Source organism: Streptomyces sp. URMC 123 (assembly GCF_051386515.1).
Taxonomy (GTDB): Bacteria; Actinomycetota; Actinomycetes; order Streptomycetales; family Streptomycetaceae; genus Streptomyces.
In genome coordinates this window covers 1-41703 of the sequence record NZ_JBPQTV010000018.1, presented here as the reverse complement: position 1 = coordinate 41703, position 41703 = coordinate 1, and the positions used below count along the sequence as shown (strand labels likewise).

At 73.7% G+C, this 41703-nt stretch carries 30 protein-coding genes and 1 tRNA gene; 21 read left to right on the top strand and 10 right to left on the bottom strand.

Features of this window, described 5'->3' with window-relative positions; translation table 11 throughout:
- Together ACSNOD_RS04720 and ACSNOD_RS04715 are read left to right on the top strand one after the other, a co-directional pair.
- Window positions 1–978 (top strand): ERAP1-like C-terminal domain-containing protein (locus ACSNOD_RS04720; RefSeq protein WP_436765440.1); only part of this gene is annotated, 978 nt, incomplete at its 5' end.
- Window positions 979–1182: 204 nt separating this feature from the next.
- Window positions 1183–2610, top strand: a complete 1428-nt coding sequence (locus tag ACSNOD_RS04715; protein ID WP_436765439.1) for a lysine N(6)-hydroxylase/L-ornithine N(5)-oxygenase family protein — start codon at window positions 1183–1185, stop codon at window positions 2608–2610.
- Window positions 2611–2699: 89 nt separating this feature from the next.
- Here the strand turns inward: ACSNOD_RS04715 and ACSNOD_RS04710 are convergent, their stop codons facing one another.
- Window positions 2700–4538: a bifunctional metallophosphatase/5'-nucleotidase gene (locus ACSNOD_RS04710; protein WP_436765438.1), complete on the bottom strand. Its 1839-nt coding sequence runs from the start codon at window positions 4536–4538 to the stop codon at window positions 2700–2702.
- A 176-nt stretch (window positions 4539–4714) separates the two neighbouring features.
- Between ACSNOD_RS04710 and ACSNOD_RS04705 the strand changes: the two genes are divergently transcribed.
- The 14 genes from ACSNOD_RS04705 to pyk all read left to right on the top strand — a co-directional run bounded on the left by ACSNOD_RS04705 (window position 4715) and on the right by pyk (window position 24311).
- A complete protein-coding gene (locus ACSNOD_RS04705) occupies window positions 4715–5491 on the top strand; it encodes an SIMPL domain-containing protein (RefSeq protein WP_436765437.1) in 777 nt (258 codons plus the stop codon).
- 189 nt (window positions 5492–5680) lie between these two features.
- A complete protein-coding gene (locus ACSNOD_RS04700; RefSeq protein WP_436765436.1) occupies window positions 5681–7045 on the top strand; it encodes a diaminobutyrate--2-oxoglutarate transaminase family protein in 1365 nt (454 codons plus the stop codon).
- A complete protein-coding gene (locus ACSNOD_RS04695) occupies window positions 7042–8610 on the top strand; it encodes a pyridoxal phosphate-dependent decarboxylase family protein (RefSeq protein ID WP_436765435.1) in 1569 nt (522 codons plus the stop codon). The genes ACSNOD_RS04700 and ACSNOD_RS04695 overlap by 4 nt, the downstream gene beginning before the upstream one ends.
- Window positions 8607–10037 (top strand): lysine N(6)-hydroxylase/L-ornithine N(5)-oxygenase family protein, encoded by a 1431-nt coding sequence (locus ACSNOD_RS04690; RefSeq protein ID WP_436765434.1) that lies wholly within the window; start codon window positions 8607–8609, stop codon window positions 10035–10037. Before ACSNOD_RS04695 ends, ACSNOD_RS04690 begins: the two co-directional genes overlap by 4 nt.
- 99 nt (window positions 10038–10136) lie before the next feature.
- Window positions 10137–11891, top strand: a complete 1755-nt coding sequence (locus tag ACSNOD_RS04685; RefSeq protein WP_436765433.1) for an IucA/IucC family protein — start codon at window positions 10137–10139, stop codon at window positions 11889–11891.
- The gene (locus ACSNOD_RS04680; protein WP_436765432.1) at window positions 11888–12493 is read left to right on the top strand and encodes a GNAT family N-acetyltransferase; all 606 of its coding nucleotides are present in this window, start codon (window positions 11888–11890) and stop codon (window positions 12491–12493) included. Before ACSNOD_RS04685 ends, ACSNOD_RS04680 begins: the two co-directional genes overlap by 4 nt.
- 20 nt (window positions 12494–12513) lie before the next feature.
- The gene (locus ACSNOD_RS04675; protein ID WP_436765431.1) at window positions 12514–13848 is read left to right on the top strand and encodes a hypothetical protein; all 1335 of its coding nucleotides are present in this window, start codon (window positions 12514–12516) and stop codon (window positions 13846–13848) included.
- An 81-nt stretch (window positions 13849–13929) separates the two neighbouring features.
- Window positions 13930–15495, top strand: coding sequence for a pyridoxal phosphate-dependent decarboxylase family protein (locus ACSNOD_RS04670; RefSeq protein WP_436765430.1), 1566 nt, complete (start codon window positions 13930–13932; stop codon window positions 15493–15495).
- Window positions 15485–16816 carry a lysine N(6)-hydroxylase/L-ornithine N(5)-oxygenase family protein gene (locus ACSNOD_RS04665; protein ID WP_436765429.1) on the top strand — a complete coding sequence of 444 codons (1332 nt, stop codon included), beginning with the start codon at window positions 15485–15487 and terminating at the stop codon, window positions 16814–16816. The genes ACSNOD_RS04670 and ACSNOD_RS04665 overlap by 11 nt, the downstream gene beginning before the upstream one ends.
- Window positions 16817–16859: 43 nt before the next feature.
- On the top strand, window positions 16860–18674 hold the full coding sequence (locus tag ACSNOD_RS04660; RefSeq protein WP_436765428.1) for an IucA/IucC family protein: 1815 nt from the start codon (window positions 16860–16862) through the stop codon (window positions 18672–18674).
- Window positions 18675–18684: 10 nt separating this feature from the next.
- Window positions 18685–19497 (top strand): ABC transporter ATP-binding protein, encoded by an 813-nt coding sequence (locus ACSNOD_RS04655; protein WP_436765427.1) that lies wholly within the window; start codon window positions 18685–18687, stop codon window positions 19495–19497.
- Between the two features lie 105 nt (window positions 19498–19602).
- Window positions 19603–20589: an ABC transporter substrate-binding protein gene (locus ACSNOD_RS04650; protein WP_436765426.1), complete on the top strand. Its 987-nt coding sequence runs from the start codon at window positions 19603–19605 to the stop codon at window positions 20587–20589.
- Complete coding sequence (locus tag ACSNOD_RS04645; protein WP_436765425.1) at window positions 20586–22664, top strand: iron ABC transporter permease; 2079 nt, start codon at window positions 20586–20588, stop codon at window positions 22662–22664. The genes ACSNOD_RS04650 and ACSNOD_RS04645 overlap by 4 nt, the downstream gene beginning before the upstream one ends.
- Before the next feature lie 186 nt (window positions 22665–22850).
- Window positions 22851–24311, top strand: coding sequence for a pyruvate kinase (gene pyk, locus ACSNOD_RS04640; protein WP_436765424.1), 1461 nt, complete (start codon window positions 22851–22853; stop codon window positions 24309–24311).
- Between the two features lie 49 nt (window positions 24312–24360).
- Here the strand turns inward: pyk and ACSNOD_RS04635 are convergent.
- A tRNA-Leu gene (locus ACSNOD_RS04635) sits at window positions 24361–24435 on the bottom strand.
- Window positions 24436–24532: 97 nt separating this feature from the next.
- On the opposite strand from ACSNOD_RS04635, the gene ACSNOD_RS04630 reads away from it, so the two are divergent.
- Complete coding sequence (locus tag ACSNOD_RS04630) at window positions 24533–25174, top strand: ANTAR domain-containing response regulator (protein WP_436765423.1); 642 nt, start codon at window positions 24533–24535, stop codon at window positions 25172–25174.
- A 71-nt stretch (window positions 25175–25245) separates the two neighbouring features.
- Here the strand turns inward: ACSNOD_RS04630 and ACSNOD_RS04625 are convergent, their stop codons facing one another.
- The 7 genes from ACSNOD_RS04625 to ACSNOD_RS04595 form a co-directional block, all read right to left on the bottom strand.
- Window positions 25246–25962: an ABC transporter ATP-binding protein gene (locus tag ACSNOD_RS04625; protein WP_436765422.1), complete on the bottom strand. Its 717-nt coding sequence runs from the start codon at window positions 25960–25962 to the stop codon at window positions 25246–25248.
- Window positions 25959–26807 (bottom strand): ABC transporter ATP-binding protein, encoded by an 849-nt coding sequence (locus tag ACSNOD_RS04620; RefSeq protein WP_436765421.1) that lies wholly within the window; start codon window positions 26805–26807, stop codon window positions 25959–25961. Before ACSNOD_RS04620 ends, ACSNOD_RS04625 begins: the two co-directional genes overlap by 4 nt.
- A 5-nt stretch (window positions 26808–26812) precedes the next feature.
- Window positions 26813–28510, bottom strand: coding sequence for a branched-chain amino acid ABC transporter permease (locus tag ACSNOD_RS04615; protein WP_436765420.1), 1698 nt, complete (start codon window positions 28508–28510; stop codon window positions 26813–26815).
- 5 nt (window positions 28511–28515) lie between these two features.
- Window positions 28516–29448 (bottom strand): branched-chain amino acid ABC transporter permease, encoded by a 933-nt coding sequence (locus tag ACSNOD_RS04610; protein WP_436765419.1) that lies wholly within the window; start codon window positions 29446–29448, stop codon window positions 28516–28518.
- Between the two features lie 87 nt (window positions 29449–29535).
- A complete protein-coding gene (locus tag ACSNOD_RS04605; protein WP_436765418.1) occupies window positions 29536–30777 on the bottom strand; it encodes a branched-chain amino acid ABC transporter substrate-binding protein in 1242 nt (413 codons plus the stop codon).
- A gap of 563 nt (window positions 30778–31340) precedes the next feature.
- Window positions 31341–31844 carry a PaaI family thioesterase gene (locus tag ACSNOD_RS04600; protein WP_436765417.1) on the bottom strand — a complete coding sequence of 168 codons (504 nt, stop codon included), beginning with the start codon at window positions 31842–31844 and terminating at the stop codon, window positions 31341–31343.
- Window positions 31845–31900: 56 nt separating this feature from the next.
- Window positions 31901–34303, bottom strand: a complete 2403-nt coding sequence (locus ACSNOD_RS04595; protein ID WP_436765416.1) for an FdhF/YdeP family oxidoreductase — start codon at window positions 34301–34303, stop codon at window positions 31901–31903.
- 227 nt (window positions 34304–34530) lie between these two features.
- On the opposite strand from ACSNOD_RS04595, the gene polA reads away from it, so the two are divergent.
- Window positions 34531–37266, top strand: coding sequence for a DNA polymerase I (polA, locus tag ACSNOD_RS04590; RefSeq protein WP_436765415.1), 2736 nt, complete (start codon window positions 34531–34533; stop codon window positions 37264–37266).
- Here the strand turns inward: polA and ACSNOD_RS04585 are convergent.
- Complete coding sequence (locus ACSNOD_RS04585) at window positions 37252–38181, bottom strand: DUF4184 family protein (protein ID WP_436765414.1); 930 nt, start codon at window positions 38179–38181, stop codon at window positions 37252–37254. The genes polA and ACSNOD_RS04585 overlap by 15 nt on opposite strands.
- A gap of 369 nt (window positions 38182–38550) precedes the next feature.
- Here ACSNOD_RS04585 and ACSNOD_RS04580 point away from each other — a divergent pair, with 369 nt between their 5' ends.
- The 3 genes from ACSNOD_RS04580 to ACSNOD_RS04570 form a co-directional block, all read left to right on the top strand.
- The gene (locus ACSNOD_RS04580) at window positions 38551–40341 is read left to right on the top strand and encodes a lytic murein transglycosylase (protein ID WP_436765413.1); all 1791 of its coding nucleotides are present in this window, start codon (window positions 38551–38553) and stop codon (window positions 40339–40341) included.
- A 183-nt stretch (window positions 40342–40524) separates the two neighbouring features.
- Entirely contained in the window at window positions 40525–40659 is a 135-nt protein-coding gene (locus ACSNOD_RS04575; RefSeq protein ID WP_436765412.1) for an SPW_0924 family protein, read from the top strand.
- Between the two features lie 9 nt (window positions 40660–40668).
- On the top strand, window positions 40669–41703 hold a 1035-nt coding region (locus ACSNOD_RS04570), incomplete at its 3' end, for a DUF3068 domain-containing protein (RefSeq protein ID WP_436765411.1).

Sequence of the window (41703 nt, the reverse complement as noted above, 5' to 3'; positions counted from 1 at the left end):
GGGCTCGGGGCCGGCCCCCGCCCCGACCTGGTGCTCCTCAACGACGGCGACCTCACCTACGCCAAGATCCGCCTGGACCCGGACTCCTGGCACACGGTCGAGCGGTCGCTGTCCGGGCTGCCCGACCCGCTCTCCCGCGCGGTCGTCTGGAACGCCGCCCGCGACATGGTCCGCGACGGCGAACTGTCCCCGGCCGCCTATCTGGACGCCGCCCACGCCCATCTGCCGTTCGAGACCGACGTCGCCGTCGTCCAGGGCGTGCTGGCCTTCGCCCGCGGCCGGATCGCCGACCGCTTCCTGACGCCCGAGGCCCGGCCGGTCGCGCTCGCGGCCCTCACCGCGACCTGCCGCGGGCTGCTGCGCGCGCCCCGCTCGGGACCCGGCCTGCGGCTCACCGCCGTGCGCACCCTCATCGACAGCGCCCAGGAGCCCGGCGAGCTCCGGGAGTGGCTGGCCGCCGGCGCCGTCCCCGGCGGCCCGGAGCTCGACCCCGAGCTCCGCTGGCGGCTGCTGGAGCGCCTGGCCGTGCTCGGCGCCGTCACCGACGACGAGATCGGGACGGAGCTGCGCCGGGACCCCAGCGCCACCGGCCGGGAGGGCGCCGCGCGCTGCCGGGCCGCGCTCCCCGACGAGGAGGCCAAGGCGGCCGCCTGGACCGCGCTGTTCGCCACCGACGACCTGTCGAACTACCTGTTCACCGCCACCGCGCAGGGCTTCTGGCAGCCCGAGCAGCTCGACCTCGTACGGGGCTGGGTGCCCCGCTTCTACCGCGACGTGGTCGCCCTGGCCGCGCGCCGGGGGCCCGCCATCGCCGAGGCCGCCGGCCGGTACGCCTTCCCCGCCCCGTGCGTCGACGCCGAGGCGCTGCGGCTGGGCGAGGAGTGCCTGCGCGAGGCGGACCCCGTGCCCGCCCTGCGGCGCCGGCTCGTCGACGAACTCGACGACCTGCGGCGGGCGCTGCGGGTGCGCGGCGCCTGACGGCGTACCCCTGAGGTGCGCGGCGACCGGCGGCGCGCCCCCGATCGGTGGGTTCCGGCCAACGCACCGGAACCCACCGGCCACCTCCCGGCCGCCGCCGTGCCACTTTCGGGTTGCGTTCCGCCGCCGGCGCCGTCCCAGCCGGTCAACCGGGAGAGACTCCAGCCGGCAGCAGAACTCCCGGCTCCCGGAAGGAACCAGCCGATGACCACCGACCAGGCCACGGCCGCGGACCAGCCCCTCGACCTCGTCGGCATCGGCATCGGCCCGTGCAACCTCTCACTGGCCGCGCTCGCCCACGGCGTACCCGGACTGCGCACCGCCTTCTACGAGCAGTCCCCGGAGTTCCGCTGGCACCCCGGGCTGCTCATCGACGGCACCGCGCTCCAGATGCCCTTCCTGGCCGATCTGGTGACCCTCGCCGACCCGACCAGCCCCTGGTCCTTCCTGAACTATCTGCGCGGCCGGGAGCGGCTCTTCCCCTTCTACCTGGCCGAGCGGTTCCACATCCAGCGGGCCGAGTACGACGCGTACTGCCGCTGGGTGAGCCAGCGGCTCCCGGGCCTGCACTTCGGCCACCAGGTGGACGCCGCCCGCTGGAACCCCGAACGCGCCCTGTTCGAGGTGGACTACACCCAGCTCGACCCCGAGGGCGAGGCCGAGGCCCTCGGCCGCACCTACGCCCGCAACCTGGTGCTGGGCGTCGGCACCGCCCCGCACGTCCCCGAGCCGCTGCGCCCGCTGGCCGACGCGCCGGCCGTGCCCGTGCTGCACTCCGCCGACTACCTCGACCACCGCGAACGGCTCCTCGCCGCCGCCCATGTCACCGTCATCGGCGCGGGCCAGTCCGGCGCCGAGGTCTTCCTCGACCTGCTGCGCCACCGCCCGATCGGCCGGGAGGGGCTGCACTGGCTGGCCCGGTCGCCCGCCTTCGGCGCGGCGGAGCGCGGCAGGCTGGGCCTGGAGCAGTTCACCCCCGACCACGCCCGCTTCTTCCACGGCCTCGCCGAGTCCGTACGGGACCGGACCCTGGCCGGGCAGTGGCAGCCGGTGCGGGGCGCCGCCCCGGAGACCCTGGCCGCCATCCACGACGAGCTCTACCGCCGCTCCCTCGCCGGCGGCTGGCCGGACGTCGTCATCACCCCCGGGGTGACCGTGCGCACCGCCGGGCGGGTGGCCACCACCCGGGTCGAACTGCATCTGGAGCATGTGCAGCAGGGCGCCCGCACCCGGCTGACCACGGACGGCGTGGTCCTGGCCACGGGCTATCGCGAGCGGCGGCCGGACACCATGCTCGCGCCGCTGGACCCGTACACGCGCCGGGACGCCGCCGGGCGGCCGCGCGTCACCGAGGACTACCGCCTGGTGCTCGACCCGTCCGTCAAGGGCGCGGTCTATGTGCAGAACGGGGAGCGGCACAGCCACGGGGTGGGCGCCCCCGACCTGGGCCTGGCCGCCTGGCGCAGCGCGGTGGTGCTCAACGCGCTGACCACGGCGGCCGGGGCGGACCGCGAGCCGTTCCCGCTGCCCGAGCGGACGGCGTTCACCACCTTCGGGCTGGAGCGCCGGCCCGAGCGCCGGCCGGCGGCCCCGGCCCCCGGCCGCCTCGCCAAGCTGGTCGAGCCGGCGTGAGGGCCGCGGGTCCGGGGCGTGGGCGTGAGGGCCGAGGGGCCGGGGCGCGGGCGTGAGGGCCGCGGGGCCGGGGGCGCGAAGGCCGGGCGTCAGAACACCGGGACGCCGGCCCGGGTGAGCCGCCAGTCCGTGGCGGCGAACCGGGCCACATCGATCGACCCGGTCTTCTTCACCCAGCCGATGATCGTGTTGCGGACCTCGTCGGAGTTGGCCCAGAGCCGCTTCGCCGCCGCGATGTGCGGGAAGTTGCCGCCGCCGCTCGCCCGGTAGTTGTTCACGGCGAGCACGAACCGCGCCGCCGGGTCCACCGGCTTGTCACCGTGCGTGAGCTTCACGATGCGCGCACCGGGCTCGGCGGCGATGTCGATCTCGTACGAGAGACCGCTCACGACGTCGTAGTTGTAATCCGGGATGCCCTCGGCGTTGGTCAGCTTGGCCGGGTCCACCGGCGCGCCCACCGGGGTGCGGACGAAGTACCGCGCGGAGAACTCCAGGTACTCCTTGAGCTGGGCGCCCGTCAGCAGCCGCGCCTCCAGGGTGTTCTCGAACGGGTAGAGCCCCGCGACCTCCCGCAGGGTGACCTTCCCCGCGGGGATCGCGGCCGTCCGGGAGAAGCAGGAAGCCTGCGACAGCACGGGCAGCCCGGCGTACTCGGTGCCGGCCAGGGCCTCGCGCACCGTCTCGGCCTGCACGTGGTTGATGAAGTCGATGACCGGCGTGTCCTTGTAGGCGGCCTCGGCGGCCGACATCGCCGCGGTGGAGGTGCCGATGACCTGGTTGACGTAGGCGACGACCTTGCGGTGCTCGTCGTCGAGGAGCCGGGTGATCCGCGGGTCCTCGGGGGCGGTGTTGGAGTTGAGCACCTTCGCCGCCACCGACTCCACCGTCCAGCGCCCGCGCTGCCACACCAGGGCGATGTCGAAGAGGGTGAGCCGCTGGCCCCACTTGAGCGGCTCGGAGAGGACGACGTCCCGGCCGGTCTGCGTGTTCTTCACCCGGTACTCGGGGATCTCGGTGTGGGCGTGGCCGACGAGGATGGCGTCGATGCCCGGGACCTGCTCGGCGACGAGCGCGGCGGCGTTCTCGATGTGCGGCAGCTGGTCGCCGTACGAGGACGTGCCGCTGCTGCCGGAGTGCGCCGAGACGATCACCACGTCCGCGCCCATCGACCGCAGCTTGGGCACGTACTTCGCGGCCTGCTCCTCCAGGCCGGGGAAGGTCATCTTCCCCTGGACATGGGCCCGGTCCCAGATGGCGATGCCGGGGTTGGTCAGGCCCAGGACGGCCACCCGCACATCGCGCCCGCAGGGGGTGCGCAGCCGGTGCATGCTGTACGGCGGGAAGGCCGGCCGCAGCGTCTTCGCGTCCAGCGCGTTGGCGCCCAGCAGCGGGAAGTCGCACTGCTCCTCGAACTTCCGCAGCACGGGTATGCCGTAGTTGAACTCGTGGTTGCCGAGCGCCGCCGCGTCGTAGCCGATGGCGTTCATGGCCTGGGCCATGGGGTGCACGGGCCCGTTGGCGCCGGTGATCGGGTCGACCTTGGCGTAGTAGTAGGACAGCTGGGTGCCCTGGATGGTGTCGCCGGCGTCGATCAGGAGGGTGTTGCGGCGGCCCTTCTCGGCGCGGACCTGCTCGACCAGGGTGGAGATCTTGGCGAGGCCGACGTCGTTGTGGGCCTTGTCGTCGAACTCCCGGTCGGTGAAGTAGTCCCAGTTGAAGACGTGACCGTGCAGATCGGTGGTGCCCATGACGGTGAAGGAGTACCGGGGGGAGCGCCCGCGCCCCTGGCCGGCCGCCGCGGCCCGGGCCCCCGTGGCGGGCGTGGCCGACGCGGCCTGTGCGGTCGGCGCGACGGCGGCGCCGGCGAGTGCGACCCCCGCCCCCGTGGCCGCCGTACGGCCCAGGAACTTTCTGCGGTCGATCGACATCAAAGGACTCCCTGTCCGGTTCATGCTGATGCGTGGGGGAGTGGTCATGTCTCCCTGTGACCACCGATGATCACAACGCGCGTAGATTCTGGCCCAGCGGGCCCGCCTCACGACACCCTTCGCAGGTTGCGATCCGGTGACTGCCCGGCGGCCCGCCGGGGTGTCACAGTGGCGGCATGACGACACCGACGGCGCACGGTTCCTCCAGTGGCCCCGACGGCCCCGACGGTCCGGGCGGCCCCGACGGTCCGGGCGATCCTGACAGTGAACCCCGCGGCGCCCCCGACCGGCCCCGCGTCTCCGTGCGCGGCGAGGCCGTGGTCGAGGCCGAGCCCGAGATCGCCCGGCTCGCCGTCGCCGTGAGCGCCCGCGGCGCCGACCGGCGCGGCGCCCTGGAGGATCTGACGCGCCGCAACGCGCACCTGCTCGAGCTGGTCCGGGAGTACGGCGAGGCGGTGGAGCGGATCGAGAGCGGCGCGGTCACCGTCGCCCCGCAGCTCGACCGCCGGGGTCGCGGCGAGCGGGTCAGGGCCTATCAGGGGCAGGTCAGGACGACGGTGACGGTGGCGGACCTCGCCGTCGTGGGCGAGCTGGCCACTCGTTGTGCTGAACTGGAGATGACCCGGGTTGACGCGGTGTGGTGGGATCTGCGCCCCGATTCCCCCGTCCACCGGGAGGTGCGCCAGCGGGCGGTGCGCGACGCTCTGCGCCGGGCGCGCGAGTACGCGGAAGCGCTGGGCGCGCGGGTGACCGCGCTGCTCGAACTGGCCGACGAGGGTATGGTCGGCGCGATGCCCGTGGCCGCGGCGACGGGCGGCGGTGCGCGGGCGCGCGCCGCGTACGCCGGGGCGCACGAGGCGGACACCGCACCCGCGCTGGACCTAGAACCGGAGCGGCGCACCGTCTACGCGGCCATCAACGCCCGGTTCACGATGTCCCCGCCGCGGCTGTAGCCGGAGCCCCGGTGAGGTTGTACATCTCATACCCGTGGCGGCGTACTTCCGGCCCCGATGCTCGATGCGGAGCGTCAGAAAGTTAGGCTAACCTAACCTCCCGCGGGTCGGTCGTGGACTTCCCATGACCGGCCCGTCGTGCCGACTCTGGGCACGAACCCTCAGCATCACGACCGAAGGGCACCTGCCATGCCGAACGGTGCACTGCGCGCCCAACTCCTCGACCGCCAGGCCCGCCGCGAATCCTCCGCCCGCACCTACGCCAGCACCCTCCCGGTCGCCCCGGTGCGCGCGGCGGGCGCGCAGGTCACCGGCGCGGACGGCCGCGGCTACCTCGACTGCCTCTCCGGCGCGGGCACTCTCGCCCTCGGGCACAACCACCCCGAGGTGGTCGCCGCGCTCCAGGCGGTCCTCAGCTCGGGCGCGCCGCTGCACGCCCTCGACATGATCACGCCGCAGAAGGACGCCTTCACCGAGGAGTTGCTCGGCAGGCTCCCCGGCACGCTCCGCGGCGACGCGCGGGTGCACTTCTGCAGCCCGGCCGGCACCGACGCGGTGGAGGCCGCGCTCAAGCTCGCCCAGAACGCCACCGGGCGGCGCGGCATCGTCGCCTTCACCGGCGCGTACCACGGCATGACGCTCGGCGCCTCGGCCGTCTCCGGCCCGCCCCGGATGAGCGGCGCGGTCGGCGCGGACGCGGTCCCGGTGACCCGGCTGCCCTTCCCCTACACCTACCGCTGCCCGTTCGGGGTCGGCGGCGAGCAGTCCGGCGAGCTCTCCGCCCGCCTCTTCGAGAGCCTGCTCACCGACCCCAGCAGCGGGGTCGGCACCCCCGCCGCGGTCATCCTGGAGGTCGTCCAGGGCGAGGGCGGCGTGGTCGAGGGCCCGGACGGCTGGCTGCGCGAGATCCGCCGGATCACCGCCGAGCACGGGGTGCTGCTGATCATCGACGAGGTGCAGACCGGCATCGGCCGCACCGGCCACTTCTGGGCCTGCGAGCGGGCGGGCGTCACCCCCGACATCCTGGTCACCTCCAAGGCGGTCGGCGGCGGCCTGCCCATGGCCCTCATCGCCTACCGCCCCGAGCTCGACACCTGGCGCCCCGGCCACCACACCGGCACCTTCCGGGGCAACACCCTCGCCATGGTCGCCGGCGAGATCACCCTCCGTACGGTCGCCGAGCAGCAACTGGCCGAGCGCGCGGAGAAACTGGGCGAGCGGCTCCGCAGGGGCCTGGTCGAGATCGGCGCCGAGCACGGCGTCTTCGGCCAGGTGCGCGGGCGCGGCCTGATGATCGGTGTCGAGGTCGTCGACCCCGACGGCACCCCCGACCGGCTCGGCTCGCTGCCGGCGAACCCCGGCCTCGCCGCCGCCCTGCGCTCGGCCTGCCTCGACGAGGGGCTGATGCTGGAACTCGGCGGGCGCGACGACACCGTGATGCGGCTGCTGCCGCCGCTGATCCTCAGCGACGAGGAGGCCGAGCGGGTGCTCGGGCACATCGCCGCCGCCCTGCCCAAGGCGATCGCCGCGAGCCGTGTGGAGCGTGGGGCATGACGGAGTCACCGATGAGCGCGGCGTCCGACGCCGACCACATACGCGCGGCCGGCGCCCCGGCCGGTCACCTGAACACCGGGGCCGTGGACGCCGGCGCCGTCGCGGGCGGGGTCGACGGGCCCCGCACCGTACGGCGGCTGGCCGGCGTGGTGCTGAACGCCCTCGAAGAGGGGGCCGCGGCCCGGGGCGGACCGCTGCCCGGCGGCGGCCCCGAGGCCGTGGCCGACCGCGTGCGCTCCGCCTGCGAACCCCTGCTGCCCGCCGAGGGCGTCGGGGCCGAGGCCGCCCTCGACGCGCTCGTCCGCGCCGTCGCCGAGGGCGCGGCCGACCCGGCCGACCCGCACTGCGCGGCCCATCTGCACTGCCCGCCGCTGGCCGCCGGGGTCATCGAGGAGCGCACCACGGCCGCGCTGGCCGAGCTCGTCTACCCCGGCCGCCCCGCGCCCGACTCGATCATCACCAGCGGCGGCACCGAGTCCAACCTCGTCGCCCTGCTGCTCGCCCGGGAGCGGGCCCGCGAGCGCGGCGCCCGCTCGGTGCAGGTGCTGTGCGGCGCGACCGCGCACCACAGCGTGCACCGCGCGGCCTGGATGCTGGGGCTGCCCACCCCGCTGACCGTCGAGTGCCGCGCCGGCCGGATGCTGCCGGCCGCGCTGGACCGCGCGCTGGCCGAGACCCGGGGCACGCCCGCGCTGGTCGTGGCCACCGCCGGCACCACCGACGAGGGCATGATCGACCCGCTGCCGGAGATCGCCGAGGTGGTCGCCACGCACGGCGCCGAACTGCACGTGGACGCGGCGTACGGCGGCCCCCTGCTGTTCAGCGAACGCCTCCGGGACCGGCTCAGCGGAATCGATTCAGCGGTCTCCGTGACCTTCGATCTCCACAAGCTCGGCTGGCAGCCCGTCGCGGCCGGCGTGCTCGCCGTGGCGGACGCCTCGGCCCTGGAGCCGCTCGCGTTCCGCGCCGACTACCTCAACGCGGACGACGACACCGAGGCCGGCCTGCCCGATCTGCTCGGCCGCTCCATCCGCACCTCCCGCCGCCCCGACACGCTGAAGGTCGCCGCCACCCTGCGGGCGCTCGGCCGCAGCGGCCTCGGCGGCCTGGTCGAGGGCTGTGTGGCCGCCGCCGAGCGGTTCGCCGGCGCGATCGACGCGCACCCGGCGCTGCGCCGCCGGCCCGGCCCCGTCGGCATCAGCACCGTGCTGTTCCGGCCGGCCGCCGCCGACGCCCTGCCCGACGAGCGGGGCGACGAACTCGTCGCCGAGGTCCGGCGGACGCTGCTCGCCGAGGGCCGCGCGGTGCTCGGCCGGGCGCTGGCCGAGGACGCCGACGGCCGGCAGCGGCTCTGGCTCAAGGCCACCCTGCTCAACCCCGCCGCGCGGGACGAGGACCTCGCCGGGCTGCTCAAGCTCGTCGCCGACAGCCGGCCGCTGATCGACACCGCCGCCGACGGCCGGCCGCCGGCCGACGCCGTACCGGCCGGCCCCCGCGCCGGCGGTGGCCCCCGCGCCGACGTCCGCGCCGCCGCAGACACCCGTACCGACGGAGGTATCCGATGACCCGGTCAGAAGCCGGCGAAGAGCCCCTCGATCTGCTCGGGGTGGGCACCGGCCCCTTCAACCTCTCCCTCGCCGCGCTGGCCGACGGCGTACCCGGGCTGACCGCCGCCTTCCTGGAGCGGGCCGGCGCCTTCCGCTGGCACCCCGGGCTGCTGATCGAGGGCGCGACCCTCCAGGTGCCGTTCCTGGCCGACCTGGTGAGCCTGGTCGAGCCCGCCAGCCCCTGGTCCTTCCTGAGCTATCTCAAGGCCCGGGGACGGCTGTTCCCCTTCTACTTCGCCGAGCGGTTCCACATCGACCGGGCCGAGTACGACGCGTACTGCCGCTGGGCCAGCGAGTCGCTGCCGAGCCTGCGCTTCGGCCACCAGGTCGACACCGTCCGCTGGGACGCCGGGCGCGGGGCCTTCGAGGTGGACTTCACCCGCCTCGACCCCGACGGCGGCGCCGACGGCGTGGGCCGGCTCTTCGCGCGCAACCTCGCGCTCGGCATCGGCACGGCCCCGCACGTGCCCGAGCCGCTGCGCCCGCTCGCCGACGACCCCGGCCATCTGGTGCTGCACTCGGCCGACTACCTGGCGCACCGCGAACGACTGCTGACGGCCCGGCATGTGACGGTCGTCGGCTCCGGCCAGTCCGGCGCCGAGGTGCTGCTCGACCTGCTGCGCGCCCGCCCCGCCGGCGCGGAGGGGCTGACCTGGCTGGCCCGTACGCCCGCGTTCGCGCCCATGGAGTACAGCAAGCTGGGCCTGGAGCAGTTCACCCCGGACTACACCCGCTACTTCCACGGGCTGCCCGAGGCCACCCGCGACCGGGTGCTGCCCGCCCAGTGGCAGCTGTACAAGGGCGTCAGCGCCGAGACGCTCGGCGACATCCACGACGAGCTCTACCGGCGGACCCTGGAGGGCGGCTGGCCGGACGTGGCCCTCACCCCGGGCGTGGAGGTGACCGCCGCCCGGGCCGAGGGCGGCCGGATCGCGCTGAGCGTGACCCACGCCGAACAGGGCACCGCCGCCCGGCTCACCACGGACGCCGTGGTGCTGGCCACCGGCTACCGCGAGCGCCCGCTGGACGGGCTGCTCGCCCCGCTCCGCCCCCACCTCGGCCGCGACAGCGCCGGCCGGCTCCTGGTCGACCGGCAGCAGCGGCTGGTGCTCGACCCGGCGATCGGCGGCTCGGTGTTCGTGCAGAACGTGGAGCGGCACACCCACGGGGTCGGCGCGCCCGACCTGGGCCTGGCCGCCTGGCGCTCCGCCGTCATCCTCAACGCGCTGACGGGCCGCGAGGTCTGCCCGCTGCCGGAGCGCACCGCGTTCACCACCTTCGGGCTGGGCGACCGGGCGACGGCCGCCGACGAGGCGTCACAGGACGGGGCGAGTGCGGACATCTCCCGCATGACGCTGCCCGGTCCGCGCCTCCCGGCCTCGTGACCTGCGCCTCGGTCCCGCCCTCCGGGCTTGCGCAATAAGTAAGGCTTACCTAAGTTATACCCGGTCGTCGCTTCGGCAGCCGGAGAGAAAGAGTTCACCATGACCCCGACGCTGGAGCCCTCGAATCCGCAGGGCGCACCGCACACCTCCCACCGCGCGGCGCCCTCGGCGGTCGCCGACGCCGCCGCCACCGAGAACATCCTCCGCTGCTGGGTGCGCGAGACCGGGGTGCCGCAACCCGCCGACGGCGTGCTGCGGTTGACCCTGCGGGGCTCCGCCACCACGGTCGAGGCCCCGGTCCTGCACTGGTCCGCCGCCGGCTGGCACCGCTTCGGCCCCGCCCGGCTCGCCACCGGCACCCCCGTCCCGGCCACCGCCCTCGCCGCCCTGCTCGGCGTCGAGACCGCCGCCGGCGACCCCGCGGCCGTGGCCGACCTCACCGGCCGCGTCAGCGACTCGGTGCGCCGCGTCGAGGAGTTCGTCCGGGCCCGCCGCGAGGCGCCCGCCGACCCGGCCGGCACCACCGCCTTCCTCGCCGGCGAGCAGGCCCTGATCACCGGGCACCCGCTGCACCCCACCCCCAAGAGCCGCGAGGGCCTCACCGACGCCGAGGCGGCCCGCTACTCGCCCGAGCTGCGCGGCGGCTTCCCGCTGCACTGGTTCGCGGCCGACCCCTCCGTGGTGCACGCCGACTCCGCGCTCGACACCAGCGCCCAGGACCTCCTCGCCGGCTTCGCGGGCGACCTGGCCGCCCCCGACGGCATGGTCCTGATGCCCGCCCACCCCTGGCAGGCCCAGGACGTCCTCACCCGCCCCGGCGTACGCGCCCTGCTCGACGCCGGCCTGCTGCGCGACCTCGGCCCCGCCGGCCCGGAGTGGTACCCGACCTCCTCGGTGCGCACCCTCTACCGGCCCGACGCGCCGGTGATGCTCAAGTTCTCCCTCGGCCTGCGGATCACCAACTCCCGCCGCGAGAACATGCGCTCGGAGCTGCTGCGCGGCCTGGCCGTGCACCGCCTGCTCGACGCCGGCCTGGCCGCGGCCCTGCGCGCCGCCCACCCCGGCTTCGACGTGGTCCGCGACCCGGCCTGGCTCGCCGTGGACACCCCCGAGGGCGAGCCCACCGGCCTCGACGTCGTCGTCCGCGACAACCCCTTCACCACCGACGCCGAGGTCCAGGCCGTCTGCGCCGCCGGACTCGTCGCCGACCGCCCCGACCTGGCGGACGGCCGCTCGCAGCTCGCCGCCGTGATCCACCGGCTCGCCGAGGACACCGGCCGCTCCGTGGCCGACACCGCCCAGGAGTGGTTCGCCCGCTACCTGGAGCACGTCGTCGCCCCCGTGCTGTGGCTCTACGCCGAGTACGGCCTCGGCCTGGAGGCCCACCAGCAGAACACCCTCGTCGTCCTCGACGCCGACGGCTGGCCCGCCGGCGGCCGCTACCGCGACAACCAGGGCTTCTACTTCTCGCCCGGCCGCAGCGACGCCCTCTACACCTGGGTGCCCGGCGTCGGCCGCGACCTCGGCACCTATGTCGAGGACGACGTCATCGACGAGCGGCTGGCCTACTACGTCGGCATCAACAACCTTCTCGGCATGGTCGGCGCTCTCGGCTCCCAGGGCCTGGCCGCCGAGAGCGACCTGCTGCGGCTCGCCGACGCGGCCCTCGGCAAGCTCGCCGCCGCCCACGGCGACCGGCTCCGGCTGGCCACCGCGCTGCGCACCGAGCCCACCCTGCGCTGCAAGGCCAACCTCCTCACCCGGGTCCGGGGCATGGACGAGCTGACCGGCCCGCTGGAGGCCCAGTCGGTGTACGTCGACATCCCCAACCCCATAGCGGGGGTGGCCCGGTGACCCGCGCCGCCCGCACCCTCTGCGAGACGAAGCTCGACGCGGGCGTCTTCACCCTGCGCGCCGTCGACCCCGTCGCCGACGTCGAGCTGGTGCACGGCTGGATGAACGACCCCGAGGTCGCCCGCTACTGGGAGCTGGCCCAGCCCGTCGAGCGGATCGGCGCCTACCTGCGCCAGCAGATCTCCAGCGGCCACTCCACGCCGTACCTCGGCTGCCTCGACGGCGCCCCGATGAGCTACTGGGAGCTGTACCGCGCCGACCTCGACCCGCTGGCCAACCACTACGCCGCCAAGCCCCGCGACGCCGGTGTGCACCTGCTCCTCGGCCCCGCCGAGACCCGGGGCCGCGGTCTCGGCGCCGCGCTGCTGCGCGCCGTGTCCGCCTTCCAGCTCGACAGCGACCCGTACGCCGAGCGCGTCATCGCCGAGCCCGACATCACCAACGTCCGCTCCGTGCGCACCTTCGAGCGCGCCGGCTTCCGGATGATCCGCCAGCTCGACCTGCCCGACAAGCGGGCGGCGTTCATGGTCCGGGAGCGGATCTCCGCCCCCGAGGACGCCCACGGCCCCGAGCCGACGGTGGCGACGGGCGCCGCGCGGTGACGGCGGCAGCGGAAGCGCCGGTGACCGCCCCGGTGTCCGTACGGGGCGGGGCCGGGGCCGCCGGCGCCGCGCCCGCGGCCCGCGCCGGCGGCCGGTCCGTGCTGCTGGCCGCGGCCGGCCTGCACATGGTCACCCAGTCGGCCCTCGCCCCCTTCTACCCGGCCCTCTTCCGGGCCGCGTACGGGGTCCGGGAACTCGCCGCCACCGGGCTGTTCCTGGTCCTGTGCCAGGTCGCCGCGGTGGTCGCGCTTCCGCTGTGGGGGCGCGCCTCGGCGCGCTTCCCGCTCGCCCGGCTGCTGACCGTCGGCCAGTCGGCCGCCGTGCTGCTGGCCGCCTCGCTCGCCTTCGCGCCCTCCTACGCGGTGTTCACCGCGCTGTCGCTGGCGCTGATCGCCGCCAAGGCGGTGGTCCTGCTCGCCTACCCGGGCCTGGCCCGCAGCCACCCGGGCGGGCTGCTGCCCGGGGTGGTGCAGTACGTCGCCGTGCTGCACGCCGCCTCCGTGGCCGCCACCCTGCTGGGCGCGGTCGTGGTGTCGGTGCCCGACCCACGGGCCGCGCTGCCGCTGCTGGCCGTGCTGGAGGCGGGGCTGCTGCTGGCCTGTGTGACCGTGCTGGGCCGCGGCGCGCGCGCCGGGCGGTCCGAACGGGCCGCCCGGGGGGCCGCGTCCGCGGCCGCCGGGGCCCCCGAGGCGCGGGACGCCGGCCCCGGCCGCGCCCCGCTGCTGAGGATGGCCGGCTATGTGCTGGTGACCGCCGTCGCGGTGTACGCGGTGCGTCCGTACTTCACCGAGTACGCGGCGGGCGGCGGCGCCGGCACCCGGCTCGCGGCACTGCTGTTCGTGCTGCCGCACCTCGCCGTGCTGGCCACCCTGCCCGCCGTCGGCGCGCTCCACCGCCGCCTCGGCGCCCGGCTGCTGCCCGCCGCGCTGCTGGTCGGCGCCGCGGGGCTGCTGGTCCAGACGGCCACGGCCGAGCCGCTGCCGCTCGCCGCCGGCCGGCTGCTCTTCGGCGTCGGGCTCGGCCTGAGCCAAGTGGCCCTGGACGAGCGGGTGCTCGCCGGCACCGGCACCGGACCCGCGTACAGCGTCATCGCCGCCGCCCAGACCGGCGGGCTGCTGCTCGCCCCGCTGGTCGCCACCGCCGCCGCCACCTGGGCCCTGTGGGCGCCGCTGCCGGCCGGGGCCGCCCTGCTGACGGCGCTCGCGCTGTTCGCGTCGCGGTCCGTCCCCGCGCCGGCCCCCACCCCCGCGCCGGCCGGTGCCACGCCGGCCGTTCCCGCGCCGGCCCCCGTACCCGAACCGCCTCCGGCGGCCGCCCCGGCCACCGCTTCCCCCGCGCCGGCGGCGGACCACTGAGCGGCCCACCGAGAGAACCCGACCGCCGAGCCCGCTCCCCCCGGGGGACCCACCTCCCCGGACAACCAGGAATGACCCGCCATGACCTTGCCCGGTAGTGCCATATCCGGCCAGGCCGCCCCGCCCGCGCCGGTACCGCCCCTGCTGCTCGAGCCCGATCTGCTCGCCGCCGACCCGGCCGGACTCGCCGATGTCGCCCGCCTCGTCGCGGAGCTGACCCGCGAGGCCGCGGCCGGCCTGCGCCGCCGCAGCGGCCCCCTCCCCGCCATGAGCCCGCAGGAGCTGACCCGCCTCGTCGACAGCCGGCTGCCCGACGGGGTCATCCCCCGCACCGGCGGCGGCCGGGACGCCCTGCTCGCCCTCGCCCGCCACTACGCCGAGGGCACCGTCGACCTCGCCGACCCGCGCGCCGCGGCCCACCTCCAGCCGCCGCCGCTGACCGTCGCCGTCGCCGCCGACACCCTCGCCAACGTCTTCAACGCCTCCTGCGACACCTGGGACAGCGGCCCGTACGCCGTCGAGATCGAGCGGCGCCTCGTGCGGGGCCTCACCGAGCTCGCCGGCTTCGGCCCCGAGGCCGGGGGAGTCCTCACCCCCGGCGGCACCGCCTCCAACCTCCAGGCGCTGCTCATCGCCCGGGACGCCGTGCTGCGCGACCGCCGGGGCGCCGACGTGCGCGGCGGCGGGCTGCTCGGCCTCGGCGCCCGGCCCGTGGTCTTCTGCTCCGAACTGGCCCACTTCTCCGTCGCCCGCGCCTGCGCCGTCATCGGCCTCGGCGAGGACGCGGTGCGGCCGGTGCCCGCCGACGCCGACCACCGGATGCGGCCCGACGCGCTGGAGGCCGTGCTGCGCGCCCTCGGCCCCGACGAGGTGCCCCTCGCCGTGGTCGCCACCGCCGGCACCACCGACTTCGGCTCCATCGATCCCATCGCCGAGCTCGCCGCCCTCGCCCACGAGCACGGCGCCCGGCTGCACGTCGACGCGGCCTACGGCGGCGGCGCGCTCTTCTCCGACCGGCTGCGCCCGCTGCTGGCCGGCATCGAACTCGCCGACACCGTCACCCTCGACCTGCACAAGACGGCCTGGCAGCCCGCCGCCGCCAGCGCGCTGCTCGCCCGGAACGCGGCCGACTTCGCGCCCACCGCGCTGCGCGTCGCCTACCTCAACCCCGACGACGACGGCGCGGCCGGCCTGGACGGGCTGCTCGGCCTGTCCCTGCAGACCACCCGCCGCGCCGACGCCCTGAAGGTCGCCGCCACCTTCCTCGCCCTCGGCCGCGAGGGCGTCGGGGCGATGCTGGAGGCCTGCCACGACCTGGCGCGCTACGCCCAGCGGGCCATCGACGCCCATCCGCGGCTGGAGCTGACCGCCGGCGCCACCCTCACCACGGTGGTGTTCCGCTACCGCACCCGGGACAAGGCCGCCTCCGACGCGGTCAACGGCGCCCTGCGCCGGGCCCTGCTCGGTTCCGGCCGGGCCCTCATCGGCCGCACCGACGCCGCCGACGAGGACGGCCGCCAGGCCGTCCACCTGAAGTTCACCCTGCTCAACCCGCAGGCCCGCACCAGCGATATCGACGAACTCCTCGCCGCCGTAGTCCGGGCCGGCGAGGACGTGGAGATGGAGGAGGAGTTCCGTGACGCGTGACACGGCTCACCGCAACGACGGCACGGAGATTCTCGATCTCGCCGCCATCGGCATCGGACCGTTCAACCTGTCCCTGGCCGCGCTCGCCGACGAGGTCGACGGGCTGAGCTTCGCCGCCTACGACCGGCGCCCGGCCTTCGACTGGCACCCCGGCCTGATGTTCGACTGGGCCACCCTCCAGGTCAACTTCCTCGCCGACCTGGTCTCCCTCATCCGGCCCACCAGCCGCTGGTCCTTCCTGTCGTACCTCGTCGAGCACGACCGGATGTACCCCTTCTACATCGCCGAGCGGTTCCACATGCCGCGCCGCGAGTACGCCGACTACTGCGCCTGGGCCGCCCGCTCGCTGCCCGGCCTGGAGTTCGGCACCGAGGTCGAGGAGGTCCGCTGGGACGCCGGCCGCGACCTGTGGGAGCTGTCCCTCACCGACGTCGCCACCGGCACCGCCCGGGTGCGCTACGCCCGCAACGTCGTCATGGGCATCGGCAGCGAGCCGTACGTGCCCGACGCCCTCAGGCCCGTGATGGGTGAGCGCGCCATCCACTCCGGCCACCACCTGCACCACGTCGAGCGGTTCGCCGCCGAGGGCGTGCGGGACATCACCGTGGTCGGCTCCGGCCAGTCCGGCGCCGAGGTCTTCCTCGACCTGCTGCGCCGCCAGAAGGAGACCGGCTGGACCGTCACCTGGCTCACCCGCTCCTGGGGCTTCGCCCCGCTGGACTACTCCAAGCTGGTGCTGGAGTACACCACCCCCGCGTACATGCGGTACTTCAACGCGCTCGCCCCCGAGGTCCGCGACCGGCTCAACCGCGCCCAGTGGCAGCTCCACAAGGGCATCGACACCGAGACCATCGACCTCATCCACGCCGAGCTCTACGACCACCTGCTCGACGGCGAGCGCCCGGCCGTGAAGCTGCTGCCCGCCACCGGGGTCGTCGGCGCCGAGCGCGACGAGAAGGCCATCCGCCTCGACGTCCGGCACGCCGACACCGAGCGCGAGACCACCCTCACCACCGACGCGCTCATCGCCGCCACCGGCTACGCGCCCCGCCGTCCCGACTGCCTCGGCCCCGTCGAGAAGCTCATCGGCTGGGACCACCAGGGCCGTTACGACGTGGGCCCCGGCCACCGGGTGCGCACCGTCCCCGAGGTCGGCGCCGGGCTCTACGTCCAGAACGCCGATCTGCACAGCCACGGCGCGGCCGCCCCCGACCTGGGCATCGGCGCCTACCGCGGCGCCTGCATCCTCAACGACGTCACCGGCCGGGAGATCTTCCGGCTGCCCCGGCACAGCGCCTTCCAGACCTTCGCCACGGCCTGACCCCCGGCGACCCGTACCACCACCTCCAGGAGCTGAACGCAGCATGACCGACGCCACCGGGCCCGGCAGCCACCCCGTTCCCCACCTCGCCGACACCAGCCCCGAGTCCTGGCGCGAGGCCAACCGCCGACTGCTCGGCAAGATCCTCTCGGAGTTCGCCTTCGAGCAGCTCGTCAAGCCCCTCGACGCCGGCGACGGCCGCTACCGCGTCGACCTCGAGAGCGGCGTCTCGTACACCTTCGCCGCCACCCACGGCGCGCTGGGCTCCTGGCGCGTCGACGCCGACTCCGTCACCCGCGGTGCCACCGGGCTGCTGGGCAACGACACGCAGACGCCGGCCTGGGACGCGCAGACCTTCCTCACCGACGCGCTCACCACCATCGGCACCGACGCCGCCACCCTGGCGATGTACCTCACCGAGGTCTCCGCCACCCTCGCCGTCGACGCCGCCCGCATCGAGCACGGCGGGGCCACCGCCGCCGAGCTGCGCGAGCTCGACCACGCCGAGCTCGAGTGCCATATGACCGGCCACCCCACGCTCGCCGCCAACAAGGGCCGGATCGGCTTCTCCGCCACCGATGTGCGCGCCTACGCCCCCGAGGCACAGCAGCGCTTCCCGCTCCAGTGGATCGCCGTCCACCGCGGCCTCGCCGAGTTCCGCGGCACCTCCGACCTCAGCGAAGCCGCCGTGCTGGAGCGCGAGCTGGGCGCAGAGACCGTCGCCGCCTTCCGCGCCCGCATCGCCGACGCCGGCTGCGACCCGGACGCCTACGTCTGGATGCCCGTCCACCCCTGGCAGTGGGACCACGCCGTCCAGGTGCTGTTCGCCGGCGAGATCGCCCAGCGGCGCATCATCCCCCTCGGCGACAGCCCGGACGAGTACCTGCCGCAGCAGTCCGTGCGCACCATGACCAACATGACCGAGCGCGACCGCTACGACGTCAAGCTCCCGCTGAAGATCGTCAACACCCTGATCTGGCGCGGCATCCCGCCGCACTGCACCCAGGGCGCCCCGGTCACCACCCAGTGGCTCACCGGCCTGCTGGACAACGACCCCGTCCTCCGCGACGAGCTGCGCACCGTGCTGCTCGGCGAGGTCGCCTCGGTCACCGTCCGCCACCCCTACCTCGACCGCGTCCCCGGGGTGCCCTACCAGCACCTGGAGACCCTCGGCTGCATCTGGCGGACCTCCGTCTCCGCCCGCAAGGACGAGGGCGAGCGGGTGCGCACCTTCGCCTCCCTGCTCCACGTCGACGAGCGGGGCACCGCCTTCGCCGCCGAACTCGCCCGTGCCTCCGGGCTGCCGGCCGAGGAGTGGCTGAGCCGGCTCTTCGAGACCGTGCTCACCCCCGTGCTGCACGTGCTCTACACCTACGGCATCACCTTCAACCCGCACGGCCAGAACACCCTCATCGGCTACGACGAGAACGACGTGCCGCGGCGGCTGTTCCTCAAGGACTTCGTCGACGACGTCTCGGTCTCCCACACCCCGGTGCCCGAGCGCGGCCCCGAGCCCGACGGCTACGACCACGTGCTGCCCCGCAAGCACCCGGTCGTCATCCGCCAGCACGTCGTCGACCAGCTGCTCATCGGCCACTTCCGCTACCTCGCGCCGCTCGTCGCCGAGCAGCTCGGCGTCGCGGAGGAGACCTTCTGGAAGCTCGCCCGCAAGGCCGTCACCGCCTACCACGAGCGCTTCCCGGAGAAGGCCGAGCGGTTCGCCGAGTTCGACATGCTCGCCGACGAGTTCCCCCGCTACCCCTTCAACACCGACCGGCTCGTGATCACCCGCTATGTCGACCGGGCGCTGCGCCACGCGCTGCGACCCAACGGCACCGTGCCCAACCCCCTCGTGTGAGCATCTCCTGATGAGCATGGAAATACGCGCGAGCGACCTGACCCTCGGACACGGCGACGAACCCGTCGTCCGCGACATCGCCGTCCGGCTGTCCCCCGGCGATGTCACCGCCCTCGTCGGGCCCAACGGCTCCGGCAAGTCGACCCTGCTGCGGGCCCTCGCCCGGCTGCTCACCCCGCAGGCGGGCCAGGTCGTGCTGGACGGACGGGACCTCGGCTCGTACAAGCCCAGGGAACTCGCCCGCAAGCTCAGCTTCCTCACCCAGACCCCGCTCGTCCCCGCGGGCGTCACCGTCGAGGAACTCGTCGCGTACGGGCGCCACCCCCACCAGGGGGTGCTGGCCCGCGCCTCCGCGGCCGAGGACAAGGAGGCCATCGACTGGGCCCTGGCGGCGACCAACCTCAGGGGCCTGGCCGAGCGCCCGCTCGACCAGCTCTCGGGCGGCGAACGGCAGCGCGCCTGGATCGCGATGGCGCTCGCCCAGCGCACCGGGCTGCTGCTGCTCGACGAGCCGACCACCTACCTCGACATCCGGTATCAGATCGAGGTGCTGCGGCTGGTGCGCCGGCTCGCCGACGAGCACGGCATCACGGTCGCCGTCGTGCTGCACGACCTCAACCAGGCGGCGGCCTTCGCCGACGCGATGGTGGTGCTGGCCGGCGGACGGATCGTCACCACCGGCAGCCCCGCCGAGGTGATGACCGAGGAGACGCTCGCCACGGCCTTCGGCATCGAGGCCACCATCACCACCGACCCGCACAGCGGCGCGCCCGCCTTCCTGCCGTACTGGCACGAGCGCGTCCCCGTGCCCGACGCCCCCTAGGCCCGTCCCCGGGCCGCCCGTCCCCCCGGGCCACCGGCCCACCGAGGCCGCGGGCCCGCGCCCGGCCCGCTCCACCCTGCCCGACCCGAACAGAAGGACCCGCTCATGCGCACCACGATCCGTACGCTCGTCGGCCTCGCCGCCGTCGGCGCCATCGCGCTGACCACCGGCTGCGGCACCGCCGGTGACAAGGCCGGCGGCGAGAAGAAGACCGACACGGCCGCCTCCGCCGGCGCCATCTCGGTCAAGCACACCCGCGGCACCGCGACCCTCAAGGCCCCCGCCAAGAAGGTCGTCGCCCTGGAGTGGACCTACGCCGAGGACCTGCTCGCCCTCGGGGTCACCCCGGCCGGCGTCGCCGACGTCAAGGGCTACGGCCAGTGGGTCACCGCCGGCCCCCGGTTCGACGACTCCGTCAAGGACGTCGGCACCCGCCAGGCCCCCAGCCTGGAGACCATCAAGGCGCTCAAGCCCGACCTGATCATCACCTCCAAGATCCGCTCGGACGCCAACTACGCGCAGTTGGAGAAGATCGCGCCGACCCTGATGTTCGACCCCTACGCGGGCGGCGGCGAGTACAAGGAGATGCGCGACACCCTCAAGACCATCGGCACCGCCGTCGGCAAGGAGAAGGAGGCCGACAAGGCCCTCGCCGACCTCGACGGCAAGATCGCCGCGGCGAAGAAGAAGGTCACGGACGCCAAGAAGGAGGGCTCCGAGGTCACCGTCGCCCGCGGCTACAGCACCAACGGCGCCGCCGTCGTGGAGATCCTCACCGACTCCACCATCCCCGGCGCGCTCCTGCCCGACCTCGGGCTGAAGAACGCCTGGACCAAGAAGGCCGACGCCTACGGCATGGCCAAGGTCGACGTCGAGGGCCTCAAGCCGGTGGAGAAGTCCACCCTGGTGTACGTGGCCGCCAAGAAGGACGACCCCTTCGCCACCTCGCTGCCGAAGAACGAGCTCTGGAACGACCTCGACTTCGTGAAGAACGACCGGGTCAAGGCCCTCGACCCCGGCACCTGGTACTTCGGTGGCCCCTTCTCCGCCGCCCAGACCGCCGACCAGATCGCGGGCGCCCTGTCCTCATGAGCAAGCCGTCGGCCCTCACCGCCGAACGCACCCTCACGCCGGGCCGGCCCGGAGGCGCCAAGCGCCTCCCGGTCGGTCCGGCCCTGGTCGTTCTCGGCGGCCTGCTCGCCCTGCTGGTCGTCTTCGCCCTGCACCTCGGGTACGGCCGCAGCGATGTCTCGCTCGGCGACCTGCTGGGGCTGCTCCTCGGCGGCGACGACCCCGAGGCCCGCGCCGTGCTCCTCGGCGGCCGGCTGCCCCGCAGCCTCGCCGGGCTCGTCGCCGGGGCCGCCCTGGCGCTCTCCGGCGCCCTGTTGCAGTCCTCCGTGCGCAACCCGCTCGCCTCGCCCGACACCCTCGGGGTGACCTCCGGCGCCTATCTCGCCGTCGCCGTCGCCACGATCGCCGGGGTGTCGCTGGGCGATCTGCCGCGCGGCGGCATCGCGTTCCTCGGCGGGCTCGCCGCGGCCGCGCTGGTGCACACCGTCGCGGGCGGCCGCGGCGGCCGCCCCGCCCATCTGGTGCTCGCCGGCGTCTCCGTCACCCTCGCGCTCTCCAGCGTCACCGCCGTGCTGGTCATGCTCTTCCAGGAGGAGACCGGCGCCGTCTTCTTCTGGGGCCACGGCTCGCTCGCCGTCGCCGACAGCGAGCGCTCCCTGATGGTGCTGCCGCTGCTGGCCGCCGGCCTGCTCGGCGGGCTGCTGCTCGCCCGCAGCCTCGATCTGCTCGGCACCGGCGACGAGACCGCCCGCGCGCTCGGCGTCGACGTCGGCCGCATCCGGGTCCTCGCGGTGCTGCTCTCCGTGCTGCTGGCCGCCGTCGCCGTCTCCGTCACCGGCCCCATCGGCTTCGTCGGCCTCGCAGCCCCGCACCTGGTGCGCTTCGCGGGACTGCGCCGCCACGCGGCCGTGCTGCCGGCCGCCGCCGTCTGGGGCGCCACCCTGCTGCTCGCCGCCGATCTGCTGGCCCGGGTCACCTCGCCCACCGGGAACGAGGTCCCCGCGGGCGTGATCACCGCGCTCTTCGGGGCGCCGGTCTTCCTCTGGCTCGCCCGCCGGCTGCCCGCCGAACCGGCGGCCCCCGGCGGCCATCCGCCCGGCCGCCGCCTCCGCCGGCTGCCCTTCCCGCTGCTGCTCGGCCTCGGTACGGCGCTGCTGCTGGCCCTCGTCTGCTGCGGGCTGCTGCTCGGGGACATCGCCGTGCCCGCGCGGGAGCTGCCCGCGCTGCTCACCGGCGGCGGCGACGGCCTGATCCGCAGCGTGGTGGCCGAGTACCGGCTGCCCCGGCTGCTGGTGGCCGCGCTCGCGGGCGCGCTGCTCGCCATCGGCGGCGGCATCGTGCAGACCGTCTCCCGCAACCCGCTCGCCGACCTCACCGTCCTGGGCGTCAGCGGGGGAGCGGGCTTCGGCGCCGCCCTGATCATGGTGGCCCTGCCCACCCTGCCGTACGCGGTCCTGCCGGTCGCCGCCTTCCTCGGCGGCGCGGCGGCCTTCGCCCTCACCTACGGGCTCTCCCGCCGCCGGGGCACGGTGGCGCCCGAGCGGCTGGTGCTCATCGGCATCGGCACCTTCGCGCTGACCACGGCGGCCACCAACTACCTGGTCAGCGGCGCCCGGTTCCAGGTGGCGCAGGCCCTGACCTGGCTGTCGGGCAGCACCTACGCCCGGGACACCAACGACCTCGGGGTGCTGGCCGGAACGGCCGTCGTGGGCATCCCGCTGCTGGCGCTGTCCTTCCGCAGGCTCGACCTGCTGGCGCTCGGCGAGGACACCCCGCGCACCCTGGGCGTCTCCCTGGAGCGCACCCGGCTCGCGGTGCTGGCGCTGGCCGTGGCGCTGGCCTCGTGCGCCGTCGCGGTGGTCGGCACGGTCGCGTTCGTCGGACTGGTGGCGCCGCACGCCGCGCGGATGCTCACCGGCTCCCGGACCCATCGGATGCTGCCGTTGGCGGCCGTGCTGGGCGCGATGCTGATGGTCGCCGCCGACACCGTCGGACGGGTGGTCATCGCCCCGGCGGAGATCCCCTCCGGGCTGCTGGCGGCGCTCATCGGCACGCCGTACTTCGTCTGGCAGCTGCGCCGGGGGAAGCGGGTCTGACGGCGGGTGAGCGACCGGGGCGACGGGGGTGCTCCTCCGGGGGCTCGTGCGGTGACACCGGCGAGCGCTCAAAGGAGCACCCCCGCGCACTTTTCAACAGTTGTCAATAACCTTTCACTCAAAGGCCGTTGAGTCGTCATGCGCGACCAATTCGCTACCCGGCGGTAGGTCGTAGGGTGCTGAGCCATGCGCCGAGCAAGGATCGTCTGCACCCTGGGGCCCGCCACGGACTCGTACGACCAGATCAAGGCTCTGGTCGAGGCCGGCATGGACGTGGCCCGGCTCAACCTCAGCCATGGCAGCCGGGCGGAGCACGAGGAGCGTCACCGCCGGGTGCGCAAGGCGGCCGACGAGACCGGCCGGAGCGTCGGCATCCTCGCCGACCTTCAAGGGCCGAAGATCCGGTTGGGCCGGTTCCGCGAAGGTCCCGTACTCCTTGAACGCGGCGACGACTTCGTCATCACCGTCGAGGACGTCGAGGGCGACCGGCAGTGCTGCGGCACCACCTACCCGGGGCTCGCCGCCGACGTCGCCCGGGGCGAGCGCATCCTCGTCGACGACGGCCGGGTGACCCTGGAGGTCACCGAGGTCGAGGGCCCCCGGGTGCACACCATGGTCATCGAGGGCGGCATGGTCTCCGACCACAAGGGACTCAACCTGCCCGGGGTCGCCGTCTCCGTGCCCGCCCTCTCCGCCAAGGACGTGGCGGATCTGCGCTGGGCGCTGCGGCAGGGCGTGGACATCATCGCCCTCTCCTTCGTCCGCAGCGGCCGCGACATCGAGGACGTCCACCGCGTCATGGACGAGGAGGGCCGCCGCCTCCCCGTGATCGCCAAGATCGAGAAGCCGCAGGCCGTGGACAACCTCGACCACATCGTGCACGCCTTCGACGGGCTGATGGTGGCGCGCGGCGACCTCGGCGTGGAGATGCCGCTGGAGAGCGTGCCGCTGGTGCAGAAGCGCGCCATCAAGCTCGCCCGGCGCAACGCCAAGCCGGTCATCGTCGCCACCCAGATGCTGGACTCGATGATCGACTCCTCCCGGCCCACCCGCGCCGAGGCGTCCGACGTGGCCAACGCCGTGATGGACGGCACCGACGCGGTGATGCTCTCCGGCGAGACCAGCGTGGGCAAGTACCCCATCGAGACGGTGAAGACCATGGGCCGCATCGTCGCCGCGGCCGAGGAGGAGATGCTCGCCAAGGGGCTGCCGCCGCTCACCGAGCGCAGCAAGCCCCGCACCCAGGCCGGCGCGGTGGCCCGCGCCGCCGCCGAGATGGGGGACTTCCTCGGCGCCAGGTTCCTGGTCGCCTTCACCCAGTCCGGCGACACCGTGCGCCGGCTCGCCCGCTACCGCTCCCCGATCGAGGTACTGGCCTTCACCCCCGAGCCCGCCACCCGCGCGCAGCTCAACCTCACCTGGGGCGTGGAGACCTTCCTGGGCCCCAGGGTCGACTCGACCGACGAGATGGTTCAGCAGGTGGACGAGGAACTGCTGCGCATCGGGCGCTGTCAACGGGGCGATGTCGTGGTGATCACGGCGGGCTCGCCGCCGGGCATCTCGGGGTCCACGAACCTCGTACGGGTCCACCACATCGGGGAGGTCGACTACCAGTCGTCGGCGCCGGAGGGGCTCCCCGGAGCGTGACGGCGTGACGGGGAAGGGCTCGGGGCGTGACCTTGGAAAGAAAGGAAAGTGCCCCGGGTCGGACTCGAACCGACACTGTACGGGTTTTGAATCCGTTGCCTGCTGCCAATTGGGCTACCGGGGCCTTGCGAATCCAAGGGCAAGGGGGACCCTTGGTGCTCTCACCATACAGGAGCTCGGTAGGCTCATGGGGCACCACCTGCCTTGGAACGAGGAGTCCCGTGAGCGCCGCCGAGCAGCAGCCCGCCGACGACGAGCAGTCGCACGTACCCCCGCAGACGACCCGCGTGGTGATCGCCGAGGACGAGGCGCTGATCCGCCTCGATCTGAAGGAGATGCTCGAGGAGGAGGGCTACCTCGTCGTCGGCGAGGCCGGGGACGGGCAGAAAGCCGTCGAGCTCGCCCGTGAGCACCGGCCGGACCTCGTCATCCTCGATGTGAAGATGCCGGTGCTCGACGGGATCTCCGCCGCCGAGCGGATCGCCGACGAGAAGATCGCCCCGGTGCTGATGCTCACCGCGTTCTCCCAGCGCGAGCTGGTGGAGCGGGCGCGCGACGCCGGCGCGATGGCCTATCTGGTGAAGCCCTTCAGCAAGAGCGACGTGGTCCCGGCCATCGAGATGGCCGTCTCCCGCTTCACCGAGCTCAAGGCGCTGGAGCAGGAGGTCGCCGACCTCTCCCAGCGGCTGGAGACGCGCAAGCTGGTGGACCGCGCCAAGAGCGTCCTCCAGACGCAGTACGGGCTGACCGAGCCGGCGGCCTTCCGCTGGATTCAGAAGACGTCCATGGACCGGCGGATGTCGATGCGACAGGTCGCCGAGGCGGTCATCGAGGACGCGGCGGAGCGCAAGCCCCAGGGCTGACGGTTCCCTCGCCCCGGCCACGGACGGGCCGCCCCCTGTGCGGGGGCGGCCCGTTTCGGCGTACGCGGTGCTCAGTCCTCGCCGAGGTACGCCTTCCGCACCGACTCGTCGTGCAGCAACTCCTGCCCGCTGCCCGACATCACGATCCTGCCGATCTCCATCACATGCGCCCGATCCGCCAGCGCCAGCGCCGCCTGCGCGTTCTGCTCCACCAGCAGGATCGTCGTGCCCTCCGCCCTGAGCTCCGCGATCGTCGTCATGATCTTCTGCATCATGATCGGGGAGAGCCCCATGGAGGGCTCGTCGAGCATCAGCAGCTTGGGCCGGGACATCAGCGCCCTGCCCATGGCGAGCATCTGCTGCTCCCCGCCGGAGAGCGTGCCGGCCGCCTGGTCGCGCCGCTCGCCCAGGATCGGGAAGAGCTCGTACGCCTTCTCGATGTCCTGCGCGATGCCGGCCGCGTCCTTCCGGAGAAACGCTCCGAGCTGGAGGTTCTCCCGGATCGTCAGCCGCGGGAAGATGTGCCGGCCCTCGGGGGAGTGGGCCAGCCCCAGCGCCACGATCCGATGCGCGGGCACCCCGTCCAGCGGCTTGCCGTCGAACCGGATCGCCCCGCTCAGCGGCTTGAGCAGCCCGGAGAGCGTGCGCAGCGTGGTGGTCTTCCCCGCGCCGTTGGTGCCGATGAGCGTGACCACCTGCCCCGCCTCGACCCGGAAGGAGATGCCCTTCACGGCCTCGATCTTGCCGTAGGCGACCCGGAGGTCCTCGACCTCGAGCAGTGCGGTCACTGGTCCTCCTCCTCGTCCGGCGCGCCCTCGAACGGCGTGCCGAGATACGCGGCGATCACCCGCTCGTCGCCCTGGACCACCGCCGAGGTGCCCTCGACCAGCTTCTGGCCCTGCACCAGGACCGCGACGCGGTCGCAGAGCCGGAAGATGAAGCGCATGTCGTGCTCGATGACGAGCACGGCGATGCCCTGGTCGCGGATCGCGAACACCAGCTCCTCGGTGGCCCGGGTCTCCTGCGGGTTCATGCCGGCGGTGGGCTCGTCGAGCAGCAGCAGACCGGGATCGCTGGCCAGCGCCCTCGCGATCTCCAGCTTGCGCTGCTCGCCGTACGGAAGGTTCCGCGCCAGATGGTCCTTCTTGGCCGCGAGCCCGGTGAACTCCAGCAGCTCCATGGCGCGTTCCTCGGAGGAGCGCTCGGCCCGCCGGAAGCCGGGTCCGCGCAGCAGCGCGGACCACAGCCCCTCCTTCGTCCGGGTGTGCCGGCCCACGAGGACGTTCTCCAGCACCGTCATGTTGGCGAACAGCCGGATGTTCTGGAAGGTCCGCGCGATCCCGGCCCGGGTCACCAGATGGGGCCTGGGCGGCAGCACCTTCCCCCGGTAGGCCACGGTGCCCTCGGTGGGGACGTACAGCCCGGTGAGGCAGTTGAAGAAGGTGGTCTTGCCGGCGCCGTTGGGGCCGATGAGGCCCACGATCTCGCCGGGGTGGACCTCCAGGTCGACGGAGCGCACGGCGGTGAGCCCGCCGAAGCGCATGGTGACGCCCGAGGCGCGCAGCACGGGCTCGCGGGCGTCGCCGCCGCCCGCCGCCGCGCCGGTGGCCGGGCCGCCGGTGGTTGTGGTCATGGTCCTCACGCCCCCGCCTTGCCGAGGCCGACGCCGTCCTTGGGGACGTCGAGCTGTCCGGTCTCATGGAATTCGAGCTGTTTCCTGCGGTCGGCTATCAGCCCCTCGGGCCGGAAGCGCATCAGCAGGATCAGGGCGAGCCCGAAGCCCAGGAGCTGGTAGTCGGCGAAGAACTGGAGCTTGGCCGGGATGAGATAGAGCAGCGCGGCGCCCAGCAGCGGCCCGGTGATGGTGCCCATGCCGCCGAGGATGACGGCCGCGAGCAGGAACGCGGAGTTGGGCGGCACCGGGCCGGCGAAGACGTACTGCTCGGGCACCACGGTGTGCGACACATGGGCCTGGACGGTGCCGGCCAGCCCGGCGAGCGTGGCGCCGAGGGCGAAGGCGATGAGCTTCACCTTGAAGCCGTTGATGCCCATGGCGGTGGCCGCCGTCTCGTCCTCGCGGATGGCGACCCAGGCGCGGCCGATCCGGGAGTCGCTGGCGCGGCTGAAGACCACCACGACCAGCGCGGTGACCAGCAGCATCAGCAGGTAGTAGTTGGCGAACGCGCCGAGTTCCAGCCCGGCGACGGTGTGCGGCTCGCCGAAGTCGAAGCCGAGGATCACCAGGTCGGGGATGTTGGGGATGCCGTTGGGGCCGTTGGTGACGCGCGGCCCGGAGTCGCCGTCCAGGTTGTTCACGGCGATCCGGAAGATCTCCCCGAACCCGAGGGTGACGATGGCGAGGTAGTCGCCGCGCAGCCGCAGCGTGGGGGCGCCGATGACGACGCCGAAGACCAGCGAGGCGAGCGCCCCGGTGATCACTGCGGCCCAGAAGGGGAAGTGCACCCCGAACGCGGAGGCGGTGGAGCCCGACACCAGGGCGGCCGTATAGGCCCCGACCCCGAGGAAGGCCACGTACCCCAGGTCCAGCAGCCCGGCGAGGCCCACGACCACGTTCAGCCCCAGGGCCACGGTGGCGAAGATCAGGATGTTGACGGCCACCAGGGTGTACTGGTCGTTGGTCTGGGTGAAGGGGAAGGCGATCGCGGCGGCGAAGGCCGCGGCCACCGTGACCCCCCGGTGGGCCGCGGTGAGCCTGTTCAGCCGGGCCAGCAGCCCCGCCTTGAAGAGGGCGGCGCCCGCGAACGCGGTGAGCAGCAGATAGCCGGTGAACAGCTCGGCGTACTCCGTGTCGATGCCGTACGTGGTCACGTACAGCGCGATGCCGAAGGCCGCGACGATGATCAGGATTTCGGCCCAGGAGGGCAGCGGCGCCGCCCGCGGCGCCGGCCGCGCGTCGTCGGGCAGCAGGAACGCGGTGACGACCGGGGCCGCGGAGGCCACGGCGGCGACCCAGCCGCCGGGCTCCAGATGCACCAGCCCGCCGAGCGTCACCGCGATGGCGATCAGGGTGAACCAGGTGGTGGCGAACGTGCCCAGGGCGATCAGCCGCACCGCTTGCGTGGCGCCGGCCGGCACCAGCCAGCGCAGCCCGCGCGGCCGCAGGGCGGCGATCGCGAACAGGGCGGTGAGCACCCCGCCGACCAGGGAGAGGACCTGGAGCCCGCCGGGGTAGCCGGTCACGGTCAGATCGCCCGGGAACTCCTCGGTCCAGGTCCAGGCGAGGAAGGTGCTCACGGCGGTGGCCGCGCCGCCGGCCGCGGTGAGCAGCAGCGGCGTACGGGCGCGCCCGCCGGCGGTGGGGTTGTCGGTGCTCATCGGCCTCACGCCCGATCCGCGACGCGCTCACCGAGCAGGCCCTGTGGCCTGATCAGCAGCACGAGGATGAGGAGGACGAACGCCCAGACATTGGCCCAGGCCCCGCCGCCCAGCTGCTGCATGCCCGGGATCTCCTGGATGTAGTGGATGGACATGGCCTCCGCGAGACCGAGGACCACCCCGCCGAGCATCGCGCCGTAGATGTTGCCGATGCCGCCGAGCACGGCGGCGGTGAAGGCCTTGAGGCCGGCGATGAAGCCCATCTCGAACTGGACCTGGCCGAAGCGCAGTCCGTGCGCCACCGCGGCGACGGCGGCGAAGACCGCGCCGATGGCGAAGGCCGTCACGATGATGCGGTTGGTGTCGATGCCCATGAGCCGGGCGGTGTCGGGGTCCTGCGCGGTGGCCTGCATGGCGCGGCCGGTGCGGCTGCGGGAGACGAAGAAGCCGAGGGCGAGCATGCACAGCGGGGCGGCGATCAGCAGGAACGCGTCGCCCCGCTGAATGTGCAGATTGTCGAGGATCTCGAACGACCTGCCCTCGATCTGCGGGAAGCTGCGGGCCTTCTTGGCGTCGGGGTAGAACGCCCAGATCAGCTGCTGGAGCGCGATGGACAGGCCGATCGCGGTGATCAGCGGGGCGAGCCGGGGGGCGCCGCGCAGCGGGCGGTAGGCGAACCGTTCGGCGGCGGTGGCCACGGCCACCGAGGCCAGGGCGCCGCCGATCAGCATCAGGGGGACGGCCGCCCAGAGGGAGGTGCCCTCGGGGAGCCACAGATGGACGGTGAGGGCGCCGAAGCCCCCGATCATGAAGATCTCGCCATGGGCGAAGTTGATGAGCTGGACGATGCCGTAGACCATGGTGTAGCCGATGGCTATGAGCCCGTAGAGGGCGCCCAGGGTCAGGCCGTTGACCAGTTGTTGCGGCAGTTCGTGCACCGCAGGGCCTCCGATGAGCGTGTCGGATGTGAGACCGCGCGAGGGCCGGGTGCGCCCTCGCGCGGCTGGTGCGGATGGTGCGCGGCGTCAGTCCTTGAACGTCTCGCTCTTGAGGGCCTTCCAGGCGCCGTTCTGCACTTGGTAGACGGTGAGCTGCTTGTTGGTGGTGTCGCCGTACTGGTCGAAGGAGACCTTGCCGGTCACCCCGTCGAAGGAGACCTTGTTCAGGGCCTCGGTGACCTTGGCCCGGGGGTTGTCGGGCAGCTTGCCGCCGTTGCCCTCCACGACGGCCTTGACCGCCTGGATGATGGCCCAGGCCGCGTCGTACGAGTAGCCGCCGTAGGCCGCGTACGGGTCCTTGAAGCCGGCGGCCTCGTACTCCTTGATGAAGGTCTTCGCGGAGTCGAGCTGCTCGACCGGGTAGCCCACCGAGGTGGCCAGGTCGCCGTCGTTCGGCTCGCCGGAGGCCTTGATGAACGCCGGGTCGTAGATGCCGTCGCCGCCCATCAGGGGGATCTGCGCGCCGGCCTTCTTCACCTGGTCGGAGAGGAGGCCGGCCTCGGGGTACTGGCCGCCGTAGTACACGGCGTCCGCCCCGGAGTTCTTGACCTTGTCGGCGACGCTGGAGAAGTCCGTCTCCTTGACGGTCAGATGGTCGGTGCCCACGACCTCGCCGCCCAGCCGCTTGAACTCCTTGGCGAAGATCGTGGAGATGCCCGCGCCATAGGTCTGCTTGTCGTCGACGACGAAGACCTTGCGCTTCTTGGCGTCGTTGAAGAGGTGACGCGCCGCGAACCGGCCCTGGATCACATCGGTGGTGGCGGTGCGGAAGTAGGTCGGGAAGGGGCGCTTGAGGTTGCCGGCGGCCCAGTCGTCGCCCTGGCTGAGCGCCGGGGTGGTGTTGGCCGGGGAGACCTGCGCCAGGGACGCCTTGGCGAAGACCCCCTGCATGGACTGGGAGACGCCGGAGTTCAGCGGGCCGACGACGCCGATGACCTTCTTGTCGCCGACGAGCTTGGTGGCGTTCTGCTGGCCGGAGGCCGGCACGGCCTGGTCGTCCAGCGCCTGTGTGGTGAAGGTGACGCCCTTGACCTCGTTGTTCTTGTTGGCGATGCGGGCGGCGAGCTCGACGGAGTTCTTGATGCCCTGGCCGAGGGCGGAGAGCGAGCCGGTCAGCGGGGCGTCCACCCCGATCACCACGGTGGTCTTGGCGTCGCCGCCGCCGTCGCCGTTTCCGCCGCCTTTGTCGTCCCGCGATCCGCAGGCGGTGAGGGTGAGGGCACCCGTGGTGATCGCGGCGGTGAGTATGAGCAAGGAACGGTGTCGCACGATGAGTCCTCTCCCTGGCGACGGCCCTCGGCATGAGGGGCCGTGTCGCGTGCCTGACGTTCGCCGGACGCACTGCCGGGCGGTGTGGGGCGGGTGTGGCTGAGGTGGGGCAGGGCTGTGGCAGAGCGGTTGAAGCGCTGTGCGGCATCCGGCCGCGCCGTGACTGGCCGTGACTCTAAGGCGGTGCGGCGGCGGGGGGCAGAGGTGCAGGCCATGCTGTGACGCTCTTGTTATGACGCAGGTCACGCAGGGGTGTCGATGTAGCGTTACGGAGCGGACAAAGGTGCTGTAACGGGGCGAACCGTGGTGTCCGCATGGTGAGAACGTGCAGTTCCGCTAAGGAGTCACCGGCCGTGAGGGGGTGTGCGGCGTGGCGTGGGCCACAGAGGTGCCCGGGCGTTCGGTGAACACGGCAGGTGGCGGCGGCGGGGCGCCGCGCCCGCCCGCCACGGGTGTTCACGCAGGGTGACCGCATGAGAACCGCCCCCCGCCGTCGTACGGCGGCCGTGGGGCCGGTGTGTACGACGCCGGGGGGCGGTCGTGGCGAAGCTTCGGGGTGCGGGTCAGCGCGCCGGGTGGGCGGCCGTCACCTCGTCCACCTGGGACCGGGGGTCCGGGGCCTCGCGCAGCAGACAGGTCAGTCGGGCGGTGCACACCCGCTTGTCCTGCTCATCGGTGATCATGATCTCGTAGGTCGCGGTGGAGCGGCCCCGGTGGACCGGCGTGGCCACACCGGTCACCACGCCGGAGCGCACCCCGCGGTGGTGCGTGCAGTTGAGGTCGACGCCCACGGCCAGCTTGCCGGGGCCGCCGTGCAGCATCGCGCCGACCGAGCCGAGCGTCTCCGCCAGCGCGGCCGAGGCACCGCCGTGCAGCAGCCCGTACGGCTGGGTGTTGCCCTCCACGGGCAGCGTGCCCACGACCCGGTCCGGGGCGGCCTCGACGATCTCGATGCCCATGCGGTGCCCGAGGTGCCCGGCCGAGAACAGCTCGACCAGATCGATGCCGAGCCCGGCGTACTGGTCGAGGACCTCCTGCGGGAACACGGTGCTGCGCTGCTCACCCATGGACGCGGGCTCCGATCGTCGTTGTGCCGTCAACCTGTGTGCCATGCACCGTCTTATCAGACCGGTGGGGCCGCCGGCCGGTCGGACCCGTCGCCTCCGGGCCCTCCGGACCCGCCGCCTCGGGTGCCGGGGCCGGCGCCGTTCCCGCTGTCGGTGCTCGCCGTGCCGGTGCCCGCCGTGCCGGCGTCCGTCGGCTCCAGGCGCACCACCAGCGACTTGCTGGTGGGGGTGTTGCTGGTGTCGGCGGTGGCGTCGAGCGGCACGAGCACATTGGTCTCGGGGTAGTAGGCCGCCGCGCAGCCCCGGGCCGTGGGGTAGTGGACCACCCGGAAGCCGGGCGCGCGCCGCTCGCTGCCGTCGGTCCACTCGCTGACCAGATCCGCGTACGAGCCGTCGGCGAGCGAGAGCGCCCGCGCGTCCTCGGGGTGGACGAGCACCACCCGCCGGCCGCCCCTGATGCCCCGATAGCGGTCGTCGAGCCCGTAGATCGTGGTGTTGTACTGGTCGTGCGAGCGCAGCGTCTGCAGCAGCAGCCGCCCCTCGGGGACCACCGGGAACTCCACCGGGGCCGCCGTGAAGTTGGCCTTGCCGGTGGCGGTGGGGAAGCGCCGCTCGTCGCGCGGGGCGTGCGGCAGCGCGAACCCGCCGGGGCGGCGGACCCGGGCCTCGAAGTCCTCGAAGCCGGGCACCACCCGCGAGATCCGGTCCCGGATGCGGGAGTAGTCCCGCTCGAACTCCTCCCAGGGCGTGCGGCTCGCCTCCCCGAGGACGCGGCGCGCCAGCCGGCACACGATCGCCGGCTCCGACAGCAGCCGCTCGCCGGCGGGCGCCAGCCGCCCGCGCGAGGCGTGCACCATGCCCATCGAGTCCTCGACCGTGACGAACTGCTCCCCGCTCGCCTGCACATCGCGCTCGGTGCGGCCCAGCGTCGGCAGGATCAGCGCCCGGGCGCCGGTGACGACATGGGAGCGGTTGAGCTTGGTGGAGACGTGGACCGTCAGCCGCGCCCGGCGCATGGCGGCCTCGGTGACCTCGGTGTCGGGCGAGGCGGCGACGAAGTTCCCGCCCATCGCGAAGAACACCTTCGCGTCCCCGTCCCGCAGCGCGCGAATGGCCCGTACGGTGTCGAGGCCGTGCTCGCGCGGCGGCGCGAAGCCGAACTCCTTCTCCAGAGCGTCCAGGAAGGCGGGGGCCGGCCGCTCGAAGATGCCCATGGTGCGGTCGCCCTGCACATTGCTGTGCCCGCGCACCGGGCACACCCCCGCGCCGGTGCGGCCGATGTTGCCGCGCAGCAGCAGGAAGTTGACGACCTCCCTGATCGTGGGCACCGAGTGCTTGTGCTGGGTCAGCCCCATCGCCCAGCAGACGACGATCCGCCGCGCGCCCAGCACCATCGCCAGCGCCCGGTCGATCTCGCCCCGGGACAGGCCGGTGGCCCGCAGGGTCTCGTCCCAGTCGGCGGCGCGGGCCGCGGCGGCGTACTCCTCGAAGCCATGGGTGTGGCGGGCGATGAACTCCTCGTCGAGGGCGCCCTCGGTCTCCAGGATCAGCCGGCCCAGGGCGCGGAACAGGGCCTGGTCCCCGCCGATGCGGATCTGCAGGAACAGATCGGTCAGCGGGGTGCCGCCGCCGGCCAGGCCGCGGGCGGTCTGCGGGTTCTTGAACCGCTCCAGGCCCGCCTCGGGCAGCGGGTTGACCGAGATGATCCGCGTCCCGTTCGCCTTGGCCCGCTCCAGGGCCGAGAGCATCCGCGGATGGTTGGTGCCCGGATTCTGCCCGGCCACGATGATCAGATCCGCCTGGTGGAGATCGTCCAGCAGCACGCTGCCCTTGCCGACGCCGAGGGTCTCGGTGAGCGCCGAGCCGGAGGACTCGTGGCACATGTTGGAGCAGTCGGGCAGGTTGTTGGTGCCGAACTCGCGGGCGAAGAGCTGGTAGAGGAACGCGGCCTCGTTGCTGGTGCGGCCGGAGGTGTAGAAGACGGCCTCGTCGGGCGAGCCCAGCGCCCGCAGCTCCTCGGCGACGATGTCGAAGGCGCGGTCCCAGGGGAGCGGCTCGTAGTGGTCGGAGCCCTCGGCGAGATACATGGGGTGGGTGAGCCGGCCCTGCTGGCCCAGCCAGTACCCGCTGCGGGTGGCGAGCTCGGAGACGGGGTGGGCGGCGAAGAAGTCCGGCGTGACCCGGCGCAGCGTCGCCTCCTCGGCGACGGCCTTCACCCCGTTCTCGCAGAACTCCGCCGTGTGCCGCTTCTCCGGCTCCGGCCAGGCGCAGCCGGGGCAGTCGAAGCCGTCCTTCTGGTTCACCCTGAGCAGCGTGAGCGCGGTGCGCCGGACGCCCATCTGGCTGTGGGCCACGCGCAGGGAGTGGGCGACCCCGGGCAGTCCGGCGGCCGCCCGGGGCGGCGCGGCGACCTCCGGCGCGTCCTGGACGGGATCACCAACGGGCGGCTTGCCTGCCATGGCGCCGACTCCTTCGGGCTCGGGTGCCTCGGGGAACGCCGCCGCGGACTCCTCCGGTGCGGACTCCTCCGGCGACTGTGACGATCCTCCCACGGGGGTACGACAGCGCGGGCACCGCCGCCGACGCCCGCGGAGGGCCGGCGCGGGGGTCCCGGGCGGGGGTCCCGCGCCCCGCCGCGCGACGGCGGCGGCACCCGAGTGTCAGTGGGGCGTGGCAGGATCGAGGCGTGGCACAGACAGCATCGAAGAAGACGGCAGCACCGACGCCCGCGCCGAGCACCGGGGAGCGCCCCCGGCTGCTCCTGCTCGACGGACATTCCCTGGCATACCGCGCATTCTTCGCGCTGCCCGCGGAGAACTTCAGCACCTCCACCGGGCAGACGACCAACGCCATCTACGGCTTCGCCTCGATGCTGGCCAACACGCTGCGCGACGAGCGGCCCACGCATCTCGCGGTCGCCTTCGACGTCTCCCGCAAGACCTGGCGCTCCGAGCGGTTCACGGAGTACAAGGCGAACCGCTCCAAGTCCCCGGACGAGTTCAAGGGCCAGGTCGAGCTGATCGGCGAGCTGCTGGACACCATGAAGGTCACCCGCTTCGCCGTCGAGGGCTACGAGGCGGACGACATCATCGCCACGCTCGCCACCCAGGCCGAGGCCGCCGGCTTCGACGTGCTGATCGTCACGGGCGACCGCGACTCCTTCCAGCTCGTCAGCGACCACGTCACGGTCCTCTACCCCACCAAGGGCGTCTCCGAGCTCACCCGCTTCACCCCGGAGAAGGTCCAGGAGAAGTACGGCCTGAGCCCCCAGCAGTACCCGGACTTCGCCGCCCTGCGCGGCGACCCGTCCGACAACCTCCCGGGCATCCCCGGCGTCGGCGAGAAGACGGCCGCCAAGTGGATCAACCAGTTCGGGTCCTTCCAGCAGCTCGTCGAGCGGGCCGACGAGGTCAAGGGCAAGGTCGGCGAGAAGCTCCGCGACCACCTGGAGTCCGTGAAGCTCAACCGGCAGCTCACCGAGCTGGTCCGGGACGTCGAGCTGCCGGTCGGCCCCGAGGGCCTCAGGCGCGAGCCGTACGACCGCGCCGCCCTCTCCGTGGTGCTGGACGCGCTGGAGTTCCGCCACCAGAACTTCCGGGACCGGCTGCTCGCCGCCGACCCCGGCGCGGTCGTCGAGGAGGAGCCCCTCGCCCCGGGCGTGGAGCTGGAGGGGCAGGTCCTCGCCGCCGGTGAGCTCGCCGGCTGGCTGGCCGAGCACGGCTCCGGGCCGCTCGGCATGGCCACGCTCGACACCTGGGCGCTGGGCACCGGCAGCGTCAGCGAGGTCGCGCTCGCCGCGGCCGGGGGCGCCGCCGCCTGGTTCGACCCCGCGGAGCTCGACGAGGCGGACGAGCGGGCGTTCGCCGCCTGGAGCGCCGACCCCGACCGGCCCAAGGTGCTGCACGACGCCAAGGGCGCCATGCGGGTGTTCGCCGAGCACGGCTGGGTGATCGAGGGCGTCACCATGGACACCGCCCTCGCCGCCTATCTGGTCAAGCCCGGCCGCCGCTCCTTCGCCCTCGACGCCCTGACCGAGGAGTACCTCGGCCGCGAGCTGGCCCCGGCCGCCGCCGCGGACTCCGGGCAGCTCGCCTTCGGCGCCGACGAACAGGCCGAGAAGGACGCCCTGATGACCCAGGCCCGGGCCGTCCTCGACCTGGGCGAGGCCTTCGGCGAGCGGCTGAAGGAGGTCGGCGCCGCCGATCTGATGCGCGATGTGGAACTGCCCACCTCCGCGGTGCTGGCCCGGATGGAGCGCTCCGGCATCGCCGCCGACCGCGAGTGGCTGGACCGCATGGAGCAGCAGTTCGCCGGCGCCGTCCAGCAGGCCGTCAAGGAGGCCCACGCCTCCGTGGGCCACGAGTTCAACCTCGGCTCGCCCAAGCAGCTCCAGGAAGTGCTCTTCGGCGAGCTGGGCCTGCCCCGGACCAAGAAGACCAAGACCGGCTTCACCACGGACGCCGACGCCCTCGCCTGGCTGGCCGGCCAGACCGAGCACGAACTCCCCGTGATCATGCTGCGCCACCGCGAGCAGGCCCGGCTGCGGTCCACCGTCGAGGGCCTGATCAAGACCGTCTCGCCCGGCGGCCGCATCCACACCACCTTCAACCAGACGGTGGCCGCCACCGGCCGGCTCTCCTCCACCGACCCGAACCTCCAGAACATCCCCGTCCGCACGGACGAGGGCCGCGCCATCCGCCGCGGCTTCGTCGTCGGCGAGGGGTACGAGTCGCTGATGACGGCCGACTACAGCCAGATCGAACTGCGCGTGATGGCCCACCTCTCGGAGGACGAGGGGCTGATCGAGGCCTTCACCTCCGGCGAGGACCTGCACACCACCGTCGCCTCCCAGGTCTTCTCCGTCGCCAAGGCCGATGTCGACGCCGAGATGCGCCGCAAGATCAAGGCCATGTCGTACGGCCTCGCGTACGGGCTGTCCGCGTTCGGCCTCTCCCAGCAGCTCGGCATCACCTCCGGCGAGGCCGGCAAGCTGATGGACACCTACTTCGAGCGCTTCGGCGGGGTCCGCGACTATCTGCGCCGGGTCGTCGAGGAGGCCCGGGCCACCGGCTACACCGAGACCATTCTCGGCCGCCGGCGCTATCTGCCCGACCTCAACAGCGACAACCGCCAGCGCCGGGAGATGGCCGAGCGCATGGCGCTCAACGCCCCCATCCAGGGCACCGCGGCCGACATCGTCAAGATCGCGATGCTGCGGGTGGACGAGGCGCTGCACGCCGAGAAGCTCACCTCCCGGCTGCTGCTCCAGGTCCACGACGAAATCGTGCTGGAGATCGCCCCGGGGGAGCGGGAGCCGGTGGAGGAGCTGGTGCGCCGCGAGATGACCGGCGCGGTCGAGCTGCGGGCGCCGCTGGATGTGTCGGTCGGCGTCGGCGCGGACTGGGAGTCAGCGGCGCACTGACGGGTCGAACGGCCGGGGCCCGCCCGACGGGCCCCGCTCCGGCTCGCCGCGGCGGCCGCCCGCCGGCCCGCCCGGCCGCCCCGGGCCCGGACCGGCACCCCGCCGCCGGGCGCGGCCGTGCCACACCCGCGCCGCCACCGCGTAGAGCGCCAGCGCGGGCAGCAGCCCCGCGCCCGCGCCGAACAGCGCGGTGGGCACGTAGTCCGTCGCCGTCAGCACCATGGTGTCGCCCAGCACCTCGCGCAGCCGCGCACAGCGGTGCGCCACGCCCCCGAGCGTCGCCAGCGCGAGCAGCAGCAGAACCGCCGCCCGGCCGCCGCGCGACAGGACGGGCACGGCGCCCGGCACCGGCCGGTCCGGCAGCCGCCGCAGCGCCGAGCCCACGAACGCGGCGATCGCCACCAGCGCCAGCGCCGAACTGCCGTACTGCACCCACGAGTAGAGGGGCATGCCCGCCACCGGCTCGCCGAGCACCGGCAGCAGCCGGGTGCCCCAGCGCCCGGGGTGGGTGAAGGCGTCCCAGCCCACATGAGTGACGGCCCCCAGCACCGCCGACACCCAGAACGCCAGGGCCAGCCGCAGCGGCGGCCGGCCGCGCCACGCGGCGCCCCGCGCCAGCCCGTACGCCCGGCCCCGCCAGGCGCGCGGCACCAGCGCCAGCAGCGGCTCCCGTACCAGCAGCCAGCCGGCCACCAGCGCCGCGGCGATCAGTACGTCCACGGTCAGCACCCCGACCGGGCCGTGGGTCACCTCGCCGAACGCCATGCCGCCGGGCACCGCGCTGTCCGCGAAGTACGTCATGTCGGGCGCGAACGACCCGGCCACCAGCGCCGAGGCGAGCAGCGGTCCACGGGCCACGCCCTCGCGCCGTACGGCCGGCAGCACCGCCGCGGCATGGCTCAGTGTGAACGGCATGGGGACCCTTCGCTCGGGGGCGGGCGCGCCCTGGTGACCGGCCGGGCACCGACCGGGCGCCAGTCGGGCACCGGCCGGAGATCGACCGGTGATCGGCCGGAACCAGTATGGCCGTCGGTGACCAAACGGCACGAAGTCAGACCTTTACACAACCAGGACGTAGCGAAGTGGTGAAAATCGGACATCGGGCAGTGTCACGGCGCTGAAAGTTGTCGTAGTGTCACCTGAGTTGTCGTGCGGTTGACCGTGGGGCCGTCGTGCCCGGTGACAACACACCACACGGGGTGGCCCCGGCAGGGCCGGGCGCCGCCCCCGCCGTTCGGGGTTCGGGTCCTCGCGCGATGGGCGGGGAGCCAGGGGAGGACAGGTATGGCAGCACAATTCGGCCGACGGCTGCGCAGGGGCGCGGCCACGACGGCGGTGGCGGCGGTCGCGATGGCGGCGCTCACCGCGTCCCAGTCGCCCGAGCTGTTGGTGTCGGACCGCGAGGAGGCCGGCGCCGCGGCCCCGTCCTCCGACACCCCCATCGACGGCGGATCGTCGTACCACACCGATCTGCCGCCCCTGAACACCCCCGTGAAGCCCGGCACTTCGCCCGACGGCGGCAGCGGCGCGGCCGAGTCCGGCATACCCGCGACCGTCCTCGACGCGTACAAGCGGGCCGAGGCGGAGGTCAGGCGCGCCAACCCCGGCTGCAACCTGCCCTGGCAGCTCCTCGCCGCCATCGGCAAGGTGGAGTCCGGCCAGGCGCGCGGCGGCCGGGTCGACGCCGCGGGCACCACCCTCCAGCCCATCCGCGGCCCCCAGCTCAACGGCCAGGGCTTCGCCAACATCTCCGACACGGACGGCGGCGCCTACGACGGCGACACCACCCACGACCGCGCGGTCGGCCCCATGCAGTTCATCCCCAGCACCTGGGCCACCTGGGGCTCCGACGGCAACGGCGACGGCCGCAAGGACCCCAACAACATCTACGACGCGGCCCTCGCCGCCGGGCGCTTCCTCTGCTCCGGCGGCCGCGACCTGTCCAACGCGGTCCACCTCAAGAAGGCCATCCTGGGCTACAACCCCTCGATGGACTATGTGCGGACGGTCCTGAGCTGGATGGAGTTCTACCAGCGCGGCACCCACCAGGTGCCGGACGGCAAGGGCGTCCTGCCCACCGACCGCGAGCGCTCCGGCGGCCGGAGCCCGTGGCCCGGCGCGTCCGCCGGCGGCGGCAAGGACCGCCTCGGCCCCCTGAACCCCGGGGCGATCGGCAACCGGCCCACCACCGGCCCCTCGACCACCCCCGGCACCCCGGGCACCACCGACAAGCCGTCGGGCAAGCCCGCGGACAGGCCGTCGGACAAGCCGTCGGACAAGCCCTCGGACAAGCCGGCCCCGCCGCGGCCCAACGAGCCCACTCCGTCCAAGCCGCCGCAGCCGGGCACCGACACCCCCACGCCCACCCCCCTTACCGGCCTGGAGCGCCTGAGCGCCGGCGACATGACGGCCACCGCCGGCGAGACCTTCGCCGACCCGTTCCGCGTCCAGGCCAAGGCTGCGGGCAAGCCGGTCGCCGGGGTCACGGTCCAGTACGAGATCATCGGGCTGACCGGCGCCCGGTTCGCCGACGGCAAGCCCCGGGCCACCGTCGTCACGGGCGCCGACGGCATCGCCACCGCCCCCAAGCTGCTCGCCGGCGAGCAGGCGGGCACCTTCACCGTGCGGGCCACCATCGACGGCCGCAAGCTGCCCTTCGTCGACTTCCGCGCGACGGTCGCGGCCCGCCCCGCCGCCGACAAGCTCGCCCGCGTCGGCGAGGAGGCGCTGCGCGCCGCGCCCGGCACCGACTTCGCCCACCCGGTGACGATCCGGGCCACGCACGGCGGCAAGGCCGTCGCCGGGGTGCGGCTCACCGCGACGATGATCACCGCCGACCCGAAGAAGCCGGTCGAGAACGACCGCGGCCCCTACTTCAAGGGCGCCGACGGCAAGCCGGTCCGCACCCTGGACGGCCTCACGACCGACGCGAACGGACAGGTCACGCTGCCGGCGATGGCCGCCGACCAGCACACCGGGACGTTCACGCTGCGCCTGACCACCGCCGACGGCGTGACGGTGACCGTCGAGCTGACCGTGGCGGCGCCCGCGACCGAGAAGCCGGCCGCCTCGTAGGGCCGGTCCCGACCGCGCCGCGCGCCGCGGCCCGCGTACGACACACCGCCCCGCCCGGACCCCGGGCGGGGCGGTGTCGTACGCGCTGTTCTCTTCCGCGCCACCCATTGCTACGGTGCCCCGGAACTGACGACGTATCAGCTCTCAGCTTTCAGCGTCCAGCCTTCGCGGGGGAGTCCCTCCATGCGCGCACTGACGGCGGCGGCCATCGGGCTGATCGCGGCCCTCGCCCTGGTCCTCACCCTCACGGCGATCGGCGCCCCCAGCGGCACGACCTCACCGAAGCCGCTGCTGACCACCGTTCCCGACCACCCGTGAGGGGGCGGCATGCGCCGCACCGCGAGCCTCGTCCTGCTCGCCCTCGCCGTGTTCCTCGGCGCGCTCGCGCCCCTGCTGCGCTGGTACGCGTTCCCCCGGCTGGTCAAGGTGCCGCCCGGCGAGTACCAGGTGGCCGTCCTGGAGGCCCGGGACGCCACCCTGCTCGACTACGGCACCATGCGACCGCGGACCGTCCCGAAGGTCAGCATCGTGCAGACCCTGAAGGGGAACGTCGAGGCGTCGGAGCGGATCGAACGCACGGCGGACCGGGACGTCGTCGTCTGGGACACGCTGTCCCACATCGTCGGCCCCGACGGAAAGATGATCTCCCAGATCCCGGAGCGCTACATCTTCGACGCCCACAGCCAGGCCCCGGTGCACGCCGACGGCGAGCACGTGGACGGCGACCCCGTACGGCGGGAGGGCATCGAGTACAAGTGGCCGTTCCGCACGGAGAAGCGCGCGTACTCCTACTTCGACGCCCAGACGCGTACCGCCGCGCCCATCCACTACAAGGGCACCCGCACCTTCCGCGGCCTGGAGGTCTACTACTTCGAGCAGACCATCCCCTGGACGCGGGTGAAGCTGCCCCGGAAGATGCCCGTCGACGGCATCACCCCCGAGACGGTCGAGCGCGCCGGCACCACGCGCTGGTACACCACCCAGCGGATGTTCTGGGTGGAACCGGTCACCGGGGCGCCCGTGTACGGCGAGGAGATCCACAAGGAGGAGCTGCGGGGCGGCACGCTGCTGGGGGACCGCGACCGCGTCACGGCCTTCGCGGGGCATGTGAAGATGCGCGACGACTACGTGGACCACGCGGTGGACCTGGTCACGTCCCAGCGCCGGCTGGTGCTGCTGGTGACGGTGTACCTGCCGTGGGGGTGCGCGCTGCTGGGCGGTGGCCTGCTGACGGCGGCGCTGATCCTGGAGGCGCGGGCCCGCCGGCCCCGGGGCCCGGTGGAACCCACGGGGACGGCGGGGTCTGCAGGGCCGACGGGGCCGACGGGGTCGGTGGGGCCGACCGGAGCGACGGAACCGAGG

Coding starts and splice junctions, on each gene's coding strand:
- ACSNOD_RS04650 (WP_436765426.1), top strand. CDS start 19,603: ATGCGCACCACGATCCGTACGCTCGTCGGCCTCGCCGCCGTCGGCGCC.
- ACSNOD_RS04685 (WP_436765433.1), top strand. CDS start 10,137: ATGACCCCGACGCTGGAGCCCTCGAATCCGCAGGGCGCACCGCACACC.
- ACSNOD_RS04670 (WP_436765430.1), top strand. CDS start 13,930: ATGACCTTGCCCGGTAGTGCCATATCCGGCCAGGCCGCCCCGCCCGCG.
- ACSNOD_RS04700 (WP_436765436.1), top strand. CDS start 5,681: ATGCCGAACGGTGCACTGCGCGCCCAACTCCTCGACCGCCAGGCCCGC.
- ACSNOD_RS04600 (WP_436765417.1), bottom strand. CDS start 31,844: ATGGGTGAGCAGCGCAGCACCGTGTTCCCGCAGGAGGTCCTCGACCAG.
- ACSNOD_RS04615 (WP_436765420.1), bottom strand. CDS start 28,510: ATGAGCACCGACAACCCCACCGCCGGCGGGCGCGCCCGTACGCCGCTG.
- ACSNOD_RS04705 (WP_436765437.1), top strand. CDS start 4,715: ATGACGACACCGACGGCGCACGGTTCCTCCAGTGGCCCCGACGGCCCC.
- ACSNOD_RS04690 (WP_436765434.1), top strand. CDS start 8,607: ATGACCCGGTCAGAAGCCGGCGAAGAGCCCCTCGATCTGCTCGGGGTG.
- ACSNOD_RS04695 (WP_436765435.1), top strand. CDS start 7,042: ATGACGGAGTCACCGATGAGCGCGGCGTCCGACGCCGACCACATACGC.
- ACSNOD_RS04620 (WP_436765421.1), bottom strand. CDS start 26,807: ATGACCACAACCACCGGCGGCCCGGCCACCGGCGCGGCGGCGGGCGGC.
- ACSNOD_RS04645 (WP_436765425.1), top strand. CDS start 20,586: ATGAGCAAGCCGTCGGCCCTCACCGCCGAACGCACCCTCACGCCGGGC.
- pyk (WP_436765424.1), top strand. CDS start 22,851: ATGCGCCGAGCAAGGATCGTCTGCACCCTGGGGCCCGCCACGGACTCG.
- ACSNOD_RS04585 (WP_436765414.1), bottom strand. CDS start 38,181: ATGCCGTTCACACTGAGCCATGCCGCGGCGGTGCTGCCGGCCGTACGG.
- ACSNOD_RS04575 (WP_436765412.1), top strand. CDS start 40,525: ATGCGCGCACTGACGGCGGCGGCCATCGGGCTGATCGCGGCCCTCGCC.
- ACSNOD_RS04580 (WP_436765413.1), top strand. CDS start 38,551: ATGGCAGCACAATTCGGCCGACGGCTGCGCAGGGGCGCGGCCACGACG.
- ACSNOD_RS04710 (WP_436765438.1), bottom strand. CDS start 4,538: ATGTCGATCGACCGCAGAAAGTTCCTGGGCCGTACGGCGGCCACGGGG.
- ACSNOD_RS04660 (WP_436765428.1), top strand. CDS start 16,860: ATGACCGACGCCACCGGGCCCGGCAGCCACCCCGTTCCCCACCTCGCC.
- ACSNOD_RS04655 (WP_436765427.1), top strand. CDS start 18,685: ATGAGCATGGAAATACGCGCGAGCGACCTGACCCTCGGACACGGCGAC.
- ACSNOD_RS04715 (WP_436765439.1), top strand. CDS start 1,183: ATGACCACCGACCAGGCCACGGCCGCGGACCAGCCCCTCGACCTCGTC.
- ACSNOD_RS04595 (WP_436765416.1), bottom strand. CDS start 34,303: ATGGCAGGCAAGCCGCCCGTTGGTGATCCCGTCCAGGACGCGCCGGAG.